The 57671-nt window shown below is 45.1% G+C and carries 53 protein-coding genes, 8 tRNA genes and 1 riboswitch (1 of these 62 running past the window's edge); of the genes, 41 read left to right on the forward strand and 20 right to left on the reverse strand.

Translation table 11 applies throughout. From position 1 onward, the window contains the following. Window positions 1-264: 264 nt before the first annotated feature. From asnA to FFM80_RS08685, 4 genes are all read right to left on the reverse strand, one after another. Window positions 265-1272, reverse strand: a complete 1008-nt coding sequence (asnA, locus tag FFM80_RS08670) for an aspartate--ammonia ligase (RefSeq protein ID WP_137640428.1) — start codon at window positions 1270-1272, stop codon at window positions 265-267. A gap of 519 nt (window positions 1273-1791) precedes the next feature. Continuing rightward, window positions 1792-3198, reverse strand: a complete 1407-nt coding sequence (locus FFM80_RS08675; protein WP_137640429.1) for a C69 family dipeptidase — start codon at window positions 3196-3198, stop codon at window positions 1792-1794. An 88-nt stretch (window positions 3199-3286) separates the two neighbouring features. Further along, on the reverse strand, window positions 3287-4249 hold the full coding sequence (locus FFM80_RS08680; RefSeq protein ID WP_137640430.1) for a hypothetical protein: 963 nt from the start codon (window positions 4247-4249) through the stop codon (window positions 3287-3289). 548 nt (window positions 4250-4797) lie between these two features. Further along, a complete protein-coding gene (locus FFM80_RS08685; RefSeq protein ID WP_223877323.1) occupies window positions 4798-5046 on the reverse strand; it encodes a hypothetical protein in 249 nt (82 codons plus the stop codon). Between the two features lie 175 nt (window positions 5047-5221). Between FFM80_RS08685 and FFM80_RS08690 the strand changes: the two genes are divergently transcribed. Continuing rightward, the gene (locus tag FFM80_RS08690) at window positions 5222-5440 is read left to right on the forward strand and encodes a helix-turn-helix domain-containing protein (RefSeq protein ID WP_137636277.1); all 219 of its coding nucleotides are present in this window, start codon (window positions 5222-5224) and stop codon (window positions 5438-5440) included. A gap of 657 nt (window positions 5441-6097) precedes the next feature. After that, entirely contained in the window at window positions 6098-7900 is a 1803-nt protein-coding gene (gene recQ, locus FFM80_RS08695) for a DNA helicase RecQ (protein ID WP_137640431.1), read from the forward strand. Window positions 7901-7951: 51 nt separating this feature from the next. Here recQ and FFM80_RS08700 read toward each other — a convergent pair whose 3' ends face one another. Next, window positions 7952-9097, reverse strand: coding sequence for a serine hydrolase domain-containing protein (locus FFM80_RS08700; protein WP_137640432.1), 1146 nt, complete (start codon window positions 9095-9097; stop codon window positions 7952-7954). Between the two features lie 95 nt (window positions 9098-9192). On the opposite strand from FFM80_RS08700, the gene FFM80_RS08705 reads away from it, so the two are divergent. Then, complete coding sequence (locus FFM80_RS08705) at window positions 9193-10077, forward strand: RluA family pseudouridine synthase (RefSeq protein WP_137640433.1); 885 nt, start codon at window positions 9193-9195, stop codon at window positions 10075-10077. A gap of 54 nt (window positions 10078-10131) precedes the next feature. Here the strand turns inward: FFM80_RS08705 and FFM80_RS08710 are convergent, their stop codons facing one another. Further along, complete coding sequence (locus FFM80_RS08710; RefSeq protein WP_137640434.1) at window positions 10132-10464, reverse strand: ArsR/SmtB family transcription factor; 333 nt, start codon at window positions 10462-10464, stop codon at window positions 10132-10134. A gap of 414 nt (window positions 10465-10878) precedes the next feature. Between FFM80_RS08710 and FFM80_RS08715 the strand changes: the two genes are divergently transcribed. The 3 genes from FFM80_RS08715 to FFM80_RS08725 all read left to right on the forward strand — a co-directional run bounded on the left by FFM80_RS08715 (window position 10879) and on the right by FFM80_RS08725 (window position 12490). Beyond that, window positions 10879-11643, forward strand: coding sequence for a flavodoxin family protein (locus tag FFM80_RS08715; RefSeq protein ID WP_137640435.1), 765 nt, complete (start codon window positions 10879-10881; stop codon window positions 11641-11643). 23 nt (window positions 11644-11666) lie between these two features. Next, window positions 11667-11738: transfer RNA gene (locus tag FFM80_RS08720), tRNA-Arg, on the forward strand. Window positions 11739-12184: 446 nt separating this feature from the next. Continuing rightward, on the forward strand, window positions 12185-12490 hold the full coding sequence (locus tag FFM80_RS08725) for a protein-tyrosine phosphatase family protein (RefSeq protein WP_137640436.1): 306 nt from the start codon (window positions 12185-12187) through the stop codon (window positions 12488-12490). 137 nt (window positions 12491-12627) lie between these two features. Here FFM80_RS08725 and FFM80_RS14500 read toward each other — a convergent pair whose 3' ends face one another. Together FFM80_RS14500 and FFM80_RS14505 are read right to left on the reverse strand one after the other, a co-directional pair. Further along, window positions 12628-12771: a hypothetical protein gene (locus FFM80_RS14500; protein WP_171001069.1), complete on the reverse strand. Its 144-nt coding sequence runs from the start codon at window positions 12769-12771 to the stop codon at window positions 12628-12630. A 26-nt stretch (window positions 12772-12797) separates the two neighbouring features. Next, complete coding sequence (locus tag FFM80_RS14505) at window positions 12798-12971, reverse strand: hypothetical protein (protein ID WP_171001070.1); 174 nt, start codon at window positions 12969-12971, stop codon at window positions 12798-12800. A gap of 952 nt (window positions 12972-13923) precedes the next feature. Between FFM80_RS14505 and FFM80_RS08730 the strand changes: the two genes are divergently transcribed. The 6 genes from FFM80_RS08730 to FFM80_RS08755 all read left to right on the forward strand — a co-directional run bounded on the left by FFM80_RS08730 (window position 13924) and on the right by FFM80_RS08755 (window position 18741). Then, a complete protein-coding gene (locus FFM80_RS08730) occupies window positions 13924-14256 on the forward strand; it encodes an FMN-binding protein (RefSeq protein ID WP_137640437.1) in 333 nt (110 codons plus the stop codon). Window positions 14257-14362: 106 nt separating this feature from the next. Further along, complete coding sequence (locus FFM80_RS08735; protein ID WP_137640438.1) at window positions 14363-15376, forward strand: hypothetical protein; 1014 nt, start codon at window positions 14363-14365, stop codon at window positions 15374-15376. 60 nt (window positions 15377-15436) lie between these two features. Then, window positions 15437-16558 carry a YibE/F family protein gene (locus FFM80_RS08740; RefSeq protein WP_379853080.1) on the forward strand — a complete coding sequence of 374 codons (1122 nt, stop codon included), beginning with the start codon at window positions 15437-15439 and terminating at the stop codon, window positions 16556-16558. Further along, window positions 16555-17319: a YibE/F family protein gene (locus FFM80_RS08745; RefSeq protein ID WP_137640440.1), complete on the forward strand. Its 765-nt coding sequence runs from the start codon at window positions 16555-16557 to the stop codon at window positions 17317-17319. Before FFM80_RS08740 ends, FFM80_RS08745 begins: the two co-directional genes overlap by 4 nt. Before the next feature lie 91 nt (window positions 17320-17410). Continuing rightward, window positions 17411-17974 (forward strand): GNAT family N-acetyltransferase, encoded by a 564-nt coding sequence (locus FFM80_RS08750; RefSeq protein WP_137640441.1) that lies wholly within the window; start codon window positions 17411-17413, stop codon window positions 17972-17974. A 95-nt stretch (window positions 17975-18069) separates the two neighbouring features. Next, on the forward strand, window positions 18070-18741 hold the full coding sequence (locus tag FFM80_RS08755) for a histidine phosphatase family protein (RefSeq protein WP_137640442.1): 672 nt from the start codon (window positions 18070-18072) through the stop codon (window positions 18739-18741). A gap of 237 nt (window positions 18742-18978) precedes the next feature. On the opposite strand, the gene FFM80_RS08760 is transcribed toward FFM80_RS08755, so the two are convergent. From FFM80_RS08760 to asnB, 4 genes are all read right to left on the reverse strand, one after another. After that, window positions 18979-20460 (reverse strand): UDP-N-acetylmuramoyl-L-alanyl-D-glutamate--2,6-diaminopimelate ligase, encoded by a 1482-nt coding sequence (locus tag FFM80_RS08760; protein ID WP_137640443.1) that lies wholly within the window; start codon window positions 20458-20460, stop codon window positions 18979-18981. Window positions 20461-20530: 70 nt separating this feature from the next. Then, window positions 20531-21640, reverse strand: coding sequence for an acyltransferase family protein (locus FFM80_RS08765; RefSeq protein ID WP_379853081.1), 1110 nt, complete (start codon window positions 21638-21640; stop codon window positions 20531-20533). A gap of 101 nt (window positions 21641-21741) precedes the next feature. Next, window positions 21742-22947 (reverse strand): aspartate kinase, encoded by a 1206-nt coding sequence (dapG, locus tag FFM80_RS08770; RefSeq protein WP_137640444.1) that lies wholly within the window; start codon window positions 22945-22947, stop codon window positions 21742-21744. Between the two features lie 4 nt (window positions 22948-22951). Continuing rightward, the gene (gene asnB, locus FFM80_RS08775; protein ID WP_137640445.1) at window positions 22952-24850 is read right to left on the reverse strand and encodes an asparagine synthase (glutamine-hydrolyzing); all 1899 of its coding nucleotides are present in this window, start codon (window positions 24848-24850) and stop codon (window positions 22952-22954) included. Between the two features lie 530 nt (window positions 24851-25380). Here asnB and apf point away from each other — a divergent pair. Further along, window positions 25381-25968: an aggregation-promoting factor gene (apf, locus tag FFM80_RS08780; protein WP_137640446.1), complete on the forward strand. Its 588-nt coding sequence runs from the start codon at window positions 25381-25383 to the stop codon at window positions 25966-25968. A 411-nt stretch (window positions 25969-26379) separates the two neighbouring features. Here the strand turns inward: apf and FFM80_RS08785 are convergent, their stop codons facing one another. Together FFM80_RS08785 and FFM80_RS08790 are read right to left on the reverse strand one after the other, a co-directional pair. Further along, window positions 26380-26706 carry an AzlD domain-containing protein gene (locus FFM80_RS08785; protein WP_137640447.1) on the reverse strand — a complete coding sequence of 109 codons (327 nt, stop codon included), beginning with the start codon at window positions 26704-26706 and terminating at the stop codon, window positions 26380-26382. Next, window positions 26699-27403, reverse strand: coding sequence for an AzlC family ABC transporter permease (locus FFM80_RS08790; RefSeq protein WP_137640448.1), 705 nt, complete (start codon window positions 27401-27403; stop codon window positions 26699-26701). The genes FFM80_RS08785 and FFM80_RS08790 overlap by 8 nt, the downstream gene beginning before the upstream one ends. Window positions 27404-27595: 192 nt before the next feature. Here FFM80_RS08790 and FFM80_RS08795 point away from each other — a divergent pair, with 192 nt between their 5' ends. Continuing rightward, window positions 27596-27814 (forward strand): helix-turn-helix domain-containing protein, encoded by a 219-nt coding sequence (locus FFM80_RS08795; protein WP_137635565.1) that lies wholly within the window; start codon window positions 27596-27598, stop codon window positions 27812-27814. Between the two features lie 232 nt (window positions 27815-28046). Next, complete coding sequence (locus FFM80_RS08800; protein ID WP_137640449.1) at window positions 28047-28763, forward strand: MerR family transcriptional regulator; 717 nt, start codon at window positions 28047-28049, stop codon at window positions 28761-28763. Window positions 28764-28836: 73 nt separating this feature from the next. Here the strand turns inward: FFM80_RS08800 and FFM80_RS08805 are convergent, their stop codons facing one another. Continuing rightward, window positions 28837-29556: a DUF4811 domain-containing protein gene (locus FFM80_RS08805; RefSeq protein ID WP_137640450.1), complete on the reverse strand. Its 720-nt coding sequence runs from the start codon at window positions 29554-29556 to the stop codon at window positions 28837-28839. After that, complete coding sequence (locus FFM80_RS08810; protein WP_137640451.1) at window positions 29556-31028, reverse strand: MDR family MFS transporter; 1473 nt, start codon at window positions 31026-31028, stop codon at window positions 29556-29558. Before FFM80_RS08810 ends, FFM80_RS08805 begins: the two co-directional genes overlap by 1 nt. A 129-nt stretch (window positions 31029-31157) precedes the next feature. Here FFM80_RS08810 and FFM80_RS08815 point away from each other — a divergent pair, with 129 nt between their 5' ends. Then, the gene (locus tag FFM80_RS08815) at window positions 31158-31610 is read left to right on the forward strand and encodes a MerR family transcriptional regulator (RefSeq protein ID WP_137640452.1); all 453 of its coding nucleotides are present in this window, start codon (window positions 31158-31160) and stop codon (window positions 31608-31610) included. A 726-nt stretch (window positions 31611-32336) separates the two neighbouring features. Here the strand turns inward: FFM80_RS08815 and FFM80_RS08820 are convergent. Then, window positions 32337-32894 carry a hypothetical protein gene (locus tag FFM80_RS08820; RefSeq protein ID WP_137640453.1) on the reverse strand — a complete coding sequence of 186 codons (558 nt, stop codon included), beginning with the start codon at window positions 32892-32894 and terminating at the stop codon, window positions 32337-32339. Between the two features lie 87 nt (window positions 32895-32981). On the opposite strand from FFM80_RS08820, the gene FFM80_RS08825 reads away from it, so the two are divergent. Continuing rightward, window positions 32982-33632: a Crp/Fnr family transcriptional regulator gene (locus FFM80_RS08825; RefSeq protein WP_137640454.1), complete on the forward strand. Its 651-nt coding sequence runs from the start codon at window positions 32982-32984 to the stop codon at window positions 33630-33632. A gap of 36 nt (window positions 33633-33668) precedes the next feature. Here the strand turns inward: FFM80_RS08825 and FFM80_RS08830 are convergent, their stop codons facing one another. Further along, a complete protein-coding gene (locus tag FFM80_RS08830; RefSeq protein WP_137640455.1) occupies window positions 33669-34013 on the reverse strand; it encodes a hypothetical protein in 345 nt (114 codons plus the stop codon). A 405-nt stretch (window positions 34014-34418) separates the two neighbouring features. On the opposite strand from FFM80_RS08830, the gene FFM80_RS08835 reads away from it, so the two are divergent. The 4 genes from FFM80_RS08835 to FFM80_RS08850 all read left to right on the forward strand — a co-directional run bounded on the left by FFM80_RS08835 (window position 34419) and on the right by FFM80_RS08850 (window position 36904). Continuing rightward, window positions 34419-35066, forward strand: a complete 648-nt coding sequence (locus tag FFM80_RS08835) for a metal-dependent transcriptional regulator (protein ID WP_137640456.1) — start codon at window positions 34419-34421, stop codon at window positions 35064-35066. Between the two features lie 256 nt (window positions 35067-35322). After that, window positions 35323-35523, forward strand: coding sequence for a cold-shock protein (locus tag FFM80_RS08840; protein WP_137617075.1), 201 nt, complete (start codon window positions 35323-35325; stop codon window positions 35521-35523). Window positions 35524-35691: 168 nt separating this feature from the next. Beyond that, the gene (locus FFM80_RS08845; protein ID WP_137640474.1) at window positions 35692-36435 is read left to right on the forward strand and encodes a threonine/serine exporter family protein; all 744 of its coding nucleotides are present in this window, start codon (window positions 35692-35694) and stop codon (window positions 36433-36435) included. 13 nt (window positions 36436-36448) lie between these two features. Next, complete coding sequence (locus tag FFM80_RS08850; RefSeq protein ID WP_137640457.1) at window positions 36449-36904, forward strand: threonine/serine exporter family protein; 456 nt, start codon at window positions 36449-36451, stop codon at window positions 36902-36904. A 352-nt stretch (window positions 36905-37256) separates the two neighbouring features. On the opposite strand, the gene FFM80_RS08855 is transcribed toward FFM80_RS08850, so the two are convergent. Continuing rightward, complete coding sequence (locus tag FFM80_RS08855) at window positions 37257-38273, reverse strand: LCP family glycopolymer transferase (RefSeq protein ID WP_137640458.1); 1017 nt, start codon at window positions 38271-38273, stop codon at window positions 37257-37259. 264 nt (window positions 38274-38537) lie between these two features. Here FFM80_RS08855 and FFM80_RS08860 point away from each other — a divergent pair, with 264 nt between their 5' ends. Further along, entirely contained in the window at window positions 38538-39200 is a 663-nt protein-coding gene (locus FFM80_RS08860) for a phosphatase PAP2 family protein (RefSeq protein WP_137640475.1), read from the forward strand. A 134-nt stretch (window positions 39201-39334) separates the two neighbouring features. On the opposite strand, the gene FFM80_RS08865 is transcribed toward FFM80_RS08860, so the two are convergent. Continuing rightward, the gene (locus tag FFM80_RS08865; protein WP_137640459.1) at window positions 39335-40144 is read right to left on the reverse strand and encodes a lp_1002 family arylesterase; all 810 of its coding nucleotides are present in this window, start codon (window positions 40142-40144) and stop codon (window positions 39335-39337) included. Window positions 40145-40207: 63 nt separating this feature from the next. On the opposite strand from FFM80_RS08865, the gene FFM80_RS08870 reads away from it, so the two are divergent. From FFM80_RS08870 to rpoB, 19 genes are all read left to right on the forward strand, one after another. Continuing rightward, window positions 40208-40783 carry a GNAT family N-acetyltransferase gene (locus FFM80_RS08870; RefSeq protein ID WP_137640460.1) on the forward strand — a complete coding sequence of 192 codons (576 nt, stop codon included), beginning with the start codon at window positions 40208-40210 and terminating at the stop codon, window positions 40781-40783. Beyond that, window positions 40770-41294, forward strand: a complete 525-nt coding sequence (locus tag FFM80_RS08875) for an Rrf2 family transcriptional regulator (RefSeq protein WP_137640461.1) — start codon at window positions 40770-40772, stop codon at window positions 41292-41294. The genes FFM80_RS08870 and FFM80_RS08875 overlap by 14 nt, the downstream gene beginning before the upstream one ends. A gap of 188 nt (window positions 41295-41482) precedes the next feature. Then, window positions 41483-43165 (forward strand): acetolactate synthase AlsS, encoded by a 1683-nt coding sequence (alsS, locus tag FFM80_RS08880; RefSeq protein ID WP_137640462.1) that lies wholly within the window; start codon window positions 41483-41485, stop codon window positions 43163-43165. A 21-nt stretch (window positions 43166-43186) separates the two neighbouring features. After that, the gene (locus tag FFM80_RS08885; RefSeq protein ID WP_137640463.1) at window positions 43187-43834 is read left to right on the forward strand and encodes an acetolactate decarboxylase; all 648 of its coding nucleotides are present in this window, start codon (window positions 43187-43189) and stop codon (window positions 43832-43834) included. Window positions 43835-43874: 40 nt separating this feature from the next. Next, a riboswitch (Lysine riboswitch) is annotated at window positions 43875-44059 on the forward strand. A 135-nt stretch (window positions 44060-44194) separates the two neighbouring features. Beyond that, entirely contained in the window at window positions 44195-45643 is a 1449-nt protein-coding gene (locus tag FFM80_RS08890; RefSeq protein ID WP_137640464.1) for an amino acid permease, read from the forward strand. 310 nt (window positions 45644-45953) lie between these two features. After that, window positions 45954-46724: a M15 family metallopeptidase gene (locus tag FFM80_RS08895; RefSeq protein WP_137640465.1), complete on the forward strand. Its 771-nt coding sequence runs from the start codon at window positions 45954-45956 to the stop codon at window positions 46722-46724. A gap of 110 nt (window positions 46725-46834) precedes the next feature. Next, entirely contained in the window at window positions 46835-47470 is a 636-nt protein-coding gene (locus tag FFM80_RS08900; RefSeq protein WP_137640466.1) for a deoxynucleoside kinase, read from the forward strand. A 283-nt stretch (window positions 47471-47753) separates the two neighbouring features. Beyond that, a complete protein-coding gene (serS, locus tag FFM80_RS08905) occupies window positions 47754-49031 on the forward strand; it encodes a serine--tRNA ligase (protein ID WP_137640467.1) in 1278 nt (425 codons plus the stop codon). Window positions 49032-49753: 722 nt separating this feature from the next. Further along, window positions 49754-49835: transfer RNA gene (locus tag FFM80_RS08910), tRNA-Leu, on the forward strand. 7 nt (window positions 49836-49842) lie between these two features. After that, window positions 49843-49915 (forward strand) — tRNA-Thr (locus tag FFM80_RS08915). Between the two features lie 26 nt (window positions 49916-49941). Continuing rightward, window positions 49942-50013, forward strand: a tRNA-Gly gene (locus FFM80_RS08920). 8 nt (window positions 50014-50021) lie between these two features. Further along, a tRNA-Leu gene (locus tag FFM80_RS08925) sits at window positions 50022-50107 on the forward strand. Window positions 50108-50116: 9 nt separating this feature from the next. Then, window positions 50117-50190: transfer RNA gene (locus tag FFM80_RS08930), tRNA-Arg, on the forward strand. Between the two features lie 7 nt (window positions 50191-50197). After that, window positions 50198-50271 (forward strand) — tRNA-Pro (locus tag FFM80_RS08935). Window positions 50272-50326: 55 nt separating this feature from the next. Next, a tRNA-Pro gene (locus FFM80_RS08940) sits at window positions 50327-50400 on the forward strand. Between the two features lie 429 nt (window positions 50401-50829). After that, window positions 50830-51297, forward strand: a complete 468-nt coding sequence (locus FFM80_RS08945; RefSeq protein ID WP_137635544.1) for a CtsR family transcriptional regulator — start codon at window positions 50830-50832, stop codon at window positions 51295-51297. Between the two features lie 17 nt (window positions 51298-51314). Continuing rightward, on the forward strand, window positions 51315-53828 hold the full coding sequence (locus FFM80_RS08950; RefSeq protein ID WP_137640468.1) for an ATP-dependent Clp protease ATP-binding subunit: 2514 nt from the start codon (window positions 51315-51317) through the stop codon (window positions 53826-53828). A gap of 344 nt (window positions 53829-54172) precedes the next feature. Further along, complete coding sequence (locus FFM80_RS08955) at window positions 54173-54772, forward strand: TetR/AcrR family transcriptional regulator (protein ID WP_137640469.1); 600 nt, start codon at window positions 54173-54175, stop codon at window positions 54770-54772. Window positions 54773-55009: 237 nt separating this feature from the next. After that, window positions 55010-57671, forward strand: partial view of a DNA-directed RNA polymerase subunit beta gene (gene rpoB / locus FFM80_RS08960; RefSeq protein ID WP_171001071.1) — the 5' portion only. It continues 959 nt past the right edge of the window; only the first 2662 of its 3621 coding nucleotides appear in the window; the start codon lies at window positions 55010-55012; its stop codon lies beyond the right edge, outside the window.

Raw genomic sequence — 57671 nt, forward strand, 5'->3', positions numbered from 1 at the left:
GATTCATGTCTATTTTTATACAGTAAAGTCCCGGCAAGCCGGGGCTTTACTGTACATTATTAACTTTCAACCTTTAGTTATATTATTTAATTGTTAACTAACGCAGGGCGGGCTGGATGATGCTCAGTGGTGAAATTTGACTTAACCGAGTGGGTTACTCGGGTTAGTCAAAGCCCGGCTTTCGAGACCACTGTTTGGCTCGAAAACGCGGCCACCACGTTCCAGCATCAATCCAGACCAACCGAAGTGGCAAGGACTTACTAATTAAAGTAGATGAATCCCGTTAGCTTCACACTTGTCGATCATTGCTTGTGGCCAAAGGGCAGCTTGAACTTCACCAACATGTGCTTTGCCAAGTAATAACATGCAAAGTCGCGATTGGCCGATCCCGCCACCAATAGTGAATGGGAGTTGGTCGTGTAAGATAGCTTGGTGATAATCATACTTCAGGCGATCTTCGGCGCCGGCAATTTTCAATTGCTTGCTTAATGAGTCTGCGTCGACCCGAATCCCCATGCTGGAGATTTCAAGGGCCCGGTCTAGTGGTTCGTACCAGAATAAGATATCACCGTTTAATTGCCAGTCATCGTAGTCAGGGGCGCGGCCGTCGTGACGTTTGCCACTGTGGAGTTCACCGCCGATTTGCATTAAGAAGACGGCACCGTACTTTTTACAAATGGCGTTTTCACGTTCTTTAGGGGTCTTGTCTGGATAAAGATCTTCCAATTCTTGAGTGGTAATGAAGTGGATTTCATCAGGTAAGTGATGCACCGCTTTAGGGAACTTGTACCAAACTTCATGTTCCATATGCTTGATCACTTTGAAGATCGTCTTAACGGTCGCTTGTAAGGTATCAATTGTCCGTTCGTCTTTGGCGATGACTTTTTCCCAATCCCATTGGTCGACGTAAGCCGAGTGGAAGTTGTCTAAGTCTTCGTCTTTACGGATGGCGTTCATGTTAGTGTAGAGGCCAGTGTGCATGTCAAAGCCATAACGCTTTAAGGCGACCCGCTTCCACTTGGCTAATGAATGCACGATTTCGACAGTTTCGCCAGGTAAGTCTTGCATCGTAAAGGATACCGGCGTTTCGACACCGTTTAAGTTATCGTTCAAACCAGATGACTTGGTGACGAACATGGGGGCTGATAACCGTGATAAGTTTAATTCCTTACCAAATTCAGTTTGGAAGGTTTCACGAATATAACGGATGGCCTGTTGAGTTTCTTTAACGGATAATTTTGGATCGTATGACTTTGGAATAATTAAATGCATCAGACATTCTCCTTTGGGTTATTATAAGATAAAACGAAAAAAGTCTTCCGTCTCTTGACATAATCAAGGGACGAAAGACTTTTTTCGCGGTACCACCCAAGTTGTTTATCTAAAATAAACCAGCTTTTACAGAGTACAAACATACTCCACCGATGATAACGTACCGGTAAACGACTAATCCTACTTTAATCAAGAACATGATTATTTCAGTTAGCAACTAAGAAAGTGTTTTTCGGCTCAAGCAAGGTCTGGTCGGGTTTCCACTATGTCCCGATTCACTGGCAGGTTGGTTGAACGTACTCCTCTTTCCTACGTTTTTTATCTTGTGACATTTATATTAGCACTGATTTTTGAAAAGTAAACCTAAAAATTAAAAAATTAATAGTGAACGATGATAGTCGTTCTCATTATAGGCCATGAAAAGCTAGTGGTTTAAGGCAGTTTGTCGGCTAAATGCCATTAAAAATTAATTTTAAAAAACGGTTGCCAGTCAAAATAGACCAGCAATCGTTTTTGGAATTAGTCGTTCAAGTTATACCGAAGCTTCATGTGTTCAGAGCCCATGATGACCATATCGCCAAGTAACTTGGTTTGGCGTTTCATGGATTCAGCCGCTAATTGACTGTTAGCGGCTTCCAAGTAGGCGGTGACATCAGTCTGACCAGCTAAGCCGGCGTCAGTTTCGTTTTGAATCTGACGGTACGCCCCCATCGCTTCCAGTTCAAAGCTATTGCGCATGTCGACGTATAAGTCATAGTCGGTATCGCCAAGTAGGGCGGTCGTGCAGCTCAACCAGTACATGTTGTTCAAGTCGAACGTTCCGTTAGCATCTTTGTAGCTAGCGGGGGTGTCGTTAACGTTAGCATAGAAAGGCACCACCGTGTTAAACGTATTGGCACCAAATGCGAGCCAGTGAATCCCAGCAATAGCAGCTGGCACGTTGTTGCGGATTTGTAAGATATGCACATCATGGTTCCGGTTGATCCCGATTGGCCGGAATAAGGTCTTGTCAGCTTCCGAGCCGTTCCCGTAAACGTCATATTTGGTGTTTTCAAAGTGAGAACTCAACACAAATTTAACGTCTTCAATCGAGATCTTGCGGTTAGCATGGCAAATAAATGGCAAATCTTGGCCCATTGGATCTTGATCAACGTCAGGCGTGAAGTATTTCTGACCGAACCAAGCGCGAGGGTTGTTGTAGACCGTGTCTTTGATTGATGCACTACCGAAGATGTGGCGTAAGTTATAACCATCAAAGTCCGGGTTCAAGCTGTATTGATCGATTAAGCCTTGCAAATCATCAGAGCTTAAGGTGTCATCGGCATCAAAGTCGAAGTCATCAATGTTCATCCGGTTTGGGGCAACGACATAAGCATCGTCTGGAATCCGTTTAGCGGCCCAATGATGCCCACCAATGGTTTCTAACCACCAGATTTCGTTGTTGTCAGAAAAGGCAATCCCGTTTGGTTCGTAAGTCCCATATTCTTTCAAGAGGCTGCCTAAACGCAAGACCCCTTCTTTAGCACTATGAATATACGGCAAGACTAACGTGACGAGGTCTTCTTCACCAATCCCACCAGCTACGAGTGGGTCCATCCCCAAGACGCGGGCGTTCGTGGTGATAGTTTCAGTCGCTGACATGGCGATATTTTCGCTATTGATCCCAGCGGCGGGCCAAGTCCCGTTCGTTAAGATGGAGTTTGGAATTGACGTATAACGTAACGGGTTATCTGGCAAGTCCACCTTGACTTTACTAATGACGGATTGGTAATGCTTGGGTTGGTCAGCCGGATTAACAACGACTAATCGTTCTGGGTCTAAGGCTTCATGACCATCATCGTTACGTGAAATGATGGTTGAGCCGTCGATTGAGGCTTTCTTACCAACTAAAATCGTGGTACATGATCCTTTGATTCTTTTTTCCATGTTCGTATGACACTCCTTTAAAAGTATTACTGTTATTATACATCTTAGTCGATAGGAGCTGGTTACTTGAATGATAGTTATTCGGTAATTAGGCTTTTTTTAGTTTGATCTGTTCTAACTCAGTACTTAGTGTTTCTCCTTTTATTAACGTTACAGATACGTGTTCCTCTAAACTTTTAGTAGCTTTTCCCATCATAGTATCGAGACCACTTTTAGTCGTTGAAACAATACCAATACCGCGAATATAACTAATTGTGTAAGTACCTGGTTGTATATCTTTACCTACTTGCCAATTACCAGCGCTTAAAGTAGTCTTATATGATCTTTTTGTCACGGGAATGAGTGTAAGCATTCCCATTCTTTTACCTTCTATTGTGGCATTACTTATTAAATCAGTTGTAAATGAACTTAAATGACCATCATCAGCATTTGTTTTTGAGCTGAGGACGAGCAGTGCGCCTACACGTCCTTTACCATTATCTAAAATATCTAGTTCTCCATTAGAACTGTTAGTTTTAACGACATAGCGACCAGGCTTAACATCTTTACCGACCAAATATTTACCAGGCTTTAGTGTTATAGGGTTTGCCTGTTCGGCTACTTTTGTTGGCTTTTGTGTGGAATGCATTTTACTTTTTTGTTTATTAATCTGGTTATTGATTTGTTCTAAAAAGTGGGCTTGTTCATTGTTAGCAGAAAATTCAAAAGGGGTAGTTTTACGAATCTTTTGTTGCAATCCTACGGGAACCTTTGACGAATGGTCTTCATCATAATTGGGTAATGCAACAATATGAATTTTAGTTTTTAATTGAGTAGATCCTAGTCCTAATGATTTGGTCAAACTTACGTAAGTACTAAATTTTCCGTTCTTAACAACTGACCATTTAAAATTCGAAGCAGCAGCTAGTGGAAAATCACGTAATGAATTATTGCGATCTGAGCTATCGTTGTCGTCTTCCTCGATAGCAAGTATTTTGGCGCCATCAGGGGCTTGAGTAGTACCTGAAACAAACCAATTGTTCTTTTGAGTAATGTTTTGTGCTGCCTTCATAGTTGAAAGCTTAACCGTATAAAGTTGTTTCGTATGTGTGTGCTGTACTCGGGTAGTATTGAAGTTTCCAGTGCTTGAAGTTCCCTTAGTTATGATGTTAGTTACTGCGTAAAGAATGATTGATCCAGCTATGAATAGGCCCCAAACCCGTTTTTGTAGATACCACTTCTTCTTTGCAACTAAAACGTACTCCTAACCATCTTTTCCTGTAAAAACCTGCTTAGACAAAATAATTCCCCCAAAAATTTATTCAGCTTTTATTGACTTCAGTTTTGGTCAATAGAAAGTCATGATTATCAGTAATTGAGATAGTAAGATTTGATTGCTTCAAAATATAGGTTATCCCGCTAATACTAACTTCTAAAGCTAAGGCGATTTCACGTTAAGTTTAGCCGGCAATCCTGTAGTTGATACACGCATTGGGCTTTCACTAACGGTGGGATGTGGGTTGGTTGTGGGCACTATGATAATCGGTCCTCCGTTTTTTTAGGTTAGATACTAGTAAGTACGCAAACTAGGTGGCATTTAATTTTTTTAAATAAAAAAAGTTAAGCAGCGACAGCTTGTCCCACCATGAATTTATTAATGACGAATTGATGACGCTGATTATAATGGCCATATAGTGCAAGCTGCACGTTAGGTTTGAGCTGATAAAAAAGGGTTAACGCGTGGCGGACGATGAGACAGTTGATTGGCTGATCGTCGCCGTGTAGTGGTTTGACGCGGACATATAGCATGAATGGATCGAGTTTTAAAATTTTAGTTTGATTATCGAATTTAACAGTTAAGTTTTGCATTAAAATCACCTCAAAACTATTATACGAACAAACGTTCTTTTTGGCTAGTATAAAAGTCTAATCAATGAGAATAAATTTTTCGTTAGCAAAATCTACTATTTCCTGAATAAATGCTACAAAAATTTCCAATTAGTTGGTATGATAAAACATGGCTTAACGAAAGGGGAATCTTGCCATGCAGCGTGGACGGCGAGCGTCATATGAAGAACGTTTGGAAATTGTGAATTACACCTTGGCACATGAAAATAACTACCAGCAGGCCGCTGATAAGTACAATGTGTCGTACCCCCAGGTCTATACGTGGGTACGCAAGTTTCGGCAAAGCGGGGCGGCCGGTCTGGTCGATCATCGCGGCCGACCCAAACAAACCCCGCAACCTAAATCAGAAAATTAATGGGTCAACAAAAAGTCAACCATCACCGGTTTATACCGATGCGGTTGACTTTTTTACTGCATATTTTTAAAGGTTGTGATGTGTTAGAAAAATTAATTTAGCTGAAAATTGCGTAGTTTTCAGTTGAAGACTGAATATCTTTTGATATTAAATTGCCACTCTGGTTGGCCCATAATCGGCTGGAACGTGGTGGCCGCGTTTGTGAGCCGAAGAGCGGTCTCACAAGCCGGGCTTTGACTAACCCGGGAAGACCACCGGCTAAGTCAAACGATACCACTGAGCCAATTCTGGCCCGCCCGCCGTTAGTTAGGCGATATTTATAAAATGTTCAATCAACAAATTTAGCCGAGAGGTTGGTTCCTAAAATGCTCAGCTGTGTCATTGGCCTTAGTGCGAGTAGTCTACTCGGACTTAGGCCAAGGTCAGTTTTGAAGACTGGGCTTTGGCTTCAAAATGGCCCATGGCGTTCCAGCGTTTTAGGAACCAACCGGCAGGCGGCAATTTCAACTAGTACCAAGCGTATCAACTAAAATATGGCAGTTAGCCAAATGCTGACCCAACCAGAGTGGCAAGTTAACCCAGAGGCGCGAGTTGTAACTGGCGTCATTTCTCGGTAGAATGGAAACACTGAAATTAACACGAAGGAGCAATTCGGCGATGGACTTAGCGGCGGCGCAACAAGTATTAAAAACAACGTTTGGTTATGATGAATTTCGACCGGGGCAAAAGGCGGTCATTGAACAAGTATTAGCCGGGCAAAATACGCTCGCAGTCATGCCCACCGGGGGCGGTAAGTCGTTATGTTACCAGATTCCGGCTTTACTGTTTGACGGCTTAACGGTCGTTGTTTCCCCATTGATCTCGTTGATGAAAGATCAAGTCGATGCCTTGAATGATAACGGGATTGCGGCGACCTACATCAATAGTTCGATGTCGTATCAAGAGATTTATCAACGAATGCAAGAGTTGCGTGCGGGTGACTATACATTGTTGTATATTGCACCGGAACGTTTAGACTCGTCGCAATTTGTGCAAGATTTAGGTCAGTTGCCGATTAAATTATTGGCGATTGATGAAGCCCATTGTATCTCACAGTGGGGCCATGATTTTCGACCGAGTTATTTGGCCTTAAGTACTGCGATTGAACAGTTACCAACGCATCCGCAAGTCCTAGCGTTAACAGCCACGGCGACTGAACAAGTGGCCCAAGATATTTGCCAGCGATTGGCAATTGCACCGGATCATGAAGTTAATACGGGGTTTGCCCGCGATAATTTGAATTTAGCGGTGGTCAAGGATCAAGATACTGATCGTTATATTTTAGATTATTTAAAAGCTAACGCCGGGGAAGCCGGTATTATTTATGCCAGCACGCGCAAAGAAGTTGCGCGAATTGCTAGTTTATTGAACCATCATCAAGTTAAAGCGGCGATGTATCATGCTGGTTTAGACGATGATGTGCGACGCAAGAATCAAGAAGATTTCCTTTACGACCGGGTGCAAGTGATGGTCGCAACTAATGCATTTGGGATGGGGATTGACAAGAGCAACGTGCGGTTTGTCATTCATGCCCAAGTCCCCGGAACACTAGAAGCTTATTATCAAGAAGCCGGCCGGGCTGGGCGTGATGGGCTGCCGAGCGAAGCCATCTTGATTTATCGGGCCTCGGATGCCCAGATTCAACATTTCTTTATCGATAACTCAGAAATGGATGAGGAACACAAACACCGTTCGTATCGGAAACTACAGGTCATGAGCCAATATGCCAATACCCAGGGCTGTTTACAGCAATTTATTTTAAAATATTTCGGTGAAGCGTCTAAACCCTGTGGTCGTTGTAGTAATTGTACGGATGACCGGGAAGCCCAAGATATCACGACCAATGCCCAAAAAGTCTTATCTTGTGTGGTACGACTACATTCCCGCTTTGGTAAAGGGGTGGTCGCGCAAGTCTTGACCGGTGCCAATAATCAGCGGATTCGCGACTCGAATCTAAGTGAATTGTCGACTTACGGGATTATGGCCGGTCAGCGGCAAAAAAGTGTTGGCGAATTGATTGAATTCTTAACGGCAGCGGGCTATTTGCAAAGTGTTGGCGGTCAATATCCAACCCTAGCCGTCACGCAAACCGGCGTCGAGGTGCTCAAAGGTAGCACCCAAGTTTATCGCAAAACGGCACGGACCGTTGAGCGGGCCGTGCCAGTGAATGGGGCGTTATTCGAACAATTACGGACGCTGCGTCGTAATTTGGCGGAAGAACAGCATGTGCCACCGTTTGTCATTTTCTCAGATAAAACCTTGCACTCGATGTGTGATCTACTGCCAGAAAATGATGATGATTTTCTCGAAGTGCGGGGCGTGGGGGCCAATAAGCTCGAGAAATATGGTGAAACGTTTATGGAAACGATTCGGGCCTATGCCCATCAAGAACCGACGACTACAGAAGATTCTGAAGCTTGAACAAACATTGTCAGTTAACTGACGATCCTGTTAAAAAGCGCCAAGCAACAACTAATCAGCTTGGTTCAGTAAACTGTACAAGTGGCTGTTAACCAAGCCAAATGAACTAATGTTATTTTGAATATTCGACATTAAGACAATGTAGGTTTTACCAGTGTGGGTGAAGCTATTGGAAATATTCCAACCACTGACGATTCCGTGACTATTATAAGCCCCGGGATCGGCGTAAAAGCCCATACCATAACCAGAAGCGCTCCCGGCCGTCAGCATTTGTTTGCGGGCGGCTTTAGTGATGAGACGATTGGTCATCAAGGCTTGATCGAAGCGATACATGTCAGTGACGGTCATCGCGATATTTCCAACGCCGTAAAGTTGTGATAGGTCTGGCAAACTTGGCGTGGTATACTGACCATTGGTTAAGCGATAGCCGGTCGAACGTTGTTTGGCTTTAGCAAAAGCTTGGTAGGTTAAGGTCGTGGTCATCTTGGCCGGCTTGAAGATGTGTTGCTGTAAATAGTGATCCAAGGTTTCGCCACTGAGCTTTTCGACGAGGTAAGCCAGGACGGTATAATTACTGTCTAAGTAGTGCCAGCGGCCAGGTTGTGCTTGTACACCTTGTTTTTCAATATCGTGCAGCAGGGCAGCCGGGGTGATGGCCGCATTGACTTCCTGATGGCCGGTCAATCCCGAAGTATGAGTCAGCAGGTTTTTCAGCTTGATTGATTGACCGTTGGGAAATTTAGGAAAATAAGTTTTGATTGGGGCATTGATCTTTAATTTACCAGCTGTTTGTAATTGTAAAATCGCCGTCGCAATCAGTGCTTTTTCCGTTGACCCGATGTAGTAGGGCGTATTGAGCTGATTAGCGAGATGCTGGTTACGGTTACGCAGACCATAAGCTTTGCGCAATATCACTTGATGATTGCGTACGATTAAGGCTGTTCCGGAAAAATGCAGCTGGGTTAAATAATGATCTAGTTTTGGATTTTTAACGATTGTCGTGAGTGGTGCCGGCTTCGCTAATGGTTTGGGCTTGACGTGTGGCTTGGTGACTTTTGTCGTGGTCACCATTGGTTTGGCGACTTGATGGCGCTGGTTCCAGATGAACTTGCCCGTCAGTGTGACGGTCCCCACGCAAGCTAGGATGATTAAAAAGAGCCGCAATTGACGCGGCCAGCGTGATCGTGAATAATGCATATGAAATTCCCCCAAAGTTATCAATTATCAATACTATAGCATGTTTGTACAACGTTGTATGTTAAGTTTTAGTCTATTTTTAAGGAGAGAAATTAATGCAGATAAACTGGCAACATCAAGGCGCTCCGGTGTCGATGAAACACTTTTTGACGACTCACGGGATTAGCATGCGGCTGATTAAAGCCATTAAGCATGGCAGTGGGATGTTCATTGTGAACGACGAAGCTGAAGTTGGTGCAATTACGATTGAAGATGGCGATATTGCTGGTATCGAACTACCTGCGGAAGCGGCCGACCCAGAAGTGGCTGTCAGTGATGCACCGCTAGCGGTCGTCTACGAAGATGCGAATTGGCTGGTTGTGAATAAGCCCGCCGGTGTCAGTAGCGTGCCAGGACCAACTAATCGGACAGATACGTTAGTCAATCGGATTAAAGGTCATTTAGTGGCGACGAAAGCCGAAAACTTAAAGCCGCATTTAATTACCCGGCTGGACCGTGATACGAGTGGCCTCGTCTTAGTGGCGAAGCATCGAGTCGCCCAAGGGATGATGGCTTGGCAACCAGTTGCGAAGACGTTCCAAAAAACGTATCGCGCCTGGGTCAGTGGCGGGGCCTTGAGCCCAGTTAATGGGACCATCGAAGCGCCCATTGGCCGGGTCGATGAGTCGCCGCGCCGGCAAGTGACCGATGATGGTCAGATGGCGATTACCCGTTACCGCGTACAAGCGACTTATGGTGAGGTCACCGAAGTGCAATTGACCTTAGTGACAGGGCGGACCCATCAGATTCGCGTCCACTTTACCCATTGGGGCCATCCGCTCTTAGGGGATGCGTTGTATGGTGGTGATCAAACGTTGATTCAGCGACAAGCGTTGCATGCCGCGACCATGACGTTCCATGATCCATTTAATGATCAGCAATTAACTTTTGAAGCGCCCTTACCAACTGATTTAGTTACCTTAATTAACAAACTCCAGTAAAAAAACAGTGTTCACCGGCGATGGCCGATGAGCACTGTTTTTGGTTATATTGCCTTAATCTGATTGCTTCGTGACCGGCTGATAATCAGCAGCCAAAGCATCAAAAGTCATTTGTAATTGTTTTAAGGGTGCCGTTAAGGTGAGATAATAAATATGTTCAACCCCGTTACTGCGCATTTCGATGACACCAGCCTCTCGCATTAAGCGTAAATGGTGTGAGACAGCTGGTCGGGAGATGTTAACAAGCGCGGTAATATCGGTCACATTCAAGCCATCACCGCTGTTCCCGAGAGCGATAATGATTTGGCGGCGGATTTTTTCAGCGAAGATCCCAATCAGTTGGGCGCTCGCTGCTAATGCTGCTTCAGATTTTTGATAGTTAGCCATAACTGACCTAGTCCTTTCAGATTCTATTTAATCGACGTCGAGTCGTTCCCCCCATGCGTGGTCGCGCAGTGTTAAGCCCGCGGGTACGCTGAAACGGCGCTAAGCAGATTAAGCGGACAACTACGCCATCCTTGACGTTTGTGCCTAATAAGCTAGGTCACAATTTATCCCCGTGATGCTTGGCGTGCCGTTGGTAATCATCACGAGAGATCATGATGTCCGCAAGTTGTCGAACGGACAGCTTAGGTTAAGGAACACCTATGCTTACTATTAATTAAAACAACACTTTAATCAATTGTCAATCGTTTTTATTTGGATTGTTCATAATTAGCGGGTTGAATGATTAATGTTTGTTTGGTATCCATTTATTGGTTCATTTGCGTTAAAATAGAGGATAGTGAAGGAGTGAAGATAATGCGGGTGTTAGGTATTTTAGGATCCCAACAACCAAACGGGATTACGGGTCAATCTTTGCAGGCAGTCTTAAAAGGCGCGGCTGAAACGGCGACAACTGACTGGATCAACTTAGCTGACTATCAGATTACAGCAGATCATGATAACCAGCCTAATCCAGTATTGGATAGCCTGGAAGCTAAATTATTAGCTGCCGATGTATGGATTTTAGCGGCCCCAACTTATATAGGTGGTTTATCAGGAATTATGAAAAATTTTTTAGATTGTATGCGCAACCGGATTGCCCGCTACAATGCGGTGGGGGAAGCGGTCCCGGATCGGTTTAAAAATAAACACTATGTGACGATTACGAATTGTTATGCTGGCGGGGTTGAGAACTTTGTGACCGGTGTGACCGATGCGGCATTTAAGACCATGGATAAGTTCTTAACCATGGGCGGCTTAATTAAAGTCCGTGAAATTGTGGTCACGAAGACGTTTGGAATGACAACACTATCAACTAAGAAGCAAGCCGAATGTGAACGGGCTGGCCAAAGGGCTGCGACTAAGAAGGAGCGAGATGATAATACGATGAAACGATATCTAGAGTTATTTGGGATGATTGCCGTGATGGCACTAGTGACGATGGGAATTGAAGCTGGGATTGGTCGTCTGCTCCCATTAGACAACTTTTGGGCGTATTACGGGGTCTTTGTAGTCGTTTTTTACGTTTTATTAGCGTCAATCTTGCACTTTTTCACCGTTGTCAAGCATCGGCGGCGCTAAAAAGTGGTACGATACTGATGTAGGCGCTGTTAGTGTAATGGATAGCACGCGAGATTTCGGTCCTTGCGATCAGAGTTCGACTCTCTGGCGGCGCAATAGTAAGCAGGAATAGCCGGTATTGATAGGGATAACCCTTGATATACCGGCTTTTCTTGTTTTTGCTAGTGGCATGGCTATGGGCAATATCTAAAGTCGTGATTTCATTAATACTGAGTAGCAAACTTTAATTTGAGTGACCCGAAATTTAGCGATATGTAAAGCAATTGTATTTATTGGGTGCGCTAATACTGATTATTGCACTAATTGGCTGAAGGCTAATGGTAAAATTTAAAGTGAATTGATTGAATAACTGATTTTTGTTAAAATCTGGTATTGATAGTGTAGAATTTTCTTAATCTGAGAATTGTTGTCTGAAATCAGAATGGAAAATTAGCGATTAATATAGCCGCTCAATCAGCTTTCATGTCAGTAAATATTTCAAGAAAAAATAAAGGTTAGCTAGATAGCGGCGATACGATGACCATTATAGAAAGGAAATTCCATGGATATTAATATATTCGATCGAGATGAATTAATAATAAATGTGCTTAATCAGTTAGCCGAAAAAGCTAATTTAGAGTCGGTTGATTTAGTGCTCTTGAATTCTAAGCTGTCAGCTAAAGAAAGCCATGACTTGATGGTTTTTGTAGCTGAAAAGCAAGTCAAAAAACAAGCATTATCTAAAGAGGAATGTATTGCTCAGGTGTTAAAGATTAAACCGGATATTGAGAGTGCCGATGGATTTGTTAATCAATTAAAAAGGGCATTTGTTGCGGAAGGCCGTTTTCCAGATGTTTTAAATCAGTAGTTACATTAATTTTAAGTGGGGTAACCTGTACTTTTAATAGGAAGTCGTTCTTTATTAGTATTGAATCTTGTAGCATATGTAGCCCAAAAAAGACTTAGCCAATGGCAACCACGCCATTGGTTAAGTCTTTTTTGGGTTTAATTATTGTCGTTAGTGTCATCATCAGGATGATGATCGGTATCCTGGTGAGTGACATTTGGGGACGTTTGAAAGTGATTATTAGAGAAGATCCAAGCAAATACACTACCAAGTAATAAGAATTTCAGCAAATAAAGTAACATCGGTGAATGCCTCGTTTCTTAAATGGTTACTCGTCGTCACTATCGTCAACGTAGTCACGACCGTAATCTCCGTCACTGCCATCGATATCAGTAAAATGATGATCAGGGTGATTTGAAGTCACTTCGCTCGGCGGGTTACCAAAGAAAATCCATGCAACTATGCCGGTAAAAATTAAGGACCCTAATAAGACAATTAACATCGCTGTCTAACCTCATTTCTAAGAATAAGTGTAAGTTACCCCTTAAAGTTAGCACGCGGTTGAATCGTCAACTATCAAATTATTGTAAAGGCTTGGTTAGGAAACCGTAAATTATTTAGGATCGTGAGAATCATGTCGCGTCGGCACTTTGCCACCAATCCAGATGCTAGCGGCCATGATAACTAGTAGCGCAATACTAATGACTAAAATTGCCATTGTGTTCACCTCGGTTTATCAGCTTTAATAACTCATACCATAACGTTCTAATCACGGACTAACTATCAAGAAGCCGTAAAGTTAAGGTGACAGTTGTGTAAAGGTGTGTTGAGGTGTATCCATATACGCTTGGTGCTGGTTGGCTTACATTGTCACTCTGGTTGGGCCAGAATCGGCTGGAACGTGGTGGCCATGTTTGGAAGCCAAGGGCGGTCTTCCACAAGCCGGGGGTTATCTAAGTCGGAAAATCACCGACCAAGATAAACGACACCACTGAGCCAACTCAGGCCCGCCCGGTGTTAATAAACGGGAATTAATGACTATTTATTGTCAGCCCCAGATATAGCCGAGAGGTTGGTTCCTAAAATGCTCAGCCGTGTCGTTGGCCTTAGTGTGAGTGGTCTGCTCGGACTTAGGCCAAGGCCAATTTTGAAGACCGCACTTTGGCTTCAAAATGGCCCATGGCGTTCCAGCGTTTTAGGAACCAACCGGCAGGCGGCGAGTTCAACTAGTACCAAGCGTATCCATATAATAGTCTTAAAAGTTGAATTGAACTCTGAATAAAACACTTGCACTAAAGTCAGCGACAGGACTGCCAATTTAACACCAACTGACACTAATTCCCGTTACCTATAAATCCATAGTAAAAACCAATCATTCCCGCCGCTAAATCCCGGCATGACCGTGTTAAGATAAACATGGAAGCGCTAACGAGATGTGAAAGGATGGGAGTAAAATGGCTAAATATCGAGCTGGTGCCTATAAAATCGTTGGTGACGGTTACTTGCATGATTTGCCGTTAACCATTTCTTTTTCAGCTGATCGGATTACCGGTATCAAAGTTAAGCCGGGGACCAAGCTTCACGGGTTAGAAAAGCAGGCGATTCCTAAGGTCGTGCATCGCATTTTGACTGAGCAGACCGTCGATATCGATGCCGTCACCGGTGCTACGGTAACTAGTGATGGCTTAGTCGATGCGGTGACCGATGTGATGGACGCCATGGATGCCGGTGCTGCACCGGATGGACCCGCAGAAGCTGATAATCAGCACCAAATTGAATCTGCATAAATTAAAGCGTTAACTAACGGCAATTCCGAGTAGGTTTTGTGCCGTCAGTTGACGCTTTTCTTGTTATAATTAATTTAATAGAAATTGCGGAAATGGGAGTGACATCATGCAAGTTGCTGGACAATTCTTGGCAACGGTCGGTTGGTTAGGTTTGGCGTTAATTGTGAGTGAACTGGTGGCGACTGGGATTTATTTGGTTGGCCAGTGGTTAGGTTATCGGTTAAGTGGCTCACAAGTGGTCCTAGTCGCTGGATTTCGCTATCAGCTTGCCCATGTCAATGGCCATTGGCACTGGCAACGACCGCTCACGAGTTATCCCCACTTAGTCGCCTTACCGCCAACCGATGCCAAACGCTTCAACTATGCCAGTATTTGTTTTAGTGGCGGGTTATTTAGCTTGTTGACAGTCATTATTAGTCTGGTGACGATGGCCCAAGTTACGGTAACGTTCAACTTGTGGTTGATGGTCGTAGTCATCTGGATTTGGGTCAACACGCTCAAAGCCGGGCAGTTATTGCCAATGATGCTGCATGGTCGACCAACCGGCGCGTTAGACTTTAAAACGGCGCGCGCTTCGAATGCCGCGTTAACGGCTGCTTACGTCACGCAACTAGCCGCGGCCACAACGGTGATGACAGGGAGCGTGGCAACTTTACCTGTGGACGCGATCTTGATGCCAACTGGTGGTGATCGGCAGAATTATTTAGTGGTTCGCCAAGCTTGGGTGACATTGCAATGGGGCCTGCAGCATGGGTTACAGTTGCCAGATTTATTGGCCGGCTTGGATCGGTTAGCCCCTAGCTTTAATACGTTGCCACCAGCGGATTTAGCCGTCTATCTGGATGCGACGATTTATTGGAATTTAATCGCTAATCGGCCGGGTGCGCAGCTTATTGGCTGGTATCAGGATGCGGGCGCGCAACGGTTACGCCAGCGTTATACCCCCTTAACGCAGTATAAGCTGCAAGCCGTGTATACTTGGCGAGTTGATCATCAAGCTGCGCCAGCCTTGGCCTTGATTGACCGTGGGCTGATTCAAGCTAAGCGGGTTGCCGCGACGACCGAGATCGAGTGGCTCAAAGCGTTACGTACGAAAATCCAAACTTCTGGTAAAGATTAGCTCACAACCAGCGCAACGGCCGTAACCCGTGCTATGCTGGGATTAGCTTAAGTGAGAAGGGTGAAAACAGTGAAGCAGCAAGTGAAACGCCACTGGGGATTATGGCTAACGATAATCGTCGTGGTGCTCGGATTGATTGGGGTCGGCTTGACCCGCTGGGATGCGCCGTTATACCAGCAGACGGTTGCCAAAGTAACGCAGGTTCAGGCGATTAATCGCAACAGTAGTACCGATGAGTTTCAGAACAAAGATGTGACTTATCAGCAAAACGTGACGGTGCGCATCTTGAACCATCGCCATCAAGGGCAGGTCTATCGGCTGCGTAATACGTATACTAAGTCGGGGGCGATGGATCAAGCTTATCGGGTCGGCGATCAAGTCTTTGTGCGGGTGCCGGCTGCCAAAAGCAGTTCGGTGACGATTCAAGGATTAAAACGCGATACCGCTTTAGCGTTTGTTGCGTGGTTAGCCTTAGCACTGTTACTTTTGATTATGCGGTTTAGCGGCTTAATGGCTTTATTGAGTGTCACGCTGAATGCGGTCCTCTTTTACGGAGCGATTCAGCTCGATCTAATGACGAACGGTGGTCACCTCTATTCACTATTCGGGGTGCTGGCGGTGATTTTTGCCGTATTAACACTTTGGCTCGTGCAAGGCTTTTCTCGCCAGATGCTGGTGACCCTTGGCGCGACCATTGCTGGGACTGGGATTGCGGTTGTGATTAGTCTGATTGTCTTTGCGGTGACGCATGAACGGGGCGTGACTTATGAAGCGATGCAATATGTGACCCAAGTGCCGCGACCGCTATTCTTAGTTGAAACGGTGCTCGGTTCTTTGGGTGCCGTGATGGATGAATCGACCGATATTGTGGCGTCGTTATTTCAACTTAAACAAGAACGACCGGACATTGCCCCTAATCAAGTGTTTAAATCAGGCTTGCAAATTGGCCATTCCATTATGGGCCCGTTAATTAATGTGCTCTTTTTGATCTTTATGGCGGATACCTTTGCGATGACGTTACTTTACTTACGTAACGGCAATAACTGGGGATATACCTTTTCGATGAATATGTCACTGGGCATGGTGCAGAGCTTGATCTCAGGGATTGGCATTGTCTTAGCGATTCCCGTGGCGAGCTGGTTGGCTAGTCGGTTATTACCCAGTCAGGAGGCGGCCGCATGAGTACGATTACGGTATTAGGTTTAGTCCTGTTTGCCTTGATGACGATTATTGGTGGTAAAACTGGTGCTACGGCATTTTTGAGCTTGATTTTTAACTTTGGCTTGCTCTTTTTAGCCGTTGTCTTGATTTCTTGGGGCTTTCCAGCAATGGGCGTCTCGCTGGTGATTGGGACGATCATTTTGGCCTTTACGATCTTCTTTGGTGAAGATAACGAGTTGGCGGCCAAAACAGCGTACATCGCCGCTTTAATTGTGATGGTAGCACTGATTCTAGTCATCTTTCCCGTGGAGCATTGGATTATGGCCCAAGGCTTTAGTCTGGAAGACAGTGAAGACTTGGAAGGCATGTCGCTGACGATTGGCGTGTCCTTTGTTGGGGTCGCTGTTACCGAAGCAATCTTAAGTACGCTAGGGGCGATTGCTGAAGCAAGTATTGCGATTGCGGCGGGGCTAAGTGAAATTATCGAACAGCATCCGCACGTCACGACTGCGCGACTATATATTGATGGCATTAGTATCGGTAAGCAGATTATTGGGACAACATTCAACACGCTATTTTTCGGCTTCTTCGGCGGTTTTCTAGCCCTATTTATTTGGTTCTCCGGTCTGCATTATTCATTTGGCAGTGTGATTAATAATAAAATATTTGTTGCCGAAGTACTCATGGTTTTGTTCTCATTAATTGGGGTTATTTTGACGGTGCCAGTCACGACTTGGGTGATGACGTTGGAACATCGGCACGTCGCAAAGCAACAAGATTGACGATACTTAGCGAAATTTGATACGATAAGTCCTGAGTGAACTTAAAAAGATAATTTAAATTATAAAAATAATGATGAAGGAGTGTTAAAGTATGGAGATTCGACAAGCACAACCAGATGATGCCACGCAAATTGCCCCGTTAATCGGGATGATTTATCGTGATATGGAGATGCCGATTTTGCGGACTGTCTCGCGGGCTGATTTGTTAGCGATGCTAACCAATTTGTACGAAAAAAAGGAAAACCTAACCGGAGTAGCGCAGACGTTTGTGGCTGCTAAAGGCGCCAAAGTATTCGGGGTGGCGTTCGGTCATCCAGCCGAAAATGAAATTAAGGTTAATCAATTGCTGCAACAAGTTTCGGCGGCACAACCGGGGTTCCCAGGACCCTTAGTCTTAGGCGGTGAAAGCCAACCGGGTGAGTGGTATTTGAGTATGTTGGCGGTTGATCCGAAGACGCAGGGGCAAGGAATCGGTAGTCAGTTATTGGATGCATTGCCTAAGTTGGTTGCCCCACAAGGCGCGGCCAAGTTGAGCTTAAACGTGGATGATGGTAATCCCGGTGCTGCTAAGTTATATCGGCGGCAAGGCTTTGAAAAAGCCGGTGAATTGACGATTGGGATTCATCCGTATGCGCATATGATTAAAGCAATTTAGTGAGAAAAGTCTGAGGCGATGGCCTTAGACTTTTTTTATCCGGTGAGAACGGGTAAACTTAACGTAGCAATTAAGTTAGGAAGGATGCTTAACCCATGCAAATTTACTTTGTGCGACATGGTCGTACCCAATATAACCTTGAACATCGATTCCAAGGTGGTAATTCTGATTCACCTTTATTAGCGAGTGGTATTGCTGGCGGCAAAGCAGCCGGCCGGCGACTGCAAGCCATCGACTTCGCGCAAGTTTACAGTAGTCCGCAAAAGCGGGCACTGGATACGGCCAAGTATATCGTGGCTGAAAATCAGTGGCAGCCAACGATTCAGATTGAACCGCGTTTACGGGAGTTTAACTTTGGGACTTGGGACGGCTTACGAGAAGGCGATGTGCAACCGAAATCGCAAATGGAACTACTGCTCCATCATCCAGCGCAATATCAGCCAGAACTAGCAGGGGAAGGTGAAAGCTATGCGGCATTTGTTGAGCGGACAACCGCTGCAGTTCACGATGCGGTGACTTTGGCAGGTGTTGATAATCCCAAGCCAATCTTAATGGTATCTCACGGGTTGGTAACCACGATGACCATCAAAGCGTTATTAGGCATTCCGGTGGCTGAGTTTCGTGATCCATTGGTCATTAATGGCCATGAATTGCCAACGATTGGGCATGGCATTGTCGATAACGATAGCTTAACAATTGTGAAAACCACCGATAATCAACAGTTTGAGATTGAAACTTGGAATGAAACGGACTTTTTGGACCATTAATCGAAACATGCCACGATAACCGGAATTAGTTATCGTGGCATGTTTTAGTTTGTAGTCAAAAGTGGTGACTTCGAAGGCTCCAACAGCCATCAGAGTGATCAGCAACTGGAGACGTTAATTCAGATTGAGATTGGGACTAGTATTTTGGGCATAAAGCGGTTTGTGAGCTGCCTAAAATCTAAAAAAGGATTGCTAACAGCTCTTAAACTGGCGTAGTTAGCAATCCTTTTTTAACAGTTAATCAATCGTTGGTTTTAAAGCTAAAGCTTTGGCAGCTTCTTCGCTGTCATCAAAATGGTGCTTGGTCCGACCGAGAATCTGATAATCTTCATGTCCCTTACCGGCGATTAGAACGACATCACCAGGTTGAGCCTGCGCAATGGCGGTCGCAATCGCTTCATGGCGGTCAACGTAAACGGGGACATTAGCATCGGGTACGCCAGCGACCATATCTTGTAAGATCATCTCAGGATCTTCCGTCCGGGGATTGTCGGAAGTGAAGATTGGCTTAGTACTGCGATCAACCGCAATTTTAGCCATCTTCGGCCGTTTACCTTTATCCCGGTCACCACCACAGCCGACGACGCAATAAATGTCTTTTTTCGCGAAATCTTGAATAGTTTCTAAGGCGTTTAATAGGCCATCGGGTGTGTGGGAGTAGTCGACAATGACACTGACACCCGTGTGTGATGGCACTGCTTGGAAGCGACCCTTGACCCCGGTAACTTTTTCTAAGGACGCAATAATTTGATCCTCAGGAATACCGCTTGCATAGGCCGCGGCGAATGCCGCCAACATATTGTAGACGTTGAATTGGCCAATCAGTTGCATCGTCACATGGGTCACATGACCGAACACCGATAGATCAAATTCAGTGCCATGACTGTGGATTTGCACGTTTTGCGCGTTGATCATCGCATCGGGCTTTAAGCCAAAGGTCAAGACGTGTGCCGCGGTGTACTGTTCGAATTCCCGCCCAATGGGATCGTCAGTGTTTAAAACGGCAACTTTTTCAGTCCCGTTAGCGCCGTATTTGTTGCCGAGTTGGGCGAACAACATGGCCTTGGCTTCAGCGTAGTTGGCCATCGTCTTATGAAAGTCTAAGTGGTCTTGCGTCAAGTTGGTGAAGACGGCAATATCGTAATCGATTCCCCAAACACGACCTAGCACTAAGGCAATCGAGGAGACTTCCATGGCAACGGTGTTTACTTGGGCATCCCGCATGGCGGCTAAGGTTCGTTGAGTGGTGATGGCATCTGGTGTTGTGTTGGCAGTTGGAAATTTGTTATCTTTAATTTTACGATACATCGTTCCAATCAAGCCAGTTGCTTGATGTTGGTCCCGATAAATTTGTTCGATCAGGTGGGTCACGGTTGTCTTGCCATTGGTCCCAGTAACACCGATCATCCGCATCTTTTGACTCGGTGCGCCGTAAAAGACATCGGCTAAAATAGCCATCGCCCGTTCAGTATTAGCTACATAAATGACCGGTACCGTCACGTTAATTGGTTTTTGAGCAACGATGATTTTCGCACCGGCTTGGACGGCTTGATCGACCAGCGTATGGCCATCGACGTGGTAACCATCGACGGCGATGAACATGGCGCCGGGTTTGATTTCGCGAGTATCTTGGGTCAACATAGTGACGTCAAAGTCAGTCGTTAACGCGGGTGCAACGCGTTTGAATTTTAAACTATTAATTAATTGACTTGCTTTCATAAATAGATACGTCCTTTTCAATAAATGTCGTAATTTACTCTCTTTAGAATACATGCAATTCGCTGAAAAGTCACTGTTTGTGAGAATTTTCTAACGGCTGTTTGAGCATTGACCAGCCCCAATGCAAGCCGAACGCCGTGGCAAACGACGCTAGCCAAGTGAGTAAGTAGGTAAGACTAATTAACCAGATGGGGCGTTGGCTAAATGTTGGCGCCATCCAGGTCCAAAACACCTGTAACCAGAAGACATTTGCCAGGTAAGCACGATAGGCGTAAGTGGCCAGCCAATGAATGAGTGGTAGACTAGCGGCTTGGCGCTGTAACTGATGCGTGGCCAACCAAGCAATGAGCCCGATAACCAGCAGGGCGTAGATGGTCATCAACGGTTGATAATAAGGCGCGTTACTGAGCTTGACCGGCGTGCCGAATTGGGCGAATTCCCAATTGATGCTAATTAGACTGAGTAAATAAGCCCCCGCCAGCCACCAACGCCAACGTTGCAACCAAGCGGTCACTGACGATCGGTATTGCCAAGCCAGCCCGCCAAGTATCGCGTACGGTAAGAAACTAATAAAGACACGATCCAATAAGTACCACGTTTGCGATTGGGGGCCCTGCCAAACCGCAATATCATACCAGGTTAACCAAGCCAAGTAACCAAGTGTTACTTGGCTGAGTGTCAGCCAAAGCCGTCGCGGTTGCGTCAGTCGCCGGAATAAGTACCAGAATAGCGGCATGAGGATAATAAATTGCAACATCATGGTGTTATACCACAAGTGCGGTGCCGCATTACCGTTGATCAATTGCCAGCTAAAGCTAAGCGCGTCGTGATAAGGCTGATGCTGTTGTAAGTTGGGCATCGCGAATAGGTAGACCAGTGTCCAGCCAATCGTTGGGAAGAATAGTGCGGACCATTGTTGGCGTAAATAATGTGGATAAGCGGTTAACTGACTGGGATAAGTCTGGCGGTTAGTCGTGTAGAAAATGCCAAAAATAAACACGGGTGCTGTGAATTTAACAAGATTATAAGTAAACCCAATCCCACGTTGAACTGGCAGACTGGGGTGGGTCGTTAGTCCGAAAGCTAGAACCGTTTGTAGCATGACCGCTGTACAAGCAGCAACTTTCATAAAGTCGCCGACATCAGCGGTCGGAGTTTTAGTTGGTTGAATAAGCGTCACCTTCAATATTTCCAATATAGCACATTTAGGTCGTTAGCCAAAAGTACGCTGTGTATCTAAAAAAGCCGCCAGACAAAATAATCTGGCGGCTCATTAATGGTTTAATCATCGATACCTAAAAAGGCATCATGTAACGCATTCATTGCAACTTTTAAATCAGCGGCTTTAACTAAGACCCAAATGGTGGTATAGCTATCAGTCGATTGTAAAATGTCGATATGCTGGGCACTTAAGGCCGTCACAATCTTAGCGGTCACACCGGGCGTCCCGGTAATGCCGGCCCCAACAACGGAGACTTTGGCACAGTCGCCAATGGCTTGGCAGTGGACATGTGCCTTGGTCAATAAGGCCTTGGCAACTTTGGCATCACCATTCACTAGGTTGAAGACCACTTGGTGTTGAGTGATGTTAATAAAGTCAACGCTCAACCCGTGGGCGGCCATGAGTTCAAAGATTTCACTGGAACTCAACGTATCCGTTGGGACGGTGAACTGGGTCAGCCCAGTCTGATGGGCAATCCCAGTGACCGTCCGGTAGTGTTCAATCTGGGTGGTGGTGCGGTCGGTAACCAAGGTTCCGAGTTCATCGGGCGCTTGGTAAGTTGATCGAATCCGCATTGGCACGTGTGCTTGTTCGGCGATCTCCACGGCCCGGGGGTGAATGACTTTTGCCCCTTCATGTGCCATGTTGGCTAATTCTTCATAGCTAATAGCTTTAATGAAGCGCGCATGAGTAACCAAGCGGGGGTCAGCGGTCATCATCCCGTTGACATCCGTGAAGATATCGACGCGTTTGGCTTTAAACGCCGCCCCTAGAATGGCTGCGGACGTATCGGAACCGCCGCGGCCAATCGTCGTGATATGGCCAGATGCGGTGGCACCTTGAAAGCCGGTGACAACGACCACATCGGCATCGTCGAAAGCGTCATTGATGGCTTGCGGTTTGACCCGTAAAATCTTGGCGTTTTGGAATTCATCACTGGTGACAATGCCGGCATCTTGGCCGGTCATCGCCACGACGTTTAAGCCTTGTTCGCGAGCTAGTTCTGTAAAGACGGCAGTCGAAATCGTCTCACCAACGGAAACGAGCATATCTAATTCCCGGTTGGTTAGCCGTGATTGTTCCCCATGTACTAACCCCAGTAAGGAGTCGGTCGCATAGGGCGCGCCTTTACGACCAATCGCCGAAACGACCACAATGACTTTATCGCCTTGGTCGACGGCGTATTGGACGTGGCGAAGCGCTTGTTTGCGCGCGGCATCGTCTTTAACGGACGTCCCGCCAAATTTTTGCACGATAATTTCCATGATTTTACTCCTCGATGGCACTGGCATGCGCATTAGCGGTCGGACTATCCATTAAGATATCGTCTTCCACGTAGATCTTGTGCCACATCATAAAGGTTAAGACGGTCCATAACTTCCGGGAATTGTCACGAACACCGTCACGATGATCAGAGAGCAACTTCAAGAAGTAAGCTTTATTAAAGTATTGATCCGTCTGCGAGCTTTTAATGATGTTTTCAGCCCAGTCGTACATTTCATCTTTTAGCCAGAAGCGAATTGGTACTGGGAAGCCGAGCTTTTTGCGATGTAAGACATGTTCTGGCACCACATCTTCGACAGCTTTGCGCAAGATATACTTGGTTGTGCCGTGACTAATGCGTAAGTCCGCTGGAATCTCGGCGGCCAAGTTGTAGACTTCGCGGTCCACAAAGGGGGTCCGGAGTTCCAAGCTATGGGCCATTGTGGTCCGATCAGCATTATGCAAGAGGTCACCGTTTAACCAAGTGTGCATATCGATGAATTGCATCCGGCTGATTGGATCGTAGTCGACGGATTCATCGTAAAATGGTTGGGTAATCGACTGGAACGGATGGTTGCGATTGTAGTCTTTAATGAATTTTTGTTTTTCATCTTCACCGAAGATAAAGGCATTCCCAACGTAACGATTCTCAAGCGGCGTGGTTCCCCGTAGTAAGAATGAACGACCGCGCATACCTTCTGGCATCATTAAACCAATCTTCTTGAGCGCGCCATTGATTGGTTTCGTATAACGGAACGGCTTCAATGATTCGGGTTCATGATAAATGGTGTAACCACCAAAGAGTTCGTCGGCGCCTTCGCCAGTTAAGGCGACTTTGACGTGTTTACGAGCTTCTTTGGCTAAGAAGTACTGCGGCACAGCGGCCGGGTCAGCCAACGGATCATCCATACTCCAGACGAAGTGCGGAAAGGCCTTCATGAAGGCTTCCGGCGTAATCGTCATACTGTGGTTCTTAACGCCTAAGACTTGGGCTGTTTCTTGGGCAACATCTAATTCGCTATAACCTTCACGCTCAAAGCCGACCGAGATCGTTTCGAGGTTTGGATTGTAGTTCTTAGCAATGGCGACAATGATCGAAGAATCGATCCCGCCAGATAAGAAGGAGCCCACTGGGACGTCCGAACGCATGTGAATCTTAACTGAGTCAAAGAGCGCGTCTTTAATCTTTTGCGCATATTCGGCTTCCGTCCGTTTAACGGGGTGGAATTCACGATGGTAGTAACGGTTGACTTGAGGTGCGGCACCTAGCTTCTTCGTTAAAGAACAGCCGGGGGCTAGCATTTTGATTTCTTTAGTTAACGTCTCAGGTTCTGGGACGAATTGGAAGGTCATGTAATCTTGCATGGCATTCTTATCAAAGGTCTTATCCTTCAGAATCTTGTAGATGGCTTTGCTTTCAGAGGCGTAATAGAAATTATCGTCTTTGATGGCATAGTAGAATGGCTTGATTCCGAATTGATCGCGGGCAGCGAACAAGGTTTGTTCCTGCTTATCCCAAATGACAAAGGCAAACATGCCGCGTAAATATTTAGTGGTGTCTTGTTTGTATTTGGCATACATGGCTAAGATGACTTCTGAATCAGAACTGGTCTTAAATTCATAGCCTTCTGTTTTTAATTGTTCCCGTAATTCAACATAGTTATAGATTTCACCATTAAAGGTCATCCAGTAACGTTCGTTGTCGTAGGAAAGGGGTTGATGCCCACCTTCCAAGTCAATAATACTCAAGCGTCGGAACCCCATTGTAATGTGGTCGTCAGCAAAATAACCGTCGTCATCGGGACCCCGATGGACAATCATTTTTGTCATTTCGTGGATGGTCTGATCGTAAGCCGCGTTATCCGCTTTGGTTCGATCTGTTAAGCAACCAGCAAAACCGCACATGTCTGTTCATCTCTCAATCTGTAAAGTTTAAGTTAATTCCTACTATAGTATGAATACTCAGGTTTCGTTGCTAAAGTTACTTGATTTCACCGGCTAAGTAAAGCTTTTAACGGTTTTATAATGGTTTCTTATCGAAAATTTGGTTTAAAATCGATATTTTTTGGTAATTAACCATTTCTTAAGCGATAATTTAGCAGTCAAATGAGACCTGCTGAGTATACTTTAATTATTATACTTGGTTTACTAGCCAAGATAAAGCCATTCCGGTTATTCAATCGCTTTCAGTTTGACGAAAATGTGAAAGAAACTGGTTCGCTTTCTGAAAAATAACCCGCTGATTCCGGCTTGAATATTACAAAATATTACAAAATTGGCCTTATGTTACAGAAAACCGGTCAAATCGTAATAAAACTGCTATTGCACTGTTACATCCAGCCGGTATACTTAGCTCCTGTTGTTAAGCGCGGCGATCAAATGGTCATACCCGCTTTATCGAAACTTACCCAAATCACAGGAGTGAAGAAATTTATATGAAGATTAAGAGTTTACTATTATCAACCGTAGCTGCAGCTGGCTTATTTGTTTTCAGTGCTGCCGCAGTCAATGCCGACACCGTTACTGTTAAAGCCGGCGATACGGTTAGTTCAATTGCTAACGCCAACAATACGACGATCTCAGCAATTGAATCAGCTAATTCTTTAGCGAACGTTAACTTAATTTACGTTGGCCAACAATTAGAAGTTAATGGATCAACCACTCAAGCTTCGTCAAATAACCAAGCAACTACGACGACGGCAACGACGACTAGTCAAGCAACAACGGCGAACACCACCCCAGCTGCTGCAACGACTACGACGACCAACAACGCCTCAAACTACTCAGCAACAACGAGTGGTTCAGATGGTTCTGCGAAAGCTTGGATTGCCAACAAAGAATCCGGCGGTTCATACAGCGCTCGTAATGGTCAATATATCGGGAAATACCAATTAAGCTCATCATACTTGAACGGTGACTACTCAGCTGCTAACCAAGAACGCGTTGCAAACAACTACGTTTCATCACGTTACGGTTCATGGTCAGCTGCCCAAGCGCATTGGCAAGCTAACGGCTGGTATTAAAAAGAGTGCGAGCTGGGGCGTTCAGCTGCTGAGCATAGCCTAGCTAGTCAATGGCTCGGTGAACTTTCCGAGTGATTGACTAGCGTAGCTAAGCGGAAGCCGCTGCCCCAGGGAACACGTTTCAGCCAAATTCAAACAAAACCAAAGCAACGCTAAGTCAAAAAAAGATCCAGTTTTCGTTAAAAAACGAAGGCTGGATCTTTTTTCTACTATATTAATAGTACGCTTGGTGCTAGCTGGCTTAAATTGCCACGCTGGTTGGCTCAGAATCGGTTGGAACGTGGTCGTGTGTGCCTGAATATCCCGCGAGGAAGCTATTGGTTACAGTATTATATAGCTTGGCCAGGACTCATCAGGTTAGCGATTGGCATGTCGATAATGTAGTTGAAGCGTGATTGTAATCGAGCGATATTAGCCCCAACCAAGTAACCGAATGGCAGCCATGGCAAGCACCCCTGTAATAACTACGGCTAGTAGGCTCTTAGTGAGCACGCCGGCAACGATTGCTGGGATGGACGCGTAGATATTTTCTAGATTAAAGCCGGGCCAATGTCCAGCGTGGTAGATGAGTAAACTTTCAATAAAGATGGCGGTCATAATGGCGACTGGGACGAATGACAGAAAGTTAATTAACCAACGGGGGACCGTTAAGTTCTTAATAATGGCAAATGGTACGACACGGGATAGCCAGGTGACGAGGCCGGCTAGTAAGATCGTGATTAGAATATAATTAGTCATGCGGACTCACCGCCATTCCAAAGCCGCAGCCTAAGAGCGTCGCAAGGAGTAAGGCGATGTTACCTGGGAACCAGCGCATTAAGAAATACATGGTGATTGCAACAAAGATGACAACTAATAATTGCAATTTGATTGGTTTACTGCGATCAGTGATCATTTGTAAGTATAATAGGCCAATAAACATCCCAACGACGGCGAAATCTAAACCAAATTGATTTGGATCGGTAATAAGATGACCTAGGAGACAGCCCACGACAGTTGCTAACGCCCAGATAGCATAGGCTAATAAGTTGGCACCGTGTAGCCAGTTAGGTTTTAGCCGGTGGTCGGTCTGATTTAGCTTATTCATGCTCAAGGCAAAGGTCTCATCGGTCAATAATGAGCCAATTCCAATATTATTTAGTAAGGAATCTTGCTTAAAATATTGGGCTAGTGACATGCTCATGAGAATCATCCGAGAATTAATGAGAAACGTTGAGAGGACGATGGCGGATATTGGACTACCAGCCAGCAGCATACTAATGATGATAAACTGGGCGGAACCCGCGTAAACAATGAGCGACATGAGTAAAACGGCAAGCACTGACAGGTGGCTCGTATTGGCTACGATGCCCATCGCTAAGCCAACCCCGATATAACCAAAAAGTGTTGGAATGACGTCTTTTAAACCACTGCGAAAAGTTAGGTCAGCATTCATAATTGTTGGGGTCACCTCACATTCAAAATTTTTAAAACTGATAAATAATAGTGTACACTTTTTGGTGAAAACAGTGAAGATTATTATCATATCATTTTAATAAAGTTGCCAGAAAATTATTGCTTGCATTTCGTAAGCGGGGGGCGTAACATAAGCTCATTGAAATTTTGAAAGGACAAATGGTGAGAGAAAATGACTCTGGAACAATTAGCAGCCCAAAGCGGGGTCGCTGCTGATAAAATCGTGGCATACACCAAGGCAGGTTTATTACCTTGTAAAGATGAACATGCAACATTTAGTGCCGACGATCAATATTGGCTAGATATGGTCAATTGCTTCTTAGAAAATGGCTCATCCGTTGAGGACTTAAAAGACTTGATGCCACTTTGTGAACAGTGTGCCGTCAGTTAGTTCAATATTAGGATTTGTAAATAAGTGACGCGGTTTAGCTGGAATTTTTCAGTTAGACCGTGTTTTTGTATTGGTTGGCAATCGATAGCGGTTGAGTTGTCCATGGCGTCCGGTGTCAATTGCCCGGGAAATATTGTGACTCGGCAAGTATAACTTTCTTCGCAATAATCGCAGAAAGGGCTTGCTCATGACGCAACGTCATCCGCTATAACTAACGGTGGAGGTGGAAGTCATGTCTGAATATACGACTGGTGAGTTAGCTAAGTTGGCCCAAGTCTCGGTACGCACGATTCAATATTATGATCAACGTCAACTATTGCGGCCGACTACCACAACAGCTGGTGGGCGGCGATTGTATACGGCGGCAGATTTGGATCGACTAAAGTTGATTCTGCTGTTAAAAGGACTGGGGTTATCTTTGAAGGCCATTCAGGCCGTTTTGGCCAGTGATGAAGCCACGGCCGTCTTACACGGCTTACTGCAAACGCAAGTAGCAAAACTACAAGCTCAGCAAGCAACAGCAACGCAGCAACTAGCTCAAATCAATCAACTGCAAGCTGGCTTAGACGAACTGACTAACGTGCCAATTAAATCCATTACGGACATAACACAGTTAATGACTAATCAACAGGGATTACAGCGCGTTCATTGGCGGTTAGTAGTGGGTGGCATTTTGTTGGATATTTTAGAATTGACGACTTTAATTTGGGGCGTTGTCCGGGGACAGTGGTGGCCGTTTGGGGTAGCGGTACTGTTTGCCGTTATCGGGGCAGCTGGTTTAGTCTATCATTACTTTGGCGCCGTTAATTATCGGTGTCCGCATTGTCAAACGGTCTTTAAGCCGACATTGTGGGCAGGTATTTGGGCGCGACACACGTTAAAGACGCGGCGCTTGATCTGTCCTAACTGTCATGAACGTCATTTTTGTATCGAACAGTTTAAGTCGTAAAGGACAGTCAAAAAGCGCCCGTCGTAATCAGTTTCGATTACGACGGGCGCTTTTAGCGTTAGGTCACGGTGGCCTATTTACTAGTTTTGACTTGTTGAAGCATACTTTGCATGGCTTGCGCTTGGAATCTAGCGGCCGCAGCCTTTTCAAGTTTTGCTAGTTGGGCTTTTGACAATGACGGATTTTTCATCATAGCGGCCTTAACTTCATTACCCACGTAAACTTTAGCGCGTGATTTCAAGGTCTTGGCTTGTTGTTTAGCGAGTGTGCTGAGCTTTTTGGCCTGCGTCGTACTTAAAACGACCCAATTCTTCTTAATGTAGAAGGTATTGTGATGACTGACTAATTCGTGGTCGTTGTCAGCAATCCCAAACCAGAACTTAGCAGCCTGACTTTTATAAGTCCAGCGTGTTGTTTTAGTCACTAACTTGGTGGCGCCAGTGGTCCGCTTGACTTGATTCGTGGTCTTGATGCTAGCGGCAGTATGACTGACTTTCTTTTGATCAGTGGTCTGCTTATAAATATAGACCCGATTTTTATCGGCGGTCCCAACCGATTGGTACAGTAATAAGTCCATTTGATCACTACCAGCGGATTTTAAAGGCGTGGTTTTGGTCGTGGTGACTTTTTCCATGCCGTAGTGGGCACTGTCATTGCGGACGACTAAGACTAGTGAAGCGACGAGCGCAATTCCAAAGATAGCTGTCAAGGTCAGTCGCATAGTTGATTGACGCATATAGACGAAGGTTAAGAATAACGCAAGCGTACTAAGTACTAATAAGACGAGAATCATTAGTTGTTAGCCCCCTTTGTAACTGGTTTAACTGAATGTTGTTTGTCTTTCATGAAGAAGGCAACAACGAGACCAACGAGACAGAAGGCCACGGCCACGTAGAAAGCCGCGTGATACCCATTTAGAGTGGCATCAAAGTATTGGTCTTTGTAGCCAAGTGGGTTGCGCTTGATCAAACTATGGGCTGGCGCTTGTGACGTGGTGACGTTGGACAAGACTGACGTTAAGATGGCGGTCCCGATGGAACTAGCCACTTGGCGAATGGTGTTGTTGACAGCTGTCCCATGACCCATCATATCAACAGGCAAGGCGTTCATCCCGGCAGTCGTGGCGGGCATCATAACCATCGAAATTCCGAACATCCGTAAGGCATATAAGACGACGATATAAATCGTGGCCGTATCACGGGTGATAAAGATGAAAGGAATCGTCCCGGCAGTTAATAAGAACATCCCAAGGGTGGTCAGACGTTTAGCGCCGAAGCGGTCAAAGGCCCGCCCGGTAATGGGACTCATAATCCCCATCATTAAAGCACCGGCGAGTAAGGTTAACCCAGACTGAAACGCTGAGAACCCATGAATGATTTGCAAGTACAATGGAATAACCATTTCGGCGCCGACCATAGCCATGTTGGTCACCGAACTTAAAACGGCAGCGACCGTGAATTCAGAGTGTTTGAAGACCCGGAATTCCAAGAATGGTTTTTCCATGGTTAATTGACGCCAGACGAATAAGACAATCATGACGACCCCAATGATTAAGGTGGTCAAGACTTTAACAGATGTCCAACCATCATCCCCAACTGAGGAGAAGCCGTAAAGTAAGCTCCCAAAACCTAGTGTGGACATCCCTAAGGAAAGGAAGTCGAGCTTGGGTTTCGAGGTTTCTAAGACATCGGCCATAAAGAATAGCCCGGCAATCAAGACGACGGCGACGATTGGGATAATTAAACCGAACAAGTCACGCCAGCTTAAGTTATCGATGACCCACCCGGATAAGGTGGGGCCAATCGCTGGGGCTAGGCCGATAACGATACCGGCCATCCCCATGGCAGCCCCCCGTTTATTCGCAGGGAAGATGGTTAACATGATCGTTTGTAGTAACGGCATGGTGACCCCAACGCCCATCGCTTGGATTAACCGTCCAGCGAGTAGGAATTGGAAGTTTGGTGCTGTAAAACAAATGATGGTCCCAATTTCGAAAATGGTCATCGCTGATAAATATAACCATTTGGTACTGAAACGAGTACTGAGCCAAGCACTAACGGGAATCATGATCCCGTTGACTAGTAAGAAACCAGTCGTTAGCCATTGGACGGTAGAGGTTGTAATGTCGAAAGCCTTCATTAAGGTTGGAAAGGCCGTCGTTAAAATCGTTTGGTTAAGGACTGTACAAAATGTCCCGATTAGTAAAATTGCAATGAGTAAGCCGCGTTTGTACGGTTTCCCATTGGTATCAACAGTGGTTGACAAGTGAATCCCTTCTCTCTAAAAAACTACGTTGTCTAATATAAGCCGATTAGCTATTAATGTCAACAAACTTGACATTAATGTTAAAAAATATATACTAAATATTGGAAATCTAAGAAAAGAGGTTATTTCGTGAACAATCAAGACGAGGTATTCTTTAAAAAATTAAAATCGCAAATTAACAAGCATAAATTTACCGTCGGTATTAGTGATCTGGCCAAGACAACGGGGGTTTCGCAGACTCAGCTACGTTATTGGGAACAAAAAAATTATATCCATAGTGAAACGACCACTGAAAAAAATAGTGCACATCGGTTTTCATACGGCACGTTAATGCGGGTTCATTGGATTAAAGCGATGCTCGATGAAGGCTTTACGTTGGCCGCTGCCACCCAAAAGGCGAGTGCCCATAAGAAGCAAATGGAAATGATGCGAATCTTTATGATTAATGCGTTTCAAGGCATTGAAGAACGCGAGGGCCACCATATGTTGAATCTAGGGTATTTTGACGAGGCGCAAACGCAGTGCTTGTACTGCTACATCGCGGATGGCGAGCCCCATTATCGAGTTTATCCGGTGAAATAAGTAAAGCGACACTAGCTTCTGGCTTGTGAAACCGGTTAATTAATGGTAGATTTAAGACGGTAAGAGTCGGTAAGTCACCGGACAAACAAGTTTTCCGCTTGTCAATCGATCTTATGGCTGGATTGACTGTTGTCATGTTGGTCGTGTTTTGAAGTTTAGCTTTGCAAAGAGATTTACAACAGAGCGCGAAACAGCGCTGAGAGATGCCTGGCTTAGACCAGGTAGTGATCGTGCATAAAACAACGTGTAATAGAATTCTAGAAGTAGTGTTCCATTGCCCGGTGATGATTCTTACCAGTAGGACCCAAGTGATGCGGGAAAGCTTGGGTCTTTTTTTGTATAGTGAGAGCGCTGACGGGTTGCACCTGAGCATTGCCTAGCTAAGTCAATTATGCGGTGATTTTCCGCATGGTTGACTTGGCGTAGCAAGCGGAAGGTGCAGTCAGGGCGAACACGTTTCGGCTAGCAGAATAGGTAATGCAGTTTTGGCATTGTGCTGATAGCGTAGCAAGCGCAGTCTTCAGTTGGCCCGAACACGTTTCGACTAGCAAGATAGAAAGAGGGTCAATTATGCGGTGATTTTCCGCATGGTTGACTTGGCGTAGCAAGCGGAAGGCGCAGTCAGGGCGAACACGTTTCGGCTAGCAAGATAGAAAAAAGCGCTAAACAACTAATCAAATTAAAGCGTTTGATTAATCGTTTAGTGCTTTCTAGTAATTATCAGATTTAGTTAACTAATTCAATCTTGCCAACCGCAATGGGTAAGGTCACATGCGTTGAATAGTGACCCACTGCGCCGGCGACCGTGTCGGGTAAGACGACATCATCGGTGACACCGTGAACGTAAATAACGCGTTTGTCCAAGGCTAAGTCACTGTCATTGAAAGTAGCTTTAAATTTGGCATCCAATTCAGCTAATGGGACCACTTTAGTGTAGGCAAAGTGGCCATTGGCGTCAGCAACCGGATAATCATCATGAGGAATGTTCATTTTGTGTGGCGCATTATCTAGTGGCACCATCGTTGTTCCTGAAACTGCACCAGTTTCGGGAAGGTCAACGAAGCCGTCGTGATTAACATCTTGCGCGCTCGTGGCGATTTCGGCTGGCCGATTATCTGGGAAGCCATGGAAATGTTCCCAGTGTTGGATGTTTGCTGGGGTATCGAATAATTCTAAGTTAATCGTCAAGTTAGCACCATTTTCAATCAATACGGCCTGACCATGGGCGGCCGTACCAATGGCATTAGCATTTAGTGGGACAAGTTCTGCACGATAGATTTTCATAAGTTCAAAGCCTCCATTAGTTGATACCTTTAGTGTATACTAAGTTTACCGGTTAAAAATTGATAATTATCAAGAAAAGGTGGGAATATGTCACATTCAGCGTTTAGATGTGTGCAAGCAGCCCCAATCTTCAAGGGATTGGCAGATTCGGATATTCGGGAATTAGTCAAAGTTTCGGTTCATCAGCAGTTATTCAAACGAGGAACCCAGCTGTATGCGCCAACGACACCACTAGAGCGGATGTTGATTGTGGATCAAGGCCGGGTGAAAGTTTATCAGCTCAATGCCAATGGTAAAGAAAAAGTGCTCTATATGTTGCGGTCAGGGGCCATTGATAGTGAGGCGGCGTTATTTGCGCGGCGGCAACATTTTAATTATGCTGAAGCCGTTGAAGATACGTGGATCTGTTCAATTGGCCGGGCTGACTTCCAAGATTTGATGCAACGGGTCCCGCAAGTGGCGTTGAACTTGTTGAACATTTTAGGGGATCGATTGACGGCTTTAGAATCGGTCAGCGCGCTCACTGGTAATTTAAAGTCGAAAAATCGTATTTTAGTTTACTTGCAGCAAGTCGCTCAAGAACAACAGGCGAATCCATTTGAATTGCCAGAAAAGAAAAAAGAACTCGCCAGCTTTTTAGGCATTACGCCAGAAACGTTGAGCCGCCAACTAAGCCAGTTAGTGGCGGAAGGATTGCTTAAAATCAATGGTCGCCAGATTACGATTACCGAAAAATGAGGTCGAACCGAATTGGCCCGACCTCATTAGCTTAAATTAAGATTTAGAAACTTGGGCAAAGTGACTGGCATACCATTCGTCCCAAGTCTGAGCGGGATTGCCACTTTCAAAGTAAGGTTGATCTAACTTGTCAATCAGGTTCAAGTAATCTTGGTAGGAAAAGTCAACACTATCAGTGATGCGTTGATCTTTAGTCATAAAACGGGATAAGTTCAAATGTTCGTTGATGTCGGTCATATAGTTGACAACCGGATAATTGGACATGAGTTCGAGATTATTAGCATCAAAAAGACGTTGATAAAACGCCGCAAAGGCTTCAACGGCTTTGTGTTGCAAAGAATCATTTAATTGGGTAATGGATAATTGAGCATCATCATTCACGATGCGGTTCCTCCTTAGTATTGACGCAAGCTACCGGTAAAATTCAAGAAATTTAAAACGGTTGCAACCAAAAGCAATTGGTTTGCGCTACAATTTAATTATGGCACGATGATTACTAAGCTGCAAGCGTGTTAGCTGAATTAGTCAGGCGGTTTAATAATTAAATTAGTTGGTTCAGTTATGAAGGGGACTAGGCCATTTGGCGGTAGGTGTTTGATGCTAGTCAATTTTGTTGTCAATCTGCTGGTTAAAGTAAATGGTCGTTAGTTTTTTAATGGCGAGCGGACCAGAGTAACAAGTTTAATCTTAACCAGTATCAGTAGCAAAAAAAGTGTAAATGTAGTACGATAATTGCACTATCATTTAAAATGGCGATTTATTAATTAGTTGAGGTGACGGATATTCATGACCCCCATGAAGGAAGATTATTTAAAAATTATTTTCGAACTTGGCGGTACAAAGAAGAAAGTGTCCAATAAGCAGATTGCGCTTAGTTTGGACATTGCGGCTGGTTCTGTAACGGAAATGGTCGGTAAGCTAGTGCAAGAAGGGTTAGCCAAGCATACCCCTTACGCTGGTATTTCATTGACTAAAAAGGGCATTCGCTATGCGGAGACTTTAGTCCGGAAGCATCGTATCTGGGAAGATTTCTTAGTTGATAAGTTAGGTTATGATTTACCAGATGTGCATACGGAAGCCGAAGTCTTGGAACACGTGACGAGTGAACGCTTAGTTGATTCACTAGAAGATTTCTTGGATCATCCGACGCATTGTCCTCATGGTGGGGCGATTCCTGATAAGGATGGTCATTATACTGAAGATAGTCATGTGGCGTTGGCTGATACTGAAGACGGTCAAGCCGTAGTGATTGAACGGTTCATTGATAACCATGATTTATTGGTTTATTTACACGATATTCAATTGAAGATTGGTCAAGATGTGACCGTAATCAAGCACGATCCGTTTGAAGGACCGGTGACGATTGAAGTGAAAGCAACTGGGCAGCAGGTTCCAGTGAGCTACAAAGCGGCCCATAATATATTTGTTAAGTAGCGTCAATTATTCATACCATCCTGAACAAACTGTGTAAAAATGGCGTTGATATTCTGCTTTTTTTATCCAGTTATAAAGAATTTTAGGGAATTCGTCGGATTCGCTATCCTTTTCGATAACAATATGCTACAATTACTCTTGTAGCTTGGTTAGGTAATTTTGGTCAGATCGTTTCAATAAACTATCCCCAATTTGCACCGAATCATGATATACATCAATTTATATGTGCAAAAAAGCACTAGGAGGATTTTTTATTATGGAACATGGAACAGTTAAATGGTTTAACGCCGATAAAGGTTTTGGTTTTATCACTCGCGAAAACGGTAGTGATGTATTCGTACATTTCTCAGCTATCCAAGAAGACGGCTTCAAGACTCTTGAAGAAGGCCAAGCTGTATCATTCGACGTTGAAGAAAGCGATCGTGGCCCACAAGCAGTTAACGTTACAAAAGACTAATTAACAGCTTAAACGGCTAACTCCTACTTTATAGGAGTTTCGGAAAATCGACTGACGAAGGAAACTTCGTTAGCCGATTTTTTTTTGCTTTTTTAGCGGTTTAGGGTAGGCGGCTGACGGTTTTTAGCTTAAAGTTAAAGTATTAAAAAGTAGGGGGCCAGTCGGATGATGACCACGGATGAACTAATTATTGCGACTTGTTTAAAAGCCGGTAAGATTATGGTTGAAAATGGGTCTGAAATTTCACGGGTCGATGATACGATGATTCGGATTGCCCAAAATGCTGGTGTCGTACAAGCGAACACTTACGTGACGATTACCGGGGTGATGATGTCGATTCAAGGGCGGAATGCCACCCAGATTGCTGCGGTCAACAAGCGCACAATTGATTTGGAGAAAGTCGCGCAAGTTAATCAGCTTTCACGGGCCTTTGCGGATCAGACCATTGATTTGCCGACGTTGCATCAGCGGCTAAGTCAACTAGATCAGGCGTCGCGTTCATTTCCACTCTGGCTGCAACTGGTTGGAGCGGCACTAGTCAGCGGACCGTTGATGATCATGTTTCGGCACGAAGTCGAAAACACTTGGCCAACGGTTGTGATTGGGGTTGTGGGTTACTTAGTCTTTTACTTATTGAACCGTTATTTAAAAATTAAATTTTTAAGTGAGCTAGTTGCCGCATTAGTGATTGGGGTCGCAGCTGAATGGCTCGTCCAGCTGGGCTGGGGGACTAATGTGGATGATATTATTATCGGGGCGTTGATGCCGCTAGTGCCCGGGGTGCCGTTGACGAACGCGGTACGCGATATTTTAGCAGGTAATTTTGTGAGTGGTCCGGCGCGAGCCGTCGAAGCGATGATTAGTGCGGCGGCGCTCGGTTTTGGAATTGCCGTGGTCATTACGCTTTTTTAAAGGGGGAAACACCATGAATTGGTTTGGTCAGCTCGTGTTAGCCTATATTGCTGTTCTTGGCTTTGGCCTGATTATTAATATTCCACGGCGGGCCCTCAATATTGCCGGTTGGATTGGGACCCTAACTTGGGGAGCCTACTTGATTGTGCAAGCTTTTGACGGCGGGGTCGTTTTGGGTAGTTTTATCGGGTCAGTCGGCATCGGCGTGTTGAGTAATTTAGCGGCGCATTATAAAAAGATGCCTTCAATAATTTTTAACATTCCCAGTCTGGTTTCGTTCGTGCCCGGAAGCCAAGCCTATCAAATGGTGCGTAACTTTGCGTTAGGCAATTATCGGGCCGCCATCGGCTTTACGTTGCAAGTTGTGACGATTACGGGGGCAATTGCGGTTGGCTTCTTGGTTGCCGAGTTAGTTAATCGGTTAATTGCTTTTTGTTTGTTACAATGGCGGCGATTTAAATTGTTATAGGTGCGACGCTTGGTACTAGTTGGCTTAAATTTTCACTCTGGTTGGTCCAGAATCGGCTGGAACGTGGTGGCCACGTTTTCGAGCCATAGTGCGGTCTCGAAAGCCGGTCTTTCACTAAGTCGGAAAATCATCGACTAAGTGAAACGACACCACTGAGCCAATTCTGGCCCGCCCGACGTTAACTAACGGATATAAAAAAATAACGATTGATTATTTTCAGTTCAGTCATTTAGCAACCAACCGGTAGGCGGTGATTTTGACTAATGTTAAGTGTATTTATAAGCGTGTTAAAAAAGTAAAAGCATCGGGACTAGTTGTCCGCGATGCTTTTACTTTGGTTATAACTTATTGATCACTTGTTAGCGTATTTCTCACCAGTCGTCGCTGCTTTCAAATCTAGTGACTTCCGTAAGACGTTCGTTACGCGTTGTTTTTCGGATTGTGGGACAACTTCAAACGATTGGCCATCAAGCATCTTACCGCTACCTTGCGCATGGTCAGAGACGATGTTCTTAGTTGCGGTCCGGTAATTCGTAACAATGCTCGTTAAGTTACCGAAAGTTAGGTCGGTCCGTGTTTGTTTGGCAATGGACTTCATGAATCCTTGCTTCATCAAGTTAGTGGCGTTGGCACTTTCACTAATAATAGCGGTAATCAATTGCCGTTGCCGTTGTTGCCGGCCATAGTCACCCAATGGATCATCATAGCGCATCCGTGAGTAGGCTAAGGCCTTGGCACCATTCATATGCACTTTGTTGCCTTTGATGAAATGATACCCTTCATAAGAAAAGCTCCGGATTGGTGAAATATCCACGCCGCCGATTTCATCAACGACTTTCTTCATGCCACCCATGTTGATCAAAGCGTAGTAGTCAATCGGCACGTTCAACCATTTTTGAACGGTCTTAATGGTTGTGCCGGCACTCCCGTAAGCGTAGGCTGCGTTTAATTTAGCTGGGAAGTCTTGTTCAAAGCCAGAGATTGCAACTTCTGAGTCTCGCGGTAAGCTCATTAACGTGGTCGTCTTAGTTGACGGGTTAATGGTTGCCACAATGATCGTATCAGTCCGGCCTTTGTAGTCCCGACCGAGTGCCCCAGTATCAGTCCCGAGTAACAAGATTGAAACCGGCTTTTTACCGTTTAGCACAGCACTAGTATTCCGAGACTTCTTAATGCCACTGCTTTGATAGACGATTTTAGCGGCATTCTTCGCGTTAAAGTACGTCCGCGCGGCAAAGGCACCAATCCCCACGATTAACACGGCGATGACAATTAAAATAATATTACGAACGGGATGTTTCTTCTTGGGGCCGCCGCCGTTTGGGCCTTCCTGTTGATGCATCTGTGATCTGCTTGGCATATCTTCCATGAACATTTCCTCCATTGGTTATGTAAAGACTACCCATAGTTTAGCATTTTTCCCCATTATCTGAAACTTAATTGAGTTTGAAAAAATACCGAAAATTTCTAAGGTCAAATCAATAATAACTGTTTTTATATTAATAAACGATAAATTTTTGATATCTTTGAGATATTTTAATGTTCACTAACAAATTGATGGCGATACTACGGTGACAGCGGGGGTTATGGTATAATTTCCATAATTGCTAAATTAATGGGGGTTCTTGTCTTGATGATCGATAAGTCGCGTAGTCGGCCGGTCAAATTTGTCATTGCAGTCATTCTATTTGCCTATCTGAGCTATTTTATTAGTGATGGTGCGGTTGGTATTGATCTACTTGATGCCGGGGTAACGTCCATTGTAACGGTCTGGCAAAACGGATTCTTTACCGGCGTGTTCACCGTGATTTCGTGGCTAGCTTCACCAGGGCGCGATATCGTGTGGATGGTCATACTGGCCTTTGTGCTGTACGGGTTTAAATATAAAATTCAAGCTTTCTGGGCGCTGGCATTATTGGCTGGTGGGAATATCTTTGAGTTTATCTTTAAGCATTTAGTTGCACGCGCCCGGCCGTTAGGGCATCTCGCGTCAGATACGGGTTATAGTTATCCGAGTGGCCACGTTTTAGGGACGTTTATGGTGGTTGCCGTTGTGGTTGTTTTGATTGTGCCAGAGTTACCTAGTTATCGTTGGGCCGATGTGTTGCAAGCTGCTAGTGTGGCTTGGCTGATTCTAGTCATGTTGTCACGGGTTTACTTGCAGGCGCATTATCCGACTGATACGGTCGGGGCGCTTTTACTAGGCTGGGTCTGGCTAGAAGTGATGGAATGGCTATACGTTTTATATGCCCGGAAATTATTAAAATGGCGACTGTTTTACCGGTCGTACTTATAAAGTAAAAGGTCGTTGCTGAAAAACAGTAACGACCTTTTTGGTGTTCCGTGATCATTAAGCCAATTGATCTTAAAGCGGGGCATTGTTGTGCCAGCTATAAGACTGGTCAACAAGCAGCATGCTTTATCACAAAGTTAAGCAAACTGATTTTCTCGTTGTGCCGTTAACCATTCTAAGGCCAAGGTCAACCAATGAGCAGCGTGCGGTTGATTGGCATCCGGTTTCCAAGCCGTCTGTGAGTTGGCTAACGCCAAGCCGTGGGGACCGTGTTGGAAAAGATGTAGTTCGTAAGTAATGTTAGCGGTCGCTAAGGCGCTCGCATAGGCTAAAGCATTTTGGGCTGGAACGATGGGATCATCGGCGGTACCCCAAATGAAGGTTGGCCGATTATCAGCATTAACGTGTTGTTCAGCAGCTAATTGCTGGGGCTCAGGCGTCCATTTGGCCAAGGTAGCCGCGTCTTTTGGAAAGCCGAGTAAGGGACTGATGACCGGATAACCTAAAATGGTATTGGCTAATTTTAAGTCAGCCACTGGTACCGATAGCTTTTCAGCGACTTGGGTATGCCAGTAGTCGTTATACAGCGCGACGATATGACCACCGACGCTGAAGCCGGCTGCCGTAATTTGATCAGGATCTAATTGCCACGCTTCGGCATGTTGATGAAGTTGCTGAACGGCGCGTCCTAAGTCCCAAACGGGGTTTAAGCCGAGTGGTGTATGTTCATCGATAAAGGAATACCGCAAATAAAAGGCTTGGTAGCCATGCCCAGCAAAAGCGAGGGCCAAACTTTCAGCCTGTTCACGTGGAATGTGGGTATATGAGCCACCGGGAACGATAATAATGGCGGGCAGCTTGGTTAAATGGGCATTTTGATCTGGATCACGCAATAAACCGACCAGTTCGACATGCGGTGCGGCTAATTTTTGTTGAATCACTTGCATGCAATCACCTCAATTGATATTGTTGATACAGGATCATTATAACGTAAGAAAGGTGGGACCGATATGTTAATGGTGACCACGAATTTACATAATGAACAAATCCGACTCCGCCCATTTCAAGCGACCGATGTGGCCGATTATTTTGAAATGGTGCAAAATCGCGATATTGCGGTTAATGCCGGTTTTACGCCGGTCAATGATATGATGGAAGCCCAGTACTTGTTAGGGCGGCAACTGCAGCAACCTCAAGTCTTTGCAATGGTCTTAGTGGCAACTGATAAAGTTATCGGCAGTGTCGGTTTGTATGAGCGCATGAATAACCAAGGCGAGCCGGCACCACGGCAGATGGATCTGGGCTATATGCTGAATGCCAATTATTGGCATCAAGGCTATATGACGGCAGCGGTCCATTTATTGCAGCGCTATGGGTTTCAAGACTTACAGCTTGAACGGATTACGGCCAGTTGCTTGGCGCCCAATGTCGCGTCACGGCGAATTCTAGAACATGCGGGTTTTGAGCAGTATGATCAGGTGACACATCCAAGCTATGCTCAATTTGGCGCTGGTCAAACGGAACTATTTTTTGAACGAGTGGCACCACAAACCACAGTGGGAGGCGACGACCATGCAGCTGGCTAAATCTTTTGAACAGGCCGCTTGTATTCTCGTACTATTAGCCACCCAGCGTCCCGATATTCCACTAACATCGGCGGCCATTCATGACCGTATCGGTGGTTCGGCGACTTATTTGCGTAAGATTATTCGTAAGCTGGTTGTGGCTGAGCTAGTGGCGTCAACCAGTGGCAATAATGGTGGAGTCCGGCTATCACGGTCGCCCGAAAAGATCACCATTAAAGATGTGGTTTTGGCGATTGAGGGACCGTTGCATACCTTTCCAGATCGCGGCTACTTTGATCAAGTCTTCAAAGATGTGGAACCCGTAGCCGATGAGGGGACCAAAGTCGTGAATGCGATTTTTTCACAAGCTGATCAACGTTGGCTGGATTTTCTTAGTCAACAGAAAATTGCGACGCTAATTAAAGAATTACTAGTGGTACCACAGATTCCAGTCTTGGATTGGAATGATCAGACAGTCGATAAGATGGGACTTTTAAATGACTTGTTAGCCCATATGCGCGTTAATAAGTGAGTGACGGTACAAAGTTAACTGAAATTGTATGCGGTTACGTCAAGTGGATGCGGTAAAAGCAAGGTCTGACACGTTTTAGTGGTTCGACCTGAATAGATAACCTTTTTCACAAGAACGGAAACGCTGTTATTACACGTCTATCTATGGTATTCTAACAATAATTTTCACAAACAGGAGCGAACAAAAAAATGGCAGATAAAAAGTATTATGGTGCCGACGCAATCGTCGACAGCTTAGTTAACCACAATGTTAAGTATGTGTTCGGAATTCCCGGTGCCAAGATTGACCGAGTTTTTGAACGGCTTGAACATCCAGTGAACCCTAAAGCCCCTAAGTTGATCGTGACGCGTCACGAACAAAATGCGGCCTTTATTGCGGCCGGTATTGGGCGTATTACCGGGAAACCAGGGGTCGTGATGACGACTTCTGGCCCTGGGGCTAGTAATCTAGCGACTGGCTTAGTCACCGCAACGGCTGAAGGCGATCCGGTCTTAGCCATTTCTGGGCAAGTTCAACGCGCCGATCTATTACGCTTGACCCATCAAAGCATGGATAATGCGGCGTTATTTGAACCAATTACGAAGTATAGCGCGGAAGTTCAAGAACCAGAAAATGTGTCAGAAGTTTTAGCGAACGCTTACCAAGAAGCTGTTGCGGCCAAGCAAGGGGCCAGCTTTGTCAGCATTCCACAAGACGTCACGGATTCATTGGTTCGCAGTTCGGTTATTCAGCCGATGCAAGCGCCAAAACTTGGCCCGGCGAGTCCAGTCGAAGCCACGTTATTGGCACAGAAAATCAAAGCTGCCAAGTTACCCGTCCTATTAGTTGGGATGCGGGCCTCTTCACCAGAAGTGACGCAAGCCATTCGGAATTTAGTGACTGCGGCCAACTTGCCAGTTGTCGAAACGTTCCAAGCAGCGGGGGTTATTTCACGTGACCTAGAAGCACAACATTTCTTTGGGCGGGTCGGTTTATTCCGGAACCAACCAGGGGATATGCTTTTAAAGAAGTCTGACTTAGTGATTGCGATTGGTTATGATCCAATCGAATATGAACCACGGAACTGGAACGCGGAAGGCAAAGCCCGCATCGTGGTTATCGATGCAATGCGAGCCGAACTGGACCATAACTTCCAGCCGGAGACCGAATTAGTCGGTGATATTGCTCAAACCCTCGACTTTTTGTTACCCTATATGCAAGGGTATGATATTAGTGATGACGCGAAGACTTATTTGGGCGACTTGCAAGAACGTTTGCAAACGCGTGATTTCGTGCCGAATATTGATGAAAAGTCTGGCTTAAACCATCCGTTATCGGTTATTTCAGCCTTACAAAAACGGGTGACTGACGAGATGACCGTGACGGTAGATGTTGGTAGTTTCTATATCTGGATGGCTCGGCATTTTCGGAGTTATGAACCCCGACACTTGTTATTCAGTAATGGGATGCAAACTTTAGGTGTGGCCTTACCTTGGGCGATTGCGGCGGCGTTAGTGCGGCCAAATACGCAAATCGTCTCAGTGGCGGGTGACGGTGGCTTCCTCTTTTCTGGGCAAGAACTAGAAACGGCAGTTCGCTTGAACTTAAACATCGTTCAATTGATTTGGAATGATGGTAACTACGATATGGTCAAGTTCCAAGAAGAGATGAAGTATGGTCAAGACGCTGCGGTCAGCTTTGGCCCGGTTGACTTCGTGCAGTATGCGGAGAGCTTTGGTGCGACTGGCTTACGTGTTGATCAACCACAAGACTTGGAACAAGTGATGGATCAAGCATTTGCGACGGATGGCCCAGTCATCGTCGATATTCCGATTGATTATTCTGATAATCAGGCACTCGGCCAAACGATGCTACCTGATCAATTTTATTAAAATTGAAAAGAAGGCTAATTTATGGCAACAACATTATATCAACATAGTACCGTCGCCGCGCTAAAAGCAGGTGTGGTGGCGGGGAATCAGACGTTAGCGCAGTTATTAACCCACGGTGATACTGGGATTGGCGCCGCTGATCAGTTAGCAGGCGATGTAACGGTCTTAGATGGGCAAGCGTATCAATCGCAAGCTAATGGGAAGACCAAAGCTTTAGCCGGCACAGTCAAAGTGCCGTTTGCGATGGTGCACACCGATGAGCCAACGATTGAGCAGACGTTTGAAAATGTTGATCAACATGTTTTTGAGCAGCAACTCCTATCGCTTTATCCATATCAGAATGTGTTAGTGGCGTTGCGGGTAACTGGGACGTTTTCAACCATGCAGTTGGCGGTTAATCGTGCAGCTGCGGTGACTGACCAGACGGCACAGCGGCAGTTCGAAGCACATAATGTGACGGGAACGTTAGTCGGGTACTATGTGCCAAGCTTTTATCATGGGGTGACGCAGACGGGGTTTCATTTACATTTTCTAAATGATGAACACCGGTTTGGCGGCCATGTCAGTGGCTATCGGATTGATACGGGGGTTGTCCAATTACAAGCCTTAAATGCACTGCAAATCGTGACGCCGACTCACGATCAACAGTTTTTAAATCGTCGGCAATAGGTTGTCAAACCACAGTTGGTTTTGTATAATGGTTGAGTATATCGAAAGAAGAGGACGCGATTAACAATAGTAGTTCAAGGGAGCTGGAGTGACCGGCGATGAACTTGAATGAACGGGGCAATCGCCGAAATCTTAAACCGGGTCACCCGGTTTAGGGTTGGGCCTTGGTTGAATAAATCAAGGACTGTCGCAGCGGGAGTTTCGCTGCGGGGCGCTATCGACGATGAAATCAGCATTAGGTAACCATCTGATTAAGTCTTTTTGCGCAGTTTGCAAAGGGACTTTTTATTTTGGTCACTGGTCACTGAATCGGTGTGAACACTTTTAGATATAAATCAAAATTTTTTGGAGGTAGCTGCTTTGGCAGAAGAACAACAGCATGAAGTGAAGCGCTCGTTACAGACGCGTCATCTCTCCATGATTGCTTTAGGTGGTAGTATTGGGACCGGCTTGTTTGTGGCATCCGGTTCCGCAATTTCAACGGCCGGCCCAGGTGGGGCTTTGTTAGCGTATGTTGGGATTGGGATTATGGTCTATTTCTTGATGACCAGTTTAGGTGAAATGGCAACGTATCTCCCAGTGTCAGGCTCATTTTCCACGTATTCGACGCAATTCGTTGACCCCGCATTGGGCTTTGCGATGGGCTGGAATTATTGGTTTAACTGGGCGATTACGTTAGCGGTCGATATTAGTACGGCCGCCATCGTGATGCAATTCTGGTTGCCGGAAATTCCAGGCTGGGTCTTTAGTCTGGTTGCGCTAGTGCTGATCTTTACGATCAATGCGTTATCCGTGCGGTCATTTGGTGAGACCGAATATTGGTTGTCCTTGATTAAAGTGGTGACCGTGTTAATTTTCTTGGTCGTTGGTGTTTTGACGATCTTTGGTATTATGGGCGGCCATGCGACCGGGTTGAGCAACTTCACGATGAAAAAAGCCCCGTTTGTGGGTGGCATTCCCACGATCTTAAGCGTCTTCGTGGTGGCTGGCTTCTCATTTCAAGGGACCGAGTTGATTGGGATTACCGCTGGTGAGTCAGCGACGCCAGAGAAGAGTATTCCCGCGGCTATTAAGCAAGTCTTTTGGCGGATCTTGTTATTCTATATTCTAGCGATTTTCGTGATTGCAGCGATTATTCCTTATACGTCTAAAGACTTACTGGGATCATCAGCGTCAGATATCGCAATCAGTCCTTTTACGTTGGTCTTCAAACGAGCAGGCTTAGCAGCGGCAGCGAGTGTGATGAACGCGGTTATCCTAACGTCCGTCTTGTCGGCGGCTAACTCAGGGATGTACGCCTCAACACGGATGCTATATTCCTTGTCACTACAAGGGTATGCCCCGAAAGCCTTTGGACGGGTCAATCGGCGTGGAATTCCAATTATGGCGTTATTCGGGACAACCGTCATTGGCTTGTTAACTTTCCTTTCAAGTTTGTTTGGTGATCGGATCTACCTATTCTTAGTCTCAGCGAGTGGGTTGACCGGATTTATTGCGTGGTTAGGGATTGCTATCTCCCATTTGCGGTTCCGGCAAGCCTTTATTAAGCAGGGTCACCATGTGAGTGAATTGCGGTATCATGCTAAGCTATTCCCATTTGGCCCATTGTTCGCGTTCTTCTTATGTATGGTCGTGATTATCGGCCAAGATTTACATTCCTTTGCGACTTGGGATTGGCAAGCCATCGGGGTCACTTATATGAGTATCCCGTTGTTCATCATCTTGTTCTTCTATTACAAGCTGCGTTATCATACGAAGCTGATTCCGTTGGATAAAGTTGATCTAAGTAAACATCATTTAGATAAATAATCAGGTTGAAGGTGACTAGGCAAATTGCTTGGTCGCCTTTTTTTGACTTTACGGAGCTTGGAGGGTGCCGCTGATCATCCGTGGTGTCAAAGATCAATTAACCGGCCATAATTGCAGTGTCAGGGTAATTAAAGAAAGTTACCACATTAACGATGCGCGTCGGCCTTTTATTATGATTGTAATCTGAGTTTAAGTTGACGTTAATCAAAAAATATTACAGAATAGTTAAGTAACTTCAAAATAATTGTGATTAGCTGAATGCGATTGTATGAGTATGCTACGCTGAAAGTCGAAAGGCAGAGAGAAGATAATGTTGAAGAATGTGATTTTGAAGAGTCTGGCACTAGTGTCACTGGCGGGGGTACTCGGAGGCTGTTCGGCATCCAATGCTAGTAGCAAAGCTCACCAGACAAGTGCAGTGAAGACCACTGCCACTCAAAGTAAACGCCAAAAGCTTATTAAGGCGTTACCGAAGGGGGTTAAGTCAACCGATGCTGATTTGATCGTGGTCAATAAGTGGCACAAATATAATGAATTAACGTTTCATAAAGCAGCGGTCGGTGGCGTCACGGTCCGCAAGTCAATCGTCAGTCCCTTAACCGCCTTTTTAAATGGCGCTGAAAAAGCCGGTTATCCAGCAACTTTAGTTTCAGGCTATCGGTCCGTCCAATATCAAAAAGAAGTCTGGAATGAATCGATTGAGAATTATGAAGCCCAAGGTAAGACTGAAAAGCAAGCGTTGAAGTTGACGAAAGAATACGTGGCGATTCCACGCGGGAGTGAACATCAAACTGGTTTAGCCGCGGATGTTATGAATACCAATTGGTTTAATGCCCATAATAGTCAGCTTTTATCCAGTTCTGATAAGGCTAAAGGGCAACAATGGTTAATCAAACATGCGCCAGACTATGGGTTTGTGTTACGTTTTACAAAAAGTGGCGCTAAATCGACTGGCATTGACTATGAATCATGGCATTTTCGTTATGTGGGTAAGTCCAGTGCGGCCTTTATGGTCAAACATAACTTAACGCTTGAACAATACGCTAAGTTGTTGCAAGCTCGAGAAAAGGCTGCCAAGTAATTTAGGAAATATCAACCAGATATTGCATTTTGGTGACGGGGTGCGTACAATATGTAGTGTTGCTTTAAATGAAACTAGACAATATTGTACGTTAAAAAGGAGAGAACCCCATGCTTGTAATGTCAGGAACAATCGGTGCCGGCAAGACTAGTTTGACGCATTTGGTAGCGGACCATTTTGGTTCCAAAGCGTTCTACGAATCAGTCGATGACAATCCTATTTTGCCATTATTTTATAAGGACCCGAAAAAATACGCGTTTTTATTACAAATCTACTTTTTGAATAAACGCTTAGGTAGTATCAAGTCCGCCTTCGCAAACGACCTAGATGTCCTCGACCGCTCAATCTTCGAAGATTCACTATTATTTCATTTAAATGGTGATTTAGGTCGGGCGACGAGTACGGAAGTTGATATCTACGATTCCTTATTAAATAACATGATGCAAGAATTGCCAGAAGCTCCCCATCAAAAGAGTCCTGACTTATTGATCCACATTAATATTTCGTTTGAAACGATGTTAAAACGGATCCAAAAGCGGGGCCGTTCTTATGAACAGATCGATCAAGACCCAGCGCTATATAAATATTACCAGACGCTGAATGACCGGTATGACCAATGGTATGCTAATTACGATCACAGTCCTAAGATGCAAATCGATGGTGACCAACTGGATTTCGTGGCCGATGCCGATGCGCGTCACCAAGTTATCCAATTGATTGATGATAAGGTTGCCAGCTTAAGCTAGTTGCCTTTTTAAGGCACATGCCTTATAGTATAGAAGAATATTAAACACGGCGCGTTTCAAGTAGACAGTCAGAGAACCGGTGGATGGTGTGAACCGGGTGTCGAAACTCCGGCGCGACAAAGTGGGCAGGTAATACTGCACGGCAGAGCCGTTATCCGTTTAAGGGTGGGATTATGATAATCCTGAACTTGGGTGGTACCGCGAATTGCAGTCTCTTCGTCCCAATTGGGAGGAGAGACTGTTTTTTTATCTAAATTTATCGCTAGTCAAGGAGGATTTTTTCATGTTAGATGTTAAAATGATTCGTCAAAAACCAGATTTTTTCAAAGAACAACTGGGTCATCGGGGTGTGGATGCTAGTCAGATTGATGACTTGATCAAAGCCGATGCTGATCGCCGGGACTTAATTGCTAAGAGTGAACAATTGAAGTCGACGCGGAACCAAGTTTCTGGTGAAATTTCACAATTAAAGCGGAATAAAGAAGACGCTAGTGCGCAAATCGCTGAAATGCAACAAGTTAGTGCTGAAATCAAGACGTTAGATGATGATCGGCGTAAAGCCGATGCCCAAGTGCAAGATATGGCCGCCCACTTGCCGAATGTGCCGCACCCAGATGTGCCAATTAGCTTAAAAGAAGAAGATGCGGTTGAATTACGTCGTATCGGGACGCCACGGAAGTTTGACTTTGAACCGAAAGCTCACTGGGAACTTGGCGAAGACTTAGGAATCTTGGATTTCGAACGTGGGGCCAAAGTTTCTGGTAGCCGGTTCTTATACTACATCGGTGATGGGGCGAAGTTGGAACGTGCCGTTTATAACTTCTTCTTGGACCAACATGAAGCAGAAGGGTATACCGAAGTCTTACCACCATACATGGTGACTGATGAATCGATGTATGGAACCGGCCAATTTCCTAAGTTTAAGGATGATGCTTTCCGGATTACGACGCAGGATTTGAGTTTGATCCCAACGGCGGAAGTACCATTGGTCAACTACTACCGTGATGAAGTAATCCCAGCTGAAAAGTTACCAGTTTACTTTACCGCCTTATCTCCAGCATTCCGTGAAGAAGCGGGGAGTGCCGGTCGTGACACTAAAGGGTTGATTCGGTTACACCAATTCAATAAAGTTGAAATGGTGAAATTCACCAAGCCTGAAGATTCATGGGATGAACTTGAAAAGTTGACCAACAATGCAGAATCATTGTTGAAGAAACTCGACTTGCCATATCACGTGATTACCTTAACGACGGGTGACATGAGCTTTACTGCGGCAATGACCCATGACTTGGAAGTTTGGTTCCCAGAACAAGATAAGTATCGTGAAATTTCAAGTTGTTCGAACTGTACTGATTTCCAAGCACGTCGGGCACACATCCAATATCGCGATGATGATGGCAAGCTCCAATTCGTTCACACGTTGAACGGGAGTGGCTTGGCAGTCGGACGGACGGTCGCAGCTATTATGGAAAACTACCAAAATGAAGATGGCTCAATTACGATTCCCGATGTTTTGGTTCCTTACATGCATGGTAAAACTAAAATTGAAAAACAAGCTTAATGCTTAAGTTGAAAAGGTCGCCTTCATTGGCGATCTTTTTTTGTATTTGCGGTGGTTGGCATGAACTTAAGCGCGTTTGGTGTTTAGTTGAGGATAACCAGCCACTATTAGGTAAGACTCACAAGGTCTTTACTGTTTAACTTTTAAAACTGTTTGTTAGCAGTAAAATGACGCATGGCGTTTCGGCATTGTTAGCCAGTAACTGGTATCAGATACACTTGAGCCTTCCTAAAAGTCACTCGGAGTTAAATTGCAATCAAACTAGGTTGAATAATTAATCAGTTTGACGTTGGCATTAGCGTCCCAACTATTTGAAATCAGCTCGTTAAACAGCGATGAATCATCGGCACGATTGAGGCGGCGACGACGCAATGGCGGTTGATGATGTGAATAGCAGGGTTAATTGAAAGGCAGATCAGTAATGATACGCTAGTTACTATTGAAAAAAGTTAAAAGCAAAAGCCTGTTACTATCAGGCTTGCTAGGCACTTGTCGGTTTAATTCAGTTTTTTTAATAAAAAGGGTTTGCTAAATTCAAAAGCAGTGCTATAATATTTCTTGTCGGAAAAAACATGAGTTTTTATTCATTGAAAAAGCATGTTTATCCATAAAAATTAAAAAAACGTTGACAAGCATTTAACATCATGATAAAGTTAAATAGTTGTCAAAAGGCGTAATTAGGTAAGATTGTTAGTCGCGACAACGGCATGATTAAAGATCATGCGGGTGTGGCGGAACTGGCAGACGCGCTAGATTTAGGTTCTAGTGTCTTACGACGTGGGGGTTCGAGTCCCTTCACCCGCACTATCATGCCGACTTAGCTCAGTTGGCAGAGCATCTCACTAGTAATGAGGAGGTCGGAGGTTCGAATCCTCTAGTCGGCATTTACAACTTAATAGCTTTTTAATTTGCGGAAGTAGTTCAGTGGTAGAACATCACCTTGCCATGGTGGGGGTCGCGGGTTCGAATCCCGTCTTCCGCTTTTAATTTGCCGGGGTGGCGGAATTGGCAGACGCACAGGACTTAAAATCCTGCGGTTAGTGATAACCGTACCGGTTCGATCCCGGTCCTCGGCATTTTAATTTGCACCCATAGCGCAATTGGATAGAGTGTCTGACTACGAATCAGAAGGTTGTAGGTTCGACTCCTACTGGGTGCATTGGTATCGGGAAGTAGCTCAGCTTGGTAGAGCACCTGGTTTGGGACCAGGGGGTCGCAGGTTCGAATCCTGTCTTCCCGATCGATTATAACAGTCTTAGTTTTCTGAACTAGGGCTTTTTATTTAATCTTTTTAACGGGAAGTAGCTCAGCTTGGTAGAGCACTACGTTCGGGACGTAGGGGTCGCAGGTTCAAATCCTGTTTTCCCGATAAATATAAACGGTTGGTGTGGCTGAAAGCAGTCACACTTTTTTTGTGCTACTTTGAGGGGGTCATTAATGATGATCCGATTAAGAAGATGGGCGATCTAATTAAAGCTTTTGATGAATTTTGATGTTAGCTCGCCACTCAGCCATAAGTTATTGGCAGGTCACTAATCAGGTAAAGCGTGTCCTTCCTGCTTAATCGGGGGTATAAATTTAGTTATGCTCACTCAGTTACGAAAGTCCTAATGAAATTCTCATTTATTTGCGAAAATCCTGGTCCAAACAATTGAAAGCTTGCCGGGGGCGTGCTATGCTGAAACAACCGTGGGGCATTGGTTCCCGCCGTCCTTTAGGTATTATTCTTTGCAATTTGTGATTATCCTCGTATAATAATAGTCAATATTAGTCAAAGATAATGTAAAGGGTGATTCAGATGCAAAGTCAAAATATCTCCGATATCATCGAAAAATATTTAAAAAGTATTTTGGCGGACGCTGAGCAGGTTGAAATTCGGCGGTCTGAGATCGCGGATTTATTCAACGTGGTACCTTCGCAGATTAACTATGTGATTAAGACCCGTTTTACCATTCAAAATGGTTACTTAGTTGAAAGTAAGCGTGGTGGTGGCGGGTATATTCGAATTGAAAAAGTTAACCTAGTCGATGATGCTGACGTGTTGGATACCTTGATTCAAGTGATTGGTGATTCAATCACCCAGCGGGATGCCTACGCGGTTGTTCAAAGTCTCTACGAGGATGAGGTTTTAAGTCAGCGCGAGGCGCAATTGATATTAGTCGCAACCGATCGTAATACCTTAGGGGTTGACGATCATGATTTAGAGAACAGTTTACGCGCGCGGATTATTATTGGAATTTTGAACCATCTGCGCTATGAAAGCTAAGAAAGCGAGGAAACGCAATGGATAACCTATTTACCCCCAGTGCCAAAAGTGTCTTAGTCTTGGCCCAAGAACAGGCCAAGTATTTTAAACATCAAGCCGTGGGCACGGAACATCTATTATTGGCTTTAGCCATTGAAAAGAATGGGATTGCTAATAAAGTTTTACAACAATACGCGGTGACAGAAGACGATATTCGTGAAGAAATCGAACGTTTTACTGGCTATGGGACTTTAAGTAATGTTGGCAAAGACACTTATTTGCCATATTCACCAAAGGCCAAGGAGATCTTATCTGTGGCGGGTGATGAAGCCAAGCGATTAGGTGCCAATAAGATTGGCACGGAACATTTGCTATTGGCGATGTTATCTGATGAGAGTATCCTTTCCTCGCGCATTTTAATGAATTTAAACTTAGATTTAGGACAAACTCGCAAAGTGGTCTTACGTAAGTTAGGTGTCAGCGACGCCATGAACAAGCGTAAGGGCAATGGTCCAGCCCGTGGCGGTAATGGCAAGCGCACGGAAGGCACCCCAACTTTGGATTCATTAGCGCGTGATTTAACGCAATTAGCTAGTGAAAAACAAATGGATCCCGTCGTTGGTCGAGCTAAAGAAGTCAAGCGGGTCATTCAGATTTTGTCACGCCGGACGAAGAACAATCCGGTCTTGATCGGTGAACCCGGTGTTGGGAAGACGGCCATTGCGGAAGGTTTAGCCCAAAAGATCATCGCTGGTGATGTCCCCAGCGATATGGCTGATAAGCGCCTAATGATGTTAGACATGGGATCATTAGTTGCCGGGACCAAGTATCGTGGTGAATTCGAAGATCGGTTGAAGAAAGTGATCGACGAAATTTACAATGATGGGCATGTCATCTTATTTATTGATGAATTGCATACCTTGATTGGGGCTGGTGGCGCTGAAGGGGCGATTGATGCGTCGAACATCTTGAAGCCCGCCTTAGCTCGTGGCGAACTCCAAACAATTGGGGCCACGACTTTAAATGAATATCAAAAGTATATTGAATCTGATGCAGCCTTAGAACGGCGGTTTGCCACGGTGATGGTTGATGAACCAACTAATGAGGAAGCCGTTGAGATTTTAACCGGTTTACGGCCGCGTTATGAAGCTCATCATCATGTCAATATTACCGATGAAGCCGTTAACCAAGCGGTAGCCTTATCCAGTCGCTACATTAGTGATCGCTTCTTACCAGATAAAGCAATCGACTTAATGGATGAAGCTGCGGCTAAAGTTCGGATTGATCAAATGGACAAGCCAACCAAGTTGTCAAAGAACCGGGATAAGTTATCCACCTTACGGCAACAAAAGGAAACTGCTATTGAAGATCAAGACTTCGAACAAGCGGCTGAAATTCGTAAGCAAGAAATGAAGCTCAAGCAACGTTTAGAGACTCAGCAAGCTAACCATGATGCGGAAGCCGCTGCTGGAGAAACGCCTAAGTATAGTTTACAAGTGACCGGTGAGGATATTGCTCAAGTGGTTGCTGAGTGGACGGGCGTGCCGTTAACGCAATTGCAAAAATCTGAAAGTGAACGGTTAGTGAACTTGGAGAAGATTTTGCATGAACGCGTGGTCGGTCAACCAGAAGCCGTCTCAGCAGTTGCACGTGCGATTCGGCGGGCTCGGAGTGGCTTGAAAGATCCAAGTCGACCAATTGGTTCCTTTATGTTCCTCGGACCGACTGGGGTTGGGAAGACTGAACTTGCGAAGGCTTTGGCAGAAGCAATGTTTGGTTCCGAAGACAACATGATTCGGATTGATATGTCTGAATACATGGAACGTTACTCAACCAGCCGTTTGATTGGTTCAGCGCCAGGTTATGTGGGTTACGATGAAGGGGGCCAATTGACTGAGAAGGTTCGTCAAAAGCCTTACTCAGTAGTTCTCTTTGATGAAGTTGAAAAAGCCCATCCCGATGTCTTCAATATCCTATTGCAAGTCTTGGATGATGGCTATTTGACAGATTCAAAAGGACGTAAAGTTGATTTCCGGAATACGATCTTAATCATGACGTCTAACTTAGGGGCGACAACGCTGCGGGATGAAAAGTCCGTTGGGTTTGGAGCCGTTGACAAGACGAATGATTATCAAGCTGTTTCGGCCACAATTCGCGAAGAATTACGGAAAGCATTCCGGCCAGAATTCTTGAACCGGATTGACGAAACCATTGTCTTCCATTCCTTGAACCGTGAAGAACTCCACGAAATCGTGAAGTTGATGGCGCAAGAAATTGTTGATCGGGTTGCCCAACAAGGCATCAAGATCAAGATCACGCCCGCAGCGATTGATGTCGTGGCCAAGGCTGGTTTTGATCCAGAATACGGGGCTCGGCCAATTCGGCGGGCACTGCAAGCTGAAGTTGAAGATCGCTTAAGTGAATCCTTATTAACTGGCGAAATCAAAGTTGACGATCAGGTCACGATTGGTGCCAGCAAGGGTGTCATTACCATTAATGTTAAAAATCAACCAAGTTCGTCAGATGGTCGTTCGACCGTTTCTTCGAAATAAAGGTTAATCACTCTAAGTCCAATGTTGCCTAATATGGTGACGTTGGACTTTTTTGTCGCCTGAGCGAACCTAGTGACGTCAATGAGGCGGTGGGCTTTTGCATGGTTGACTTGGCGTCGCCGGTGGAAGGCATAGTCGGTGTGACCGTTTTTTGATCAACCGCAGCGGCAATCCTAGTTCGTGCGTCGTTAATGATCCGGTTGCTATAACTGAACGGCAATTTTAACGAACATCAAATGTCAAGACCATCGTTTATTTAGCGTATCTACCAAACACCCCCTCGCACTCGCCGACAAAATGGTGTAAATTATACTAGGAGAAACTTTGGAAGGAGGGTGATGTGCATGGTAACGCGCGCGGAACAACTAGCAAAAACCCATCAAGCTATTTTAGATGCAGCTCGTGAGTTATTTTTAAAACATGGTTATGCGGCGACGAGTACGCGAGACATTGCGAAGGCCATTGGGATTACACAACCGGCTCTTTATCATCACTTTAAGGATAAAGAGGTCATTTTCCTAGCAGTAATTACCACGGTTGGCGATGAGATTCGGCAGGGGATCACTGATATCCTGACGCACTCGCAGGAGCCGCCACTAGAACAATTGACAGAAGTTTCGCTACTGTTAACACATAAGCATCCAGCCGATATTTTCACGTTGATTCATACGAGCTTTAAAGATTTGTCACCGACGCATATGCGTGAATTGGGTGGTATCTTTATGAGTGATTATGTCCAGCCGTTGCAGCGCTTCTTTGCGCAACCGGAGCTACATTTGCAAGCCGGCGTGACCCCCGCTATGGCGGCTAACTTTTATTTAACTAGTTTGAGTCCGCTATTCAATAGCTTCCATCGTATTGGCGATCCACAAGCTGATGAACGGACTCAGATTCAAACACTACTCAAGATGATCTTGTTTGGAGTCGCAATTGATTCGAAATAGCGAGGCGGATCATTGACACTGAATCATTTTAGTTGTATATTATAACTTGTCTGTAACCGTGAACTCGAACAAATGCGCAATCTATTGTCTGCGTGGTTTGTTAATATAAATCCAAAAATAGCCAACTTAAAATGACTATTTTTGGTTTTTTTATGCCCAAAATTCGGGTCAAACTGCATTTGTAACACAAATGTAATATTTGAACTGAATTGGCGAGTCACGGAATAATAAGAAGGGGTGAACAACTTGGCCGGACATTTAGTTAAATACGGTAAACACCGTACCCGTAGAAGTTATGCACGTATCAAGGAAGTTCTTGATTTGCCTAACTTGATCGAAATCCAAACCGATTCTTACCAATGGTTCTTGGATGAAGGTCTCCGGGAAATGTTTGAAGATATTTTGCCAATCGATGATTTTGCAGGGAAACTTTCACTTGAATTTGTCGACTATCAATTACTAGAACCAAAGTACACCGTCGATGAAGCCCGTGAACATGATGCGAACTATTCAGCACCATTACATGTGACTTTACGACTAACCAACCATGAAACTGGCGAAATTAAGTCACAAGACGTGTTCTTTGGCGACTTCCCATTAATGACCGAACAAGGGACGTTTATTATTAATGGTGCCGAACGGGTCATTGTTTCACAATTGGTTCGTTCACCCGGCGTTTACTTTAATGAAGAATTAGATAAAAATGGGCGTCCAAGCTATGGCACGACTGTTATTCCTAACCGGGGTGCCTGGTTAGAACTTGAAACCGATGCAAAGAACATTTCATACGTTCGGATTGACCGGACGCGGAAGATTCCATTGACCGAATTAGTGCGGGCTTTAGGATTTGGTTCTGACGACGATATCATCGACATGTTGGGTGAAACTGACAGTTTGATGCTAACGTTGGAAAAAGATGTGCATAAGAACACCGACGATTCCCGTGTTGAAGAATCGTTAAAGGACATTTACGAACGACTACGTCCTGGTGAACCTAAGACTGCTGATAGCTCACGGAGCCTATTGACAGCGCGCTTCTTTGATCCTAAGCGTTACGACTTTGCGCCAGTTGGGCGTTACAAGGTTAACAAAAAGTTAAGCATGAAGACCCGTTTAATGGATCTGACCTTAGCGGAAACCTTAGCTGACCCTGATACTGGTGAAGTTATCGCGCAAAAGGGTGATGTGATTGACAAGAACGTGATGGCCAAGTTAGCACCATACTTGGAACGTGACGATTTCAAGACGATTACGTATACCCCTTCTGATGAAGCGGTTGTGACTAATCCAATGATCTTACAAGTGGTTAAAGTTTATTCAGAAAACGATCCTGAAAAGGTCGTTAATGTGATCGGCAATGCCAACATTGATATCAAGTACAAGCATATCTTGCCTGCTGATATTATTTCGGCGATTAACTACTTCTTTGACTTACGCGAAGGTATCGGCTCAACTGATGATATTGATCACTTGGGTAACCGGCGGATTCGTTCCGTTGGTGAATTGTTGCAAAACCAATTCCGGATCGGGTTATCCCGGATGGAACGGGTTGTTCGTGAACGGATGTCAATTCAAGACGCCGCAACCGTAACGCCACAACAATTGATTAATATTCGGCCAGTGGTCGCTTCAATCAAGGAATTCTTTGGGTCATCACAATTGTCTCAATTCATGGACCAAACCAACCCCTTAGGTGAATTAACGCATAAGCGGCGTTTATCAGCCTTAGGACCTGGTGGTTTGACTCGTGATCGGGCCGGTTATGAAGTTCGAGACGTGCACTATACCCATTATGGGCGGATGTGCCCAATCGAAACGCCTGAAGGTCCTAATATCGGGTTGATCAACAGTTTGTCATCATATGCCAAAGTTAACCGTTATGGCTTCATCGAAACGCCTTATCGTCGTGTCGATTGGACGACCCATAAGGTTACGAACAAGATTGACTACTTGGCTGCCGATGAAGAAGACCAATTTGTCATTGCCCAAGCGAACTCGCCATTAAATGACGATGGTTCCTTCGTTGAAGACACCGTTTTAGCTCGGGATAAGGAAGAAAACTTGGAAACGTCAATCGAAAATGTCGATTACATGGACGTTTCACCTAAACAAGTGGTTGCCGTTGCCACGGCATGTATTCCTTTCTTGGAAAACGATGACTCCAACCGGGCCTTGATGGGTGCCAACATGCAACGTCAGGCCGTGCCGTTAGTTGATCCCCATGCCCCATTAATCGGGACTGGGATTGAATATAAGGCCGCGCATGACTCGGGGATCGCTTTGATCAACCGGCATGAAGGGACTGTTGAATACGTTGATGCTCGTGAAATCCGGGTTCGGCGTGACGATGGTTCACTTGATAACTACAAATTAATGAAGTTCCGGCGTTCTAACGGTGGTAAGAACTACAACCAACGCCCAATCGTCAAAGTTGGCGATCACGTTGATAACGACGAAGTCTTAGCCGATGGTCCAGCAATGGAAGGCGGGGAATTAGCTTTAGGGCAAAACCCATTAGTTGCCTTCATGACTTGGAACGGTTATAACTTCGAAGATGCCATCATTATTAATGAACGTTTGGTTCGTGAAGATGTTTATACGTCAATCCATATTGAAGAATATGAATCAGAAGCACGTGACACCAAGCTCGGACCTGAAGAAATGACCCGTGAAATTCCTAACGTTGGGGAAGATGCTTTAAAGAACCTTGACGAAGATGGGATTATCCGCGTTGGTGCTGAAGTTAAAGACGGTGACATCTTAGTTGGTAAGGTAACGCCTAAAGGGGTTACTGAATTATCAGCTGAAGAACGTTTGTTACACGCAATCTTCGGTGAAAAAGCCCGCGAAGTTCGGGATACGTCACTCCGGGTTCCTCATGGTGGCGGCGGTATCATCC

The sequence above is a fragment of the Lactiplantibacillus dongliensis genome, assembly GCF_005405105.1.
Classification (GTDB): domain Bacteria; phylum Bacillota; class Bacilli; order Lactobacillales; family Lactobacillaceae; genus Lactiplantibacillus; species Lactiplantibacillus dongliensis.

Coding starts and splice junctions, on each gene's coding strand:
- FFM80_RS08715 (WP_137640435.1), top strand. CDS start 10,879: ATGCGGGTGTTAGGTATTTTAGGATCCCAACAACCAAACGGGATTACG.
- FFM80_RS08955 (WP_137640469.1), top strand. CDS start 54,173: ATGGTAACGCGCGCGGAACAACTAGCAAAAACCCATCAAGCTATTTTA.
- FFM80_RS08700 (WP_137640432.1), bottom strand. CDS start 9,097: ATGCATTATTCACGATCACGCTGGCCGCGTCAATTGCGGCTCTTTTTA.
- asnB (WP_137640445.1), bottom strand. CDS start 24,850: ATGTGCGGTTTTGCTGGTTGCTTAACAGATCGAACCAAAGCGGATAAC.
- FFM80_RS08790 (WP_137640448.1), bottom strand. CDS start 27,403: ATGAATGCTGACCTAACTTTTCGCAGTGGTTTAAAAGACGTCATTCCA.
- FFM80_RS08850 (WP_137640457.1), top strand. CDS start 36,449: ATGAATTGGTTTGGTCAGCTCGTGTTAGCCTATATTGCTGTTCTTGGC.
- serS (WP_137640467.1), top strand. CDS start 47,754: ATGTTAGATGTTAAAATGATTCGTCAAAAACCAGATTTTTTCAAAGAA.
- alsS (WP_137640462.1), top strand. CDS start 41,483: ATGGCAGATAAAAAGTATTATGGTGCCGACGCAATCGTCGACAGCTTA.
- FFM80_RS08840 (WP_137617075.1), top strand. CDS start 35,323: ATGGAACATGGAACAGTTAAATGGTTTAACGCCGATAAAGGTTTTGGT.
- FFM80_RS08705 (WP_137640433.1), top strand. CDS start 9,193: ATGCAGATAAACTGGCAACATCAAGGCGCTCCGGTGTCGATGAAACAC.
- FFM80_RS08825 (WP_137640454.1), top strand. CDS start 32,982: ATGTCACATTCAGCGTTTAGATGTGTGCAAGCAGCCCCAATCTTCAAG.
- FFM80_RS08835 (WP_137640456.1), top strand. CDS start 34,419: ATGACCCCCATGAAGGAAGATTATTTAAAAATTATTTTCGAACTTGGC.
- FFM80_RS08800 (WP_137640449.1), top strand. CDS start 28,047: ATGTCTGAATATACGACTGGTGAGTTAGCTAAGTTGGCCCAAGTCTCG.
- asnA (WP_137640428.1), bottom strand. CDS start 1,272: ATGCATTTAATTATTCCAAAGTCATACGATCCAAAATTATCCGTTAAA.
- FFM80_RS08805 (WP_137640450.1), bottom strand. CDS start 29,556: ATGATTCTCGTCTTATTAGTACTTAGTACGCTTGCGTTATTCTTAACC.
- FFM80_RS08755 (WP_137640442.1), top strand. CDS start 18,070: ATGCAAATTTACTTTGTGCGACATGGTCGTACCCAATATAACCTTGAA.
- apf (WP_137640446.1), top strand. CDS start 25,381: ATGAAGATTAAGAGTTTACTATTATCAACCGTAGCTGCAGCTGGCTTA.
- FFM80_RS08760 (WP_137640443.1), bottom strand. CDS start 20,460: ATGAAAGCAAGTCAATTAATTAATAGTTTAAAATTCAAACGCGTTGCA.
- dapG (WP_137640444.1), bottom strand. CDS start 22,947: ATGGAAATTATCGTGCAAAAATTTGGCGGGACGTCCGTTAAAGACGAT.
- FFM80_RS08855 (WP_137640458.1), bottom strand. CDS start 38,273: ATGGAAGATATGCCAAGCAGATCACAGATGCATCAACAGGAAGGCCCA.
- FFM80_RS08730 (WP_137640437.1), top strand. CDS start 13,924: ATGGCTAAATATCGAGCTGGTGCCTATAAAATCGTTGGTGACGGTTAC.
- FFM80_RS08680 (WP_137640430.1), bottom strand. CDS start 4,249: ATGAAGGCAGCACAAAACATTACTCAAAAGAACAATTGGTTTGTTTCA.
- FFM80_RS08820 (WP_137640453.1), bottom strand. CDS start 32,894: ATGAAAATCTATCGTGCAGAACTTGTCCCACTAAATGCTAATGCCATT.
- FFM80_RS14505 (WP_171001070.1), bottom strand. CDS start 12,971: ATGTTAATTGTCTTATTAGGGTCCTTAATTTTTACCGGCATAGTTGCA.
- FFM80_RS08690 (WP_137636277.1), top strand. CDS start 5,222: ATGCAGCGTGGACGGCGAGCGTCATATGAAGAACGTTTGGAAATTGTG.
- FFM80_RS08735 (WP_137640438.1), top strand. CDS start 14,363: ATGCAAGTTGCTGGACAATTCTTGGCAACGGTCGGTTGGTTAGGTTTG.
- FFM80_RS08745 (WP_137640440.1), top strand. CDS start 16,555: ATGAGTACGATTACGGTATTAGGTTTAGTCCTGTTTGCCTTGATGACG.
- FFM80_RS08865 (WP_137640459.1), bottom strand. CDS start 40,144: ATGCAAGTGATTCAACAAAAATTAGCCGCACCGCATGTCGAACTGGTC.
- FFM80_RS08795 (WP_137635565.1), top strand. CDS start 27,596: ATGACTCTGGAACAATTAGCAGCCCAAAGCGGGGTCGCTGCTGATAAA.
- FFM80_RS08685 (WP_223877323.1), bottom strand. CDS start 5,046: ATGCAAAACTTAACTGTTAAATTCGATAATCAAACTAAAATTTTAAAA.
- FFM80_RS08845 (WP_137640474.1), top strand. CDS start 35,692: ATGACCACGGATGAACTAATTATTGCGACTTGTTTAAAAGCCGGTAAG.
- FFM80_RS08945 (WP_137635544.1), top strand. CDS start 50,830: ATGCAAAGTCAAAATATCTCCGATATCATCGAAAAATATTTAAAAAGT.
- FFM80_RS08785 (WP_137640447.1), bottom strand. CDS start 26,706: ATGACTAATTATATTCTAATCACGATCTTACTAGCCGGCCTCGTCACC.
- FFM80_RS08860 (WP_137640475.1), top strand. CDS start 38,538: ATGATCGATAAGTCGCGTAGTCGGCCGGTCAAATTTGTCATTGCAGTC.
- FFM80_RS08750 (WP_137640441.1), top strand. CDS start 17,411: ATGGAGATTCGACAAGCACAACCAGATGATGCCACGCAAATTGCCCCG.
- recQ (WP_137640431.1), top strand. CDS start 6,098: ATGGACTTAGCGGCGGCGCAACAAGTATTAAAAACAACGTTTGGTTAT.
- FFM80_RS08885 (WP_137640463.1), top strand. CDS start 43,187: ATGGCAACAACATTATATCAACATAGTACCGTCGCCGCGCTAAAAGCA.
- FFM80_RS08710 (WP_137640434.1), bottom strand. CDS start 10,464: ATGGCTAACTATCAAAAATCTGAAGCAGCATTAGCAGCGAGCGCCCAA.
- FFM80_RS08900 (WP_137640466.1), top strand. CDS start 46,835: ATGCTTGTAATGTCAGGAACAATCGGTGCCGGCAAGACTAGTTTGACG.
- FFM80_RS08950 (WP_137640468.1), top strand. CDS start 51,315: ATGGATAACCTATTTACCCCCAGTGCCAAAAGTGTCTTAGTCTTGGCC.
- FFM80_RS08870 (WP_137640460.1), top strand. CDS start 40,208: ATGTTAATGGTGACCACGAATTTACATAATGAACAAATCCGACTCCGC.
- FFM80_RS14500 (WP_171001069.1), bottom strand. CDS start 12,771: ATGTTACTTTATTTGCTGAAATTCTTATTACTTGGTAGTGTATTTGCT.
- FFM80_RS08895 (WP_137640465.1), top strand. CDS start 45,954: ATGTTGAAGAATGTGATTTTGAAGAGTCTGGCACTAGTGTCACTGGCG.
- FFM80_RS08725 (WP_137640436.1), top strand. CDS start 12,185: ATGGATATTAATATATTCGATCGAGATGAATTAATAATAAATGTGCTT.
- FFM80_RS08875 (WP_137640461.1), top strand. CDS start 40,770: ATGCAGCTGGCTAAATCTTTTGAACAGGCCGCTTGTATTCTCGTACTA.
- FFM80_RS08675 (WP_137640429.1), bottom strand. CDS start 3,198: ATGGAAAAAAGAATCAAAGGATCATGTACCACGATTTTAGTTGGTAAG.